This window comes from Halomonas sp. ML-15 (assembly GCF_014779595.1).
GTDB lineage: Bacteria > Pseudomonadota > Gammaproteobacteria > Pseudomonadales > Halomonadaceae > Franzmannia.
Window position 1 is genome coordinate 55,868 of record NZ_JACXZT010000018.1, and the last position, 56,437, is coordinate 112,304.

Consider the following 56,437-nt stretch of genomic DNA (forward strand, 5'->3'; position numbering starts at 1 on the left):
ACAGCGTTGATTGATGAATAAGCGATACGATAGCGCAGCCATGAATGAGAAAAAGCGAATGATTTCGACAGCTCGGTGCGATTTTATCGACGCATCCCTGGTCGGGAACCCCTGCTGGCCCCGGGGTGTCTCTGCCACCACACAACGCGAAGGAGCCTTACCCGTGACAACGACCCTTGTAGCCCAGCGCCGCCGCCATCAGACAGTGTCTCGGCTGCGCCAGGCATGACGCAGCTGCTTAAGCACCGAAAGCTAGCCCTCGCCGCTCCCACGACCATGGCCCTGCTCCTGGCGGGCTGCACCGGCATGCCCAGCGGCACCCAGCCGGTCACCGGCTTCGAGCTGGAACGCTACCTGGGACAGTGGTACGAGATCGCGCGCCTGGACCACTCCTTCGAACGCGGCCTGGACTGCGTCACCGCCGACTACTCGATGCGCAGCGACGACGGCGTACGCGTCATCAACCGCGGCTACAACCTCGATGAACAGGAGTGGGACGAGGCCGAAGGGCGTGCCTACTTTGTCGATGACGAGGACGTGGGGCGCCTCAAGGTGAGCTTCTTCGGGCCCTTCTTCGGCGGCTATAATATCCTCGAGCTCGACGACGACTATCAACACGCCCTGGTGTCGGGCCCCAACCGCAACTATCTGTGGATACTGGCCCGCGCCCCCGAGCTCGATGACGCGACCTACCAACGGCTGCGCGACAGCGCCGAACGCCTCGACTTCGCCGTCGAAGAGCTGATCGAGGTCGAACAGGGGGAGGCCTGCCCCTCTCGCTGAGGCACGCCGGGTTTTCATTATGGCACCCGGCTTTTTCACCAGCTCGACGTGAACGCTTGCCGACATGATCAGTGACTTGGATGGTGGGGCACATCCCGGCCACACGACACGAGATCACGGTATGCTCAGCGACTGGCTCGATTTAACCCTGGACGGCAACGCCAGCGGCGCCCTTGAGGGCCGCTTGGCATCCGGCAGCTATCGCTGCCACTCCGCCGGCATTCTCGAGCTGACGCCGGACGCCCCCAGCCCCGGCGCCTTCGCCTGCGTGATCTCCGCCGGTATTCACGGCAATGAAACCGCCCCCATCGAACTGATCGGCGAGCTACTGGCCCGCCTCGAGGCCGGCAAGCTGTCACTCGGCGCACCGCTGCTGATACTGCTGGGCAATATCCCGGCGATTCGCCAATCGCAGCGCTTTATCAGCACCAATCTCAACCGGCTGTTTCGCCGCGATCTGGCCCTCGAGGGCGACGAACCCGAGCGAGCGCGGGCGCTGATGGCTAGCGTCGATACCTTCTTCCAGCGCCACGCCGACCGACCGCGACTGCACTACGACCTGCATACCGCCATCCGCAACAGCCGCTACCCGCGCTTCGTGGTGGAGCCGTTTGCCGATACCAGCACGTCGGCCGAGCAGTGGCAGTGGTTTGCCGCCGCCGAGATGCAGGCGGTACTCCATCAGCATCAGCGCAGCTGGACCTTTTCCCATTACTCGAAGCACTACCATGGCGCCCAGGCGTTCACCCTCGAGCTGGGCCGTGTCGCCCCCTTCGGCCACAATGACATGGCCGCCCTGCGACCACTGCGCCACCTGCTCGACGCCCTGCTGGAGGGACGCGAGCCGCCGCGCGGCGACCCTCGGCGCATGGCCTTCTTCCGTGTCGAGCAGGAGCTGATGCGTCAGGCCGAGGAGTTCAGCCTGTGCTTCGCCGACGATGTGGCCAACTTCACGGAATTCCCTCCCGGCACTCGCCTGGCCCATGACGCCGTGGCAGGTGACTGCGTGGTCGGCGACCAGCCGCTGGCGGTGGTATTCCCCAATGCCGAGGTCGAGCTGGGTGCCCGCGCAGCGCTGCTGGTAAAAGCAACCGAGGCACCGGCAGATGGCATCGACTAGTCGTTCCGTTTAATGATTCACACTTAGGCAAGATGATTTTCTACATTACAACAACAGCTTGGAGATTTACGATGATCCCCTTCCTCACCACCCAAGACCAACGTCTAACAAAGCTCCCCGAGATCGGCCCTGTTTGCGGTCTGCTGGCCTGGTAGAATCGCCCCCTTTTCGCGCCAGCCACGCTCACGCTAACCACTCTGAATCAGGGCCCGCCCTCGGCCCATGTACTGGAGCTCATTGTCATGGCCGCAACGCCAATGCCCCTCGAAGCGCGCAATATCAAGAAGCGCTTCGGCGATACCGAGGTACTCAAAGGTCTCTCGCTGCAAGCCCACAAGGGCGACGTCATCACCTTGATTGGCGCCTCCGGCTCCGGCAAGAGCACCTTTCTGCGCTGCATGAACCTGCTCGAGCAGCCCGATGAGGGCGACCTGCTGATGCACGGCGAAGAGATCCTCTTCAAGCAGACCCGGCGTGGCCGCGAGCCGGCCGACTGGAAACAGGTGGTGCGCATGCGCGCCAAGCTGTCGATGGTCTTCCAGAGCTTTAACCTGTGGGCGCATATGACGCTGCTCGAGAACATCATCGAGGCCCCCATCCACGTGCTCGGCAAGCCCAGGAAAGAGGCCATCGAGCAGGCCAATGCGCTGCTCGAGCGGGTCGGCCTGACCGCACGGGCCAACGCCTATCCGGCGCAGATGTCGGGTGGCCAGCAGCAGCGTGGAGCGATCGCTCGGGCGCTCGCCATGGACCCCGAGGTGATGCTGTTCGACGAGCCCACCTCGGCGCTCGATCCGGAGCTGGTCGGCGATGTGCTCAAGGTGATGCATGGCCTGGCCGACGAGGGCCGGACCATGGTGGTGGTGACCCACGAGATGGGCTTTGCACGGGATGTCTCCAGCCAGGTGATCTACCTGCATCAAGGCCTGGTCGAAGAAGCCGGCCCGCCGCAGGACGTGCTGACCAACCCAAGCTCGCCGCGCCTCAAGCAGTTCCTGGCGCCCAAGTACTGACCGCGGGAGATTTCCCATGCTTGACCTGCAAGGCTATGGCCCGCGGCTGATCGAAGGCGCCGGGGTCACCATTTCGCTGGCGCTGCTGTCGCTGATCCTGGCCATCGTGCTGGGGCTGCTCACCGCCAGCGCCAAGATGTCGCGCAGCTGGCTGCTGCACAAGCTCGCCACCCTCTACACCACGGTGATCCGTGGCGTGCCCGATCTGGTGCTGATGATGCTGCTGTTCTTCGGCGGCCAGATGGCCCTCAACGTGGCCACCGACGCCCTCTACGACCGCTTCGGGGTGGACTGGTACATCAATCTCAACGCCTTTGCCGCCGGGGTGATCACCATCGGCTTCATCTTCGGCGCCTATATGGGCGAGACCTTTCGCGGTGCCTTCCTGGCCGTCGACGGCGGCCAGATCGAGGCCGGTAAAGCCTACGGCATGAGCGACTGGCTGGTGTTCCGACGCATCCGCTTCCCGCTGATGATGCGCCACGCCCTGCCCGGCCTCTCCAACAACTGGATGGTACTGCTCAAGACCACCGCGCTGGTCTCGGTAATCGGCCTCTCGGATATGGTGCGGGTGGCCGCCGAGGCGTCCCGCGCCACCCATGAGCCCTTTACCTTCCTGCTGCCAGTCGCGGCCATCTACCTGCTGATCGCCAGCGTCTCGGAGTGGCTCTTCGCGCGGCTGCAGAAGCGCTACAACGTCGGCTTCGGAGGGCACTGACATGGAACTCACGACCTGGTTTACCGACCTGCTCGACGGCAACCTGATCTTCACCCCGCAGACCCTGGGTTACTACTGGGACGGCCTGGTGACCACCTCCCAACTGGTGTTCCTGTCGCTGCTCGCCGGCCTGGTACTGGCAGTACCGCTGGCCATCGGCCGCAGCTCCCGGCACCGCTGGATCAGCCTGCCGATCTACGCCTACACCTATGTCTTCCGCGGCACCCCGCTGCTGATCCAGCTCTATATCATCTACTACGGGGTGGTGTTCGTGGACGGCATCCAGGAGTCGATCTTCTGGCCGCTGCTGCGTGAAGCCTTCTTCCCGGCGCTGATCGCCTTCACCCTCAATACCGCCGCCTATACCACCGAGATATTCCGCGGCGCGATCAAGGCCACCGCCCGCGGCGAGATCGAGGCGGCCCGCGCCTACGGCATGTCCAACGCCCTGATGATGCGACGTATCGTGCTACCCAGTGCCTTTCGTCGCGCGCTGCCGGCCTACGGCAACGAGGTGATCTTCATGCTCCACGCCAGCGCGATTGCCAGCGTGGTCACGCTGATGGACCTGACCGGGGCAGCACGCTTCGTCTATGCGCGTTTCTATGCGCCGTTCGAGGCCTTCCTGTTCGTGGCGGCGATCTACCTGTGCCTGACCTTCGCCATCCTCTACTTCTTCCGCTTTCTCGAGAAGCGGCTGCTGGCGCACCTCAGGCCGGCATGACGGTGACGCCGTCAAACGAGCGTTGGGAAATTGGCCTGGCAAGGCCACTTTCCCTCTTCCGGCTCACCGCGTGCTGCGCTAATGTAGCCGAGTTCTCACCTTCGGGTGACCCCGACAACAACAGGGAAATGCACCATGAAAAAACTGCTTACCATCTCGATTCTCGGCGCTGCCATGGTCGCCGGCACCGCCCAGGCCCGCGATTACGACCACGTGCGCTTCGGCGTCGACGTGCCCTACGAGCCGATGGAGTACCGCACCCCGGACGGTGAACTGACCGGTTTCGATATCGACCTGGGCAACGCCCTGTGCGAGGAGATCGGCATCACCTGCGAGTGGATCGTACAGGAGTGGGACGGCATCATCCCCGGCCTGATGTCGCGCAACTATGACGCCATCATGTCGTCGATGACCATCAACGACGAGCGTCGCCAGACGGTGCTCTTCTCCGACCCCTACTTCACTCCGCCGTCGGCCTGGTTCGCGCCAGCAGACAGCGAGCTTGAAGACGCCACCGAAGAGAGCCTCGACGGCAAGACCATCGGCGTGCAGCGCGGTACCCTGCAGGACAACTTCGCCACCGACATGTTTGGCAGCGTGGCCAGCGTCAGCCGCTACTCCACCGCCGACGACATGGTGCTGGACATGGAAGCCGGGCGCCTGGATATCCTGTTCCTCGACTACCCGGTGGGCAAGTCGACGCTGCTCGACAGCGAAAGCCGCGACTACAAAGTCGTCGGCGAGATGCTCACCGAGCCCAAGGAGTACTTCGGTGACGGCTTCGGCATCGCCTTCCGCCAGCGCGACGAGGCGCTCGCCGAGCGCTTCAACGAGGCCTTGGCCACCCTGCAGGACGACGGCACCTACGACGAGATCTACGAGCGCTATTTCAGCGACGACGAGTAATCTCGCGATGCGCTCCCGGCCCCGCCGGGCGCGTTTCTCCACCTGCCGTTGCCGCCGGCCTTGCGCCTGCAAGGCCGGCACCGCTTATCTTTATTCACAATAATAAGGACGTTTCCATGTACCGCTATCTTGGCATCACCCTGCTTGGCGCCGCCCTGGTCGCCGGCAGCGCCCAGGCCCGCGACAGCTACGACCACGTGCGTTTTGGCGTCGACGTGCCCTACGAGCCGATGGAGTACCGCACTGCGGACGGTGAGCTGACCGGCTTCGACATCGACCTGGGCAACGCCCTGTGCGAGCAGATGGGCATCACCTGCGAATGGATCGAGCAGCAGTGGGACGGCATCATTCCCGGCCTGATGGCACGCAACTACGACGCCATCATGTCGTCGATGACTATCAACGAGGAGCGCCGGGAGCAGGTACTGTTTTCCGATGCCTACCTGACGGTCCCCTCGGCCTGGTTCGCTCCCGAAGAGAGCGAGATCGACACCCCTGACGAGCAGACCCTCGACGGCCTGACCCTCGGCGTGCAGCGCGGCACCCTGCAGGACAGCTACGCCACCGACTTCTACGGCGACGTGGCCAATGTGCGCCGCTACGCCACCGCCGACGACATGCTGCTCGACATGGAGTCGGGGCGTCTCGATCTGGTATTCGTCAACTATCCGGTGGGCAAGACCACCCTGCTCGACAGCGAGCGCGGCGACTATCGCGTGGTCGGCGAGATGATTCGCGAGCCCTACGAGTATTTCGGTGACGGCATCGCCATCGCCTTCCGGCCCCGCGACGAGGCACTCGCCGAGCGCTTCAACGAGGCGCTTGCCGAACTCCAGGAGAGCGGCGTCTACGACGAAATTCACGACCGCTACTTCAGCGAATAAGCCAGGGTACCGCGCCTGAAGATCGGCCCCGCCGTGAGGCGGAGCGCTTGACAGGCGCGGCCCGATCACGCATGTTTTCACGGTGGTTTCGACACCTGCAGAGGTTCACTTCCATGACCGTCCACCCCAGGATCGTCCAGACGAGTTTCGTTGAGAGCTTCTATCTCAGCGAATGGTTCGACGAATAGCCCTCTCCCTCGGCCAGCCCTGGCCACTCGGCACTCCTGTGCCTGATACCGCTACTGCCGTCGCGATAAAGACACCTCTGGATTAACCCAGGACGTGATTCGCTGACGCTACCCGCGGCCAACTCAACGCGTGACCAACAATCACAAGCTGCCACCGCGCGGCGACCTAGGCTCTGTCTGAAAAGTCGACGAGCGAGGGTCAGACAAGGCAAAAATCGGTGAGAAGACGGAGTTTACGGGTTGTAAATGAGTGCTTTGAGCCGATTTTTAACGCCGTATGGCCGAGCGCAGGCAGTTCTCGGACAAAGCCTAGACCTATGGAGATTCCCATGCATTATTCCATGCTGCTGCTGAGCGCTACGCTCGGCGCCACCCTGATCACCGGCACCGCTCAAGCTCGCGACTACGACGAGGTTCGCCTCGGCGTTGATATTCCCTACGAACCCTTCATGTACCGCCAGGCCGACGGCGAACTGACCGGCTTCGAGATCGAACTCGGCGAGGCCGTCTGCGACTATCTCGACATCACCTGCAGCTGGGTCGAGCAGGACTGGGACGGCATCATTCCCGGCCTGATGGCGCGCAACTACGACGCCATCATGTCGTCGATGGCGATCACCGAGGAGCGCGCCCAGCGAGTGCTGTTCTCCGAGCCCTACTACACCACCCCCAGTGCTTGGATCACCACCCACGAGCATGATATCGATATCGATGATCGCGACAGCCTTGCTGGTCTGACGGTGGGCGTTCAGCGCGCTACCCTGCAGGACAACTACGTCACCGAACTGTATGGCGACGTACTCGATATTCGCCGCTATACCGGTGTCGACGACGTGGTCACCGACCTGCGCGCCGGGCGCCTCGATCTGAGCTTCATGGACTACCCGATCGCCGAGTCGGCCATCGAGATCGACACCGAAGGTAGTGACTTCCAGCGCATCAGCGACTTTATCAAGGAGCCCGAGCATATCTTCGGCCAAGGCGTCGGCGTCGCCTTCCGCCCCCGTGACGAGGCCCTCGCGGAGCGCTTCAACGAGGCCCTGGCGGCACTCAAGGAGGACGGCACCTATGATGAGATCATGCAGCGGTACTTCAGCTACGACGTAAAACTCTAACGTCACTCGCCCCCCATGGCGCCGGCTAGATGGCCGGCGTCATGGGTGATCTGCCTCCCAGAGAACTGCCATGCTGACACTGCTCAAGAACGCCAACATTTACGCCCCCGAACCGCTGGGGCTATGCCACCTGCTGATTGCCGACCGGCGCATTGCCGCGATCAGCGCTGCACAGGAGCCCCCGCCCATTGACGGGTCCGCCGTCGAGGTGATCGACCTAGATGGCCGACGGGTGATCCCCGGTCTGGTCGACCCGCTGGTGCATATCACCGGCGGCGGCGGCGAAGGCGGCTTCGGTACACGCACCGCCGAGCTGACCAGCGCCGATGCACTCGCCTCCGGCGTCACCACCCTGGTGGCGGCGCTGGGCACCGATGCGCTGACTCGCACCCCCGCCAATCTGATCGGCAAGGCGCGAGAACTCGCCGCCGCAGGCCTGAGCGTCTACGCCTACACCGGCTCCTATCAGCTGCCCCCGGTGACCCTGACCGGCTCGGTGGCCAGCGATATCCTGTTCATCCCCGAGTTTATCGGCGTCGGCGAGGTCGCCATCAGCGATCATCGCGGCTCACAGCCCAGCGCCCAGGAATTGACCCGGCTCGCCTCGGAGGCGCGCACCGCTGGCCTGCTGGCCGGCAAGGCGGGAATCGTCTTCATCCACACCGGCGATGCCGAGACCCATCTCGAACCGCTGCGCGAGGTGGCTCGCAGCAGCGCCATTCCGCTGTCGCAGTTCTACCCCACCCATATCAACCGCACCCCCGCCCTGTTCGAGGACGGCCTGCGCTTCGCCCGTGAAGGTGGGCGTATCGATTTCACCACCAGTACCACCGATGAGCTGCTCGCCGGCGGCGAGGTGGCCGCCTCGGAGGCCGTGGCCCGCGCCCGCCATGCCCGCGTCGACCTGGCTCGGGTCAGCCTCTCCTCGGATGCCAACGCCTCACTGCCGCAGTTCGACGCGGCGCGACATTTCGTCGGCCTCAAGCCCGGACGCCTGGCCAGTCTGTTCGAGGTGCTCGGCGAGTGCGTTACCCACCACGACATCCCGCTGGAGCAGGCGCTGCCTTGCGCGGCCAGCAATGCCGCCGAGGCGCTGAAGCTGCCGCACAAGGGGCGTTTGAGGGTGGGCGCTGACGCCGACCTGCTGGTACTCTCCGACACCGGCTGGGCCATCGACGAGGTGTGGGCGCTGGGCCGGCGGGTGCATTGACGCCATCAGCGCAGCACCCGCCGGATCAGGAAAGGGCCGATCAGTTCGAAGAGCACGGTGGAGGCCACCACTGCCGAGAGCAGCAGCGAGCGGTGCTCGGGGAAGCGCTCGACCACCAGCAGCGCCATGCCCATGGCGATGCCGGCCTGGGGCGTCAGCGCCAGGCCAATATCCCGGGGCAGCTCGGCGCTACGCCCCACCAACTGCACCCCCAGCGCCCCACCCATGAAGCGCCCCGCCAGGCGCAGCACGATATAGGCCAGCGTCAGCCACAGCGCGGCGCCTATATAGCCAAGGTCGATGTGCGCCCCGGAAAGCACGAAGAAGAACACCAGGAACGGCCACTCGATATGCTCGATCTGACGAAACGAGCGTTTATGGTGGGAGGAGAGGTTGGCCACCAGCGCGCCTGCCAGCATCGCCGCCAGCAGCCCCGACACCTCGAGCCAGGTGGAGAACCCCGTCAGCAGCAGGATCAGCGCAAAGGCCTCGACCTGGGTCGGCTCCCCCGGCCGCAGGCGGCCGGTGAGCCAGGCCGCCGGCAGACCGATGGCCAACCCAAGCAGCAGTGCCCCGCCCAGCTCCCAGCCGGCATAGGCCAGCGCCAGGCTGCCGTCACCGGTCAGCTGCCAGCTGAGCAGCGCCATGGCCACCCCGAACAGCAGGATGCCCCAGGCATCGTCGATGGCCACCATGCCCATCAGCAGTCGCGCGCGCAGGCGGTCATCGCCCCGCGCGTAGACTTCGTCGCTGATCTCCGCCGGTTCGGTGGCCACCGAGATCGCCGCCAGGGCGACCACCACCACCAGTGGGAAGCCCAATAACCACAGCCCCACCCCGACCAGCAGCGCCCCGCTCAGCACGATGGACAGCGAGATCACCACCAACAGCCAGCCGTTGCGGCGCAGCCGCCTCAGGGTCAGCTCGCCGCCGAGCAGAAACGACACCAGCACCAGCGCCAGATGAATCAGCGGCTCGCTCATCGCCCCCAGCGGCGCGCTACCGTCACGCCCCAGCAGCAGCTGCTGGATAAGCGCCAGGGCCACGCCGACCAGCACCAGCAGCGAGATACGCGGCAGACGCAGCCGCCTGGCCAGCGCGTCCACGCCGATGCTGACACTCAGAATGACACCCAGCAGGATCAGGTTGGCCGTCCCCGCACTGAGTTCGGCCATCGGCCACTGCCAGGTCTCGCTCGCGGTCATACGCCGAGCCTAGCGAGCCTGCTGCATGAAATTCAAGATCCAGCGCACCGTCAGCTCAGCATCCAGCGGCGCATCCAGCGAATCGAGGCCCTCGGCAACGCGTGACTCTCCCACCAACTGCTCACGCAGCTGCATCAGGTCGCGTGAGTAGGGCTTGGCAAACTCCGGATGCCCCTGCACGCCGAGGAAGTGCTCGCCGACCTGCATCAGGTAGTGGGGGCAGAAGTCGCTGCCGGCCAGCACCCGCGCCTCCGGCGGCAGCCGTTCGACCTGGTCCTGGTGGCTGACCAGCAGGTCGAGATTGGGCTGCCACGGCTGCATCCACTCGGTGCGGGCATTGACGCAGTTGAACGACATGCCCACCCCCCAGCCCCGCGGGCTCTTGACCACCTCACCGCCCAGCGCCTTGGCGATCAGCTGGTGGCCGAAGCAGACCCCCACCAGCGGCTTGCCGGCGTCCCACAGCTGGCGCACGAAGTCGCACAGCGCATCGACCCATGGCAGGCCGTCATTGACGCCGAACTTGGAGCCAGTGGTCAACCAGGCGTCGGCGGCCTCCACGTCGTCGGGGATCTCGCCGTCGAGGCAGCGCCACACGCGAAACTCGAGACTCGGGTCGACGCGCTTGAACAGCGCCTCGAACATCGCCGGGTAGTTGCCATGAGTCTCGATCAACTCCGGCGCCACGTCATCACACTGCAGCAGTCCTATGCGCATCGCCCGGCCTCCTGAGTCCATGCTTCACGACTATGAGTCAAAGACGCCCCTCCACCGCCGCGACAAAGATGTCGCGATACTGCGCGGCGTCGAAGGCGATCGGGTTGGTCCCCGAGGAGGGGTCGGCCACTGCCATCTGCCCCACCTTGTCGGCCTGCTGGGTATCGATCTTGAGCTCGGCCAGGGTGTGGGGAATCGCCAATCGTTCGCGCAGCTCCAGCACCCAGTCGATCACCGCCTCGGTGCCCGGCTGGCGCAGGTCGAGGTAGCGCCCCAGCCGCACCATCTGCTCGCCGATCGCCTGCTGGTTGGCGCGCAGCACATAGGGCATGAGGATCGCATTGAGGGTGCCGTGGTGGGCGTCGTAGAGCGCCCCCAGCGGATGCGCCAGGGCGTGCATTGCGCCCAGGCCGCGCTGGAAGGCGGTGGCCCCCATGCTCGACGCCACCAGCATGTTCATACGCGCCTCGAGATCGTTGCCATCTGCGTAGGCCCGCGGCAGGTAGTGGCAGACCCGGCGCATGCCCTCCACGGCGATGCCCTCGGCCATGGGGTGATAGAGCGGCGAGCACCACGCCTCCAGGCAGTGCGACAGCGCATCCATGCCGGTTGCAGCGGTCAGCGTGGGCGGCAGGCCGGCGGTCAGTTCGGGATCGAGAATCACCGTGGCCGGCACCATCCCTGGATGAAAGATGATGCGCTTGACGTGCTCGACCTCGTCGGTAATCACCGAGGCGCGGCCTACCTCGGAGCCGGTGCCCGCGGTGGTCGGCACCGCCACGATGGGCGCGATGGCGTCAGCGTCGGCATTCTTCCAGTTGTCGCCAACGTCCTCCAGCGACCACAGCGAGAGCCCGTCGCGCTGGTTGGCCATCAGCGCCACCGCCTTGGCGGCATCGAGTCCCGAGCCACCGCCGAAGGCGATTACCCCGTCGTGGCCACCGTCGCGAAAGGCGGCCATGCCATCGAGCACATTCTTGCCAGTGGGGTTGCCCTTGATCTCGCTGAACACGGCAATGCCCAGGCCGCTGTTATGGCACGCCAGCACGATATCGCGCACCATCGGCAGATTGGCGAGGCCGGGGTCGGTCACCAGTAGTGGCGCCTGCATGCCCAACGCCTGGCATACGGCGGGCAGCTCGCGGACTCGCCCGACGCCGGTGAGAATATTGGCGGGGTAGTTCCAGCCCATGCTGAACTGGCTCATATCCTGGTTCATCGACGACTCCTAAGCGTGCTTGAGGTGGAAAGACTTGGGCCGGGTCAGGGTCTCGTAACCGAGCCGCGACAGCGAACAGCCGCGCCCCGACTGCTTGACGCCGGTCCAGGCCAGTTCGGGGTCGAGGTAGTCGCAGCGGTTGGTAAACACCGTGCCCGCCTCCAGGCGCTGCGCGAGGCGCTCGCCGGCCGCCATATCGCGGGTGAACACCGCCGCAGTGAGGCCGAAGGCGCTGTCGTTCATCAATGCCACCGCCTCGTCGTCGGAGGCCACCGGCATGATCCCGACCACCGGGCCGAAACTCTCCTCGTGCATGACCCGCATCGAGTGGTCGACGCCGGTGAGCAGCTGCGGGGCCAGGTAGGCACTACCCGGCAGCGAGAGCGGATAGTCCCCGGGATCGATCCACGCCTTGGCGCCGGCGGCGACCGCCTCTTCGACCTGGCCCCTGACGAAATCCGCCGCCGTCGGGCGCACCAATGGGCCGAGGCTGGTGGCCGGGTCGGTGGGATTGCCTAGTCTAAGCTGCTTGACCCAGGCCACCGCACGCTCGACGAAGGCGTCGAAGATCGCCTGGTCGACATAGATGCGCTCGATGCCGCAGCAGCTCTGTCCCGAGTTGAAGAAGGCGCCGTCCATCACCCCCTCCACCGCGGCATCCAGATCCACGTCGCCACGAATATAGGCCGGATCCTTGCCGCCCAGTTCCAGGCCGGTGGCGATAAAGCGCCCGACGCTGTTGCGCTCAACCATCTCGCCGCCGGCCACCGAGCCGGTAAAGGAGACGTGATCGACACGCCGGTCGCGGATCAGCTGCTCGGTCGCAGCGTGGGACAGGTGCAGATGCTGGAACACCCCCTCGGGCAGGCCCACCGCATCGAAGGCCTGCTGAATACGCTCGGCGCACAGCGGGGTCTGGGCGGAGTGTTTGAGAATCACCGTATTGCCGGCCATGATCGCCGGCACGATGGCGTTCACCGCGGTCATGAAGGGAAAATTCCACGGTGCGACGATAAACGACACGCCCAGCGGTTCGCGGGTGATATAGCGGGTAACGCCCGGCTTGTCGGCCAACCGGATCGGTGCCAGCGCCGACTCGGCCAGGCTGATCATGCCCCTGGCGCGCTCCTCGAAGCCGCCGATCTCGCCCCCCGCGGCAGAGATCGGCCGGCCCATCTGCCAGGTCAGCTCGCCGGCCAGCTCATCGCGCCGGGCGACGAAGGCGTCGACCATCGCCGAGCAGTAGCGTGCGCGCTCGACGATCGGCACCTCGCGCCAGCTACGCTGAGCGCTGGCCGCCCGCGACAGCGCGGTCTCGATCTGTGCCGGATCGGCCAACTCCCGCTCGACATAGACCGAGCCATCGACGGGAGATATCGTTTTCTGTGTGGGCATACGCTTATCTTTCCTTCCTGTAGCGAGTCATAAGGCTTAGTTCGCTGCTTCCCGAAGCCGCCAGCCACTCGGCCCGCGGCTAATCCGGCGACAGGCCATCGCGAAGACGCTGTAAACCCTTCCCTGGGCGCTCCATTCTTCTTCTGACCGCCAAGGATGGCGGGAATGCCGGAATTGAAAGGAGCATTTTCCGGCCCTGAAGAATGAGCTTCGCTCCTGCCTGTCCCCGGCGCCGCTCATCGTTCCGCCTACCAGTACTACCAAGGTGAGCACTGAGCGAGCGGTTCGCAGGCAAGGCGGAGCGGAAATGAGTGAGCGGAGTTGACTCCAGTCAATGAGCATCGCGAGTTTTCGCTTCAACGCAGCCTGCGGATCGCGCAGCCAGTGCGGATCAAATAATCTCGAAATAGCGATCCAACTCCCAATCGGTTATGTGGCGGCGGAACTCCCGCTCCTCCCACTCCCGGGTCGCCGCGAAGTGCTCCACGAAGTCGTCGCCGAACAGCGCCCGGGCCGGCTGCGACGCCTTGAGCCGCTGGGCGGCTTCCCACAGGGTGCGCGGCAGCGCCTGGTGCGCGGGGTGCTCGAATTCATAGGCGTTACCGCGCACCTGCTCGTCCGGCTCGAGGCGCTGCTGAATGCCGTACAGGCCGGCGCCGATGGCGGCCGCCAGCGCCAGATAGGGGTTGGCATCGGCGCTGCCGAGGCGGTACTCGACGCGCTGCGACTTGGCGCTGCCGGGAATCACCCGCAGCGCCGTGGTGCGGTTCTCTACCCCCCAGGTCGCCTCGGTGGGCGCCCAGAAACCGGGAATCAGCCGCGTATAGCTGTTGATGGTCGGCGCAAACATCGCCAGGAACTCGGGCATCAGCTGCTGCTGACCGGCCACGAAGTGGCGCTGAATATCGCTCATGGTATAGGGCTGGTCGGCGTCGAAGAAAGCCGACTCACCGCTGTCGGCGTGGGTCAGCGACAGGTGGATATGGCCGCTCTGGCCCGGGTAGTCCGGCGACCACTTGGCCATGAAGGTGGCCATCAGACCGCGGCGCTGCGCCCACACCTTGGTGAAGGTCTTGAACAGCGCGCCCTTGTCGCCCGCCGCCAGGGCGCCGTCGACGCCGATGGCCGCCTCGAGTACCCCGGGGCCGGTTTCGGTGTGCAGCCCTTCGATGGGAAAATCCATCGCCTCGGAGAGCGCCAGCAGCTCGTGGTAGAGCTCGGCGTGCACCGAGCTTCTCAGCATCGAGTAGCCCATCATGTCCGGCGTCAGCGGGGTCAGGTTGCGATAGCCTTTCTCGCGGATCGACTCCGGGGTCTCGCGAAACATGAAGAATTCGTACTCCAGCGAGCCGTGGGCCTTGAAGCCCATGGCGCTGGCCTGATCGAGCACCCGTCGCAGCAGCCCGCGCGGGCAGATCGCCTCAGCCTTGCCGCTGAACTCGGCGAGAAACAGCAACATGTCGCCCTCGGCCGGCACCTCGCGGCAGCTCTCGGGAATGATGCACAGCTGGGCGTCCGGATAGCCGGTATGCCAGCCGGTGTACTTGACGTTGTCGTAGAGCTCATCCTTGCTGTCCCAGCCCAGCACCACGTCGCAGAACGCAAAGCCCTCCTCCAGGGCATGGAAGAACTTGTCGCGATGCATGTACTTGCCGAGCATCACGCCGTCCATGTCGAACATGCCGACCTTGACGTGGGTCAGGCCGCGCTCCTCGACCAGGCGTCGGGCCTCGTCGGCGCTGGTGATGTATCGGGGTGATAGTTGACTCATGGCAGCTTCCTAAATGGGCCAAAGGTCATTGGCGGGCATACGGGGAGCGGTCCAGTGGCCCGCCCCCTGAGGTTCCTCAACTGTAGCGGTAAGGAGGCCCCGCCTGCTGCATGGTTTCGCGATAATCCTTGAGGATCTGCACCACCTTGGCGCTGCGTTCGCTCTGCTCGGCGATCTCATCCCAGAACGCCAGCGCCTCGTCCTCGAGGGTCTGCCACTCCTCCTCGGGGATCGAGGTGAGCTCGAGCTTGCCACCGGTGGTGCGGTAGTGGGCTTCGCCCCACCAGTACCAGTGCTGGCGGTAGTAGTGGGAGTTGTCCATGCACAGCTTGAACAGCGTCTGCAGGTGCTCGGGCACTTCGTTCCAGCGGTCGCTGTTGGCGAAATAGGAGCCGGCCCAGGCACCGGAGATATTGTTGGTCAGGTAGTAGCTGCTGACGTCGGCCCAGCCCACGGTGTAGGCCTCGGTAATGCCGGCCCAGGCGATCCCGTCGAGCTCGCGGGTCTGCATGGCGACCTCGATGTCCTCCCACGGCAGGGTCACCGGTACCACCCCGAAGCGGCTCAGGAAGCGACCGGCGGTGGGGAAGGTGAAGACGCGCTTGCCGCGCAGGTCCTCGAGGCTGCGAATCGGCTCGCGGGTCACGAAGTTGCAGGGATCCCAGGACCCGGCGCCGAGCCAGGTCACGCCATCCACCTCGCCGTAGGCCTCCTCCCAGATCTCCTTGAGGCCGTAGTGGTGGAACAGTGCCGGCACGTCGAGGCTGTAGCGCGAGGCGAACGGGAAGTAGCCGCCGAACACCGACACGTCCACCGGAGCGTTGATCGAGTCGTCGTCGCTCTGCACTGCATCGATGGTGCCGCGCTGCATGGCGCGGAACAGCTCGCCGGTGGGCACCAGCTGGTCGGCATAGTAGAGCTCGATCTCCATCTCGCCGTTGGCGGCCTTGTTGAAGGCATCGATGGAGGGCTTGATGACGTGGGCAGCCAGCGCCGGTCCGGCGTAGGTCTGCATGCGCCAGCGGATCGGGCTCGACTGGGCATGCACATAGGGCGCGCCGATGGTGGCCGCGCCCACCGTGGCAGCGGTCGCCGCCCCAGCCTTCTTGAGAAAATTGCGCCTGTTGTTATCGGTCATGATACTTCTCCCATGGATTGTTGTTGTTACCACTTCTCACACCGCTTGCTCGCGGCACTTGTGCTTGCCCGTCGCCGGGCATACTCACGATCTATCCGTAGTAGAGCTCCGGCAGCCATAGCGCCAACTGCGGGAAGGCGGTGATCAGGCCCAGCCCCAGCACCATGATCGCCACGAACGGCCACACGCTGCGGTAGATATCCATCAGCGTCACCTCGGGGGGCGCCATGGCGCGCATCAGGAACAGGTTGTAGCCGAACGGCGGCGTCATGTAGGCGATCTGTACGGTGATGGTGTAGAGCACGCCGTACCACACCGGATCGAAGCCCAGACTCACCACCAGCGGCACGTAGAGCGGGGCGACGATCACCAGCATCGCGGTGTCGTCGAGGAACATGCCCATCAGGATGTAGGAGAGCTGCATCATCAGCAGGATCTCCCAAGGGCCGAGGCCCATGCGATCGAGGAACACGTTCTCGATGGCGCGCACCGCCCCCAGACCGTCGAACACCGCGCCGAAGCAGAGCGCGGCGAGGATGATCCACATGAACATGCAGCTGATGCCCAGGGTGCGACGCACCGTGACCTCGATCACCGCACGGGTCAGGCGCCCCTTGACCAGCGCCGCCAGGATCGCCGCGAAGGCGCCATAGGCAGCACTCTCGACCAGGCTGGTAACCCCCATCAGAAACAGTCCGGTCATCGAGAAGAAGATCAGCAGCGGCAGGATCCCGGCGCTGAGCAGCTTGAGCTTGGACCCCAGGCTCATGTTGCGCTCCTCGGCGGGCAGCGCCGGGCCCAGGCTCGGCTGCAGCCGGCAGCGCACCACGATATAGATCACGAACATCGCCGCCAGGATCAGCCCCGGGAATACCCCCGCCAGCCACAGCTTGCCTACCGGCTGACGCGCAATCATGCCGTAGAGCACCAGCACCACACTGGGCGGCACCAGAATGCCCAGCGAGCTGCCGGCCTGAATCACCCCGGTGACCATGATCTTGTCGTAGCCGCGGCGCAGCAGCTCCGGCAGGGCGATACTGGCGCCAATTGCCATGCCCGCCACGCTCAGCCCGTTCATCGCCGAGACCACCACCATCAGGCCGATGGTGCCGATCGCCAGACCGCCTTTCAGCGAGCCCATCCAGACGTGAAACATCTCGTAGAGATCGCCGGCGATACCCGACTCGGAGAGCATGTAGCCCATGAACACGAACAGCGGCAGGGTCAGCAGCGGATACCAGTTCATCAGCACGAAGCTGGCGTTGAACGGCATCTCCACCCCACCGTCGCCCCACAGCAGCAGCGCTGCGGCGGCGCCGACGAAACCGATCACCCCGAACACCCGCTGGCCGGTCAACAGCAGCAGCATCATGGTCGAGAACATCATCAGCGCGATCATCTCGTAGCTCATGCGTCGCCCTCCTCGTCGATGGGGCGACCCAGCGCCACGCCCAGATCACGGAAGAAGGTGGCGAAGGCCTGCAACAGCATCAGCACGATGCCGGTGCACATGATGAGTTTGATCGGCGCCAGCGGTGGGGCCCACGAGGAGTGGTTTCGCTGGCCGTACTCCAGCGCGTACTGGGTGCTCGAGATACCGCCCAGCAGCAGGGTGACCAGGAAGGTGATCAGAAACACGATGGTGATGGCATCGACGCTGGCCTGGGTACGCGGCGACCAGCGACTGTAGAACAGGTCCATGCGCACATGAGAGCCCATCTGCATGGCGTAGGCGCCGCCCAGCAGGTAGTAGCTGGCGAGCATGAACTGCGACATCTCCACCCCCCACAGCAGCGGCGCATTGAGCACCGAGCGCGAAAAGGAGGCGTAGAGCAGCAGCCCCATCATGATGAAGATCATGTACATCACCAGCCGCCCCACCCCACGATTGAGGCGCTCTACCCAGCGGACATAAACACTTATTGTTCTTGGCATTGGATCGTCATTCCCGCGTCGCACAACGAATGGCTTTCAGTCTTGGACGCAGATTGACGATCTGGCAAAGAGCATCGGTGGCGCCGACGCCGCCGCTATCGGAAAAATCGATAGTGCACACCCAAGGCGCACTGGGTGGGATCCGATGCGCCGACTCAGGGCTGGGTAGAGACCTCGCCGGAGAGCCAGGGCAGGCCGCGGTCGAGCTCCTGTCGGAAGCGCAGCTCAAGCAAACGACGGGCGTCGCGGGCCAGCTGGGCAGGGAGATCACCCAGCTCGTCGCGGCGTGAGACCAGCGTCAGCTCACGCTGCAGGGGCGCCACCGGCAGCGGCGCCACCCGCACCTGCAGCGTCTCCAGGCCGGCCTGGTAGAGGCATAGCGGGGTGGTGATGGTCCAGCCGGCGCCGGCGCTGACAAGGCGCAGCACGGCGAAGGTGTTGTCGAGATGCAGGCGTGCCGGGAGTTCGAGCTGGTTGAGGCGCAGGTGGCGCTCGATGGCCTGGCCGATCAGCGACTGCGGGGTATAGCGCACGAAGTCGAGCTGGCGGGTCAGCCAGCGCAGGTTGTCGAGGGGCCCTGACCAGCTGGCCGGCGCCACCAGCACGAAGGGCTCGCGCAGCACCGCATGGCGCTCGAGGCCATCGTAGTTCTCGAGACGGTCGTCGGAGACGATGATATCGACGTGGCGAGTCAGCAGGGCGTGGCTATGCATATGCGACAGCCCGGTGGTCAGGGTGTAGTCGCGGGTGTGCCGCTTGATCAGCTCGATCAGCGGCTGCCCAACCGCCGTGGCCAGCGAGTCGACCAGCGCCAGGCGCACCTGATGCAGCTGACCGAAGGCCCCGGAGACCAGTTCGCGGCGGGTGCTGCGCGCCTCGTCGAGCAGGCGCCGCGCACGGTCGTAGAAGAAGCGCCCGGCAGCGGTCGGTTCCAGCGGCCGGGCATGGCGCTTGAACAGGCTGACGCCCAGCCCCTCCTCGAGGGTGGCCAGGCTCTGAGACACCGACGACTGCTTGAGCCCCAGGCGCCGCGCGGCAGCGCTCTGGCTGCCCTGCTCCAGGGTCTCGACGAAGATTTCCATGCTACGTAGATCGAACCCGAAACCGCTGCGCATCCTCGTATCCTTGAATGACCCACCCCTTGACCCTGTATCTCTAGCAACAGAGTATCGTTTAAGGATGATCAGGCCCAGCCTGACCGGGAGGATCCCATGTCACATCTACTCTTCGTTTACGGCACCCTCAAGCGCGGCTTCGCCAACCACGCCGGCTACCTCGGCGAGGCCGAATTCCTCGACCTGGCGGTGACCTGCGAGCCCTTTCCACTGGTGCTCAACGGCCCGCGCTTCTCGCCGGTACTGGTCGATGCCCAGGGCAAGGGCCTCAAGGTCCGGGGTGAGCTGTTTCGGGTCGATTCGCCGACCCTGGATGAACTCGACCGCCTGGAACGGGTCAATGAGCGCGATGGCTATCGCCGCCGCCGGCTGGCAATTGCCGACCCGCACGGCCAGGTTCGAGCCGCCTGGAGCTATCTCAAGCCGCCCAGTTGGGTGGACGACGTGAGAAGCGAGCCCATGGCCATGTATGATGACAACCGCTATCGGGCCAGGCCTGACGCCTGACCCACCTGCCCATCGCTACAACCCGGAGGTAACGATGCGCGCGACGGCAAGCGCCGCCCCTGACACTGTTCGCCCCGCCTCGACCTGGACCGCCTGGGGCCAATGGCTGGCCCTGGCTACCATGAGCGTCGACCACCTGACCCGCTACGTGCTGCCCGGCAGCTGGCAACTCGACTGGGCCGGCTCCTCGATCGGGCGCATCGCCTTCCCGCTATTTGCCGCCATGGTCGCCTGGCACGGGCTGTTCAATACCCGCAATCCGCAGCGCTATGCGCGGCGCATTCTGATCATCGGCCTCGCCGCCCAGTTGCCGTACATGATGATGCCGCGGGACTCGGATGCCCTGATTCTCAATGTCTGCTTCACCCTGGCGGCGGGGCTCGCCGGCGGCGCCTGGCTGCGCCTACTGGCGACTCGCCAGGGGCGCGGCGAACTGGCCGCCCACTGGGCCGCGCTGGGCGCTGCCGCCGCGCTGGTCGGCTGGTACCTGCTGGGGCACTGGGTCGAGTATGGCCACAACGGCCTGCTGCTGATTCCGCTGTTGATGTTCGCCATGCACCACCTGAGCCAGGCCGGTGACAGCCTGCCTGAGCGCCTGCTGGCGGCCGCCGCGGCAGTGCCGGTGCTATGGGTGGCCGGCCAGATGAACGCCTCGGACATGGCCAAGTCGTTCACCGTGGCCACCTGCCTGGCGGTGCTGCTGCTCGCCGCCGGCGCCGCCCAGCGTGTGCCCCAGATCAGCAGGACGATGCCGCGGCGGCTATGGCTGGCGTGGTATCCCGGCCACTTTGCGCTGATTGCCGCCTGGCTGTGGGTGATCGGCGCCTCAGACTGGCCCCTCGGCTAGGCGAGCCTCACGCGCTCTTACGGCCAGCTATAGACACCGCGATTGAGGCCGTCGCGCATCGCCGAGATCACCTTGGCGCCGCGCAGGGTGGCGCCGCTGAAGCCGTCCACCTCATCGACCACTCGCGCGGGCTCGTAGAGAGCGAAGATCGAGGTCAAGGGCTCGCCCTCCAGCCACTCGGTGATGCGACGATGCTGCAACATCACCGGGTATAGATCCTCGTCCTCCTCCAGCGTCAAGTAGTCGACGCCGCGGTAGGCGAGGTGGCGGAAATTCACGTCCGTCAGCTGGCCATCGCGCAGGTCGAAGGTGATATTGACCTGAATCTCGCCGCGGTCGGTGAACACGCCGCGATAGTGGCCATCCATGGGCTGGCCCAGCATCGCCCGGTGCAACCGCAAGTCCTCGGCGGGTGACGGCGCAGCGTCCGGGGCCGCCTCGGCGGTTTCCTGACTTGCCGCCTGACCGGTCTGGTCATTCGCCTCGCCACCCTCTATCGGCTCTCCCTGGTCATCCACCAGTCGCCCGATACGGTAATCCTCCAGCTGGCGCTCGGCGGCTGGACTATGCGGCCGTCCAGGGCTCTTGTTGTCCCACGCCTCGCTGGATTCACGCCCGCACCAGTCGAGGATCACCTCCTCATCGGTAGGGTGGTCGGGGACGTAGTCGGTGATGTCGTAGACGCCGCCGTGAATGGCCTTCCAGCAGCTCTCGGCGCTGGCGTGTTCGGCCAGCTCATCGAGGGTGATATCCCGCGCTTCGCTGGCGGTGTCGGCCTCGTCCGAGGAGAGCGCCTGCACCGATATCAGGGTGCCGATACTCGCCAGGAAGGCGATGAAGGCGCTATAGGCAATCTTGTTCATAGGAAATCGAAGACCTCGCAGTGGATGCGCGATGCTGGCACGCCTTGGGCGGCGAGCAGCTCTCGCAGGTGGCCAATCATGCCCGGCGGGCCGCACAGGTAGATCTCGCGATCGGCATAGTCCGGGCAGTGGTGGCGCAGGAAGGACTCGCTGAGCGGTCCCAACTGGCGATAGAAATGGGGTGTCACCGTGAAGTGCTCGACGCCCTCGGCACAGCGGCTGAGTTCATCCAGGTAGTAGGCCCGGTCGGCGTCATTGGCCAGATAGAACAGCTGGACGCGACGCGACTCGTCTGCCGCCGCCATGCCTCGCGCACCGCTGACGAAGGGCGTAATGCCGATGCCGCCGCCCAGCCATAGCGCATCGCGCTGGGGATAGTGCGCAGCGAAGAAGTCACCGTAGGGCCCCTCGATCATCGCCCGGCTGCCCACGCTGACCGTCTGCAGCGCGTGGCTGGCGTCGCCGAGATCCTTGATGCCGACCCGCAACAGCGAATCGTTCGGGGCCGAGGCGATGGTGTAGGGGTGTTCCTCGCCCCGTCCCGCCGTCAACGACTCGTCGAGCGGCGTGAGATAGATGAACTGGCCGGGGCGATAGTCGAGCCCACGGACCTCCGGGCGCAGCGCAATCTCCACCACCCCGCGGGCCAGCGACTCGACGCTCTCCACCCGATAGGGGTGGCGGGCCAGCGACGGCGACAGCAGCTTGCGCCATACCATGGCACCAGCACCCAGCGCCCCCAGCAGCCACCACGGCCAGGTCTCCCCCGCCAGCGGCAACGCATGCCCTAGCGCCAGCAGCAGAGCCGCCGCCGACAGCATATGCAGGCGCTTCCAATGCTGGTAGTCGAGCCGCCCGAAGAACTGGAAGGTCGGCGCCAGGAAGATCACCATCGCCAGCCACGCCAGCCAGCCGCTCCAGAGCGCCAGCTGCGAGAGCGGCGGAAACAGCGTCAGCACCGCCACCTCCAGGCCCGCCGGCACCCGCGCCAGACCCAGCGCCAGCACATGCAGCATGATCAGGATAAAGGCGCTGAAGCCGAGCAACCGGTGCAGCTGCCAGAGCCGGTCGAGCCCGCCGAACCAGCGGTCGAATCCCGGCAGCCGAATGCTCAAGGCCGCGGTCACCAGCAGCATGGCTAGCCCTAGAATACCGCTGACGCGCCCCACCCAGCCGAGCAGCGCCGCCGCCTCACCCGGCGGCCAGCCCAGTCTCGGCCCTGCCACCGCCAGCGGCACCAGCAGCGCAACAATCAGCAGTAGATCGCCGCGGTAGAGACGCAACGGCATAGACACTCCTCATCAGTTAGAGCTTCAGTGTCGACGAGGAGCGAATAGACGCAAGGCCAGATGCGGCGCGGCTTGATCTCAGTCAAGTTATGTCAACCAATCGACACCATCAGGTCATGCTAATGTCATCAATGCTGCCAACAATGGCCCCTCGGACCACATGAGGAGACATGGCCATGAAACACCCGCAGCGACCCGGCGAGGTCGATCAGATTCTTGCCGATGGCGACGAGCCGCTCAGCAATACGTCCAACAACGACTATTTCGGCGATATTCTGCACACTCGCCTGAGCCGGCGCAGCGTGCTGCGCGGCAGCCTCGCCACCTTTATCGCCGGTGCCATGGCCACCCATCTGCCGTTCTCAACGGCCTTTGCCGGTGAAGGCGCCACGGCCCCCAGCATCGGCTTCGCGGCGATCCCCACCAGCGCCGCCGACAAGGTCGTCGTACCCGACGGCTATCGCGTTCAGCCCTTCATTCCCTGGGGCACGCCCATCAGCGGCAGCATGCTCACCTACTCGCTCTCCTCCAGCGGCGAGGACCAGGCCCATCAGGTCGGCAGCCACCACGACGGCATGCACTTCTTCCCCCTGGAAGGCAGCAGCCGCGATGGCCTGCTGGTGCTCAACCACGAGTATATCGAGCCGCGCTTCATGCATGCCGCCGCCACTGGCTTGGCCCTGGACCGCGGCGGCTTCCCGCAGAACGAGGATGGCAGTCGTGACGACGACCAGGTGCTCAAGGAGCTCAACGCCCACGGCGTCACCGTGGTCCGGGTCCGCGAGGGCGACGACGGCCAGTGGCAGGTGGTAGAGGATGCCCATAACCGCCGCATCACCGGCCTGACGCCGATGCGGCTCAGCGGGCCGGTGGCCGGCACGGATCACGTCGTGACCAAATACAGCCCCGACGGCAGCATGACCCGCGGCACCCTCAACAACTGCGCCCACGGCGTCACCCCCTGGGACACCTACCTGGCCGCCGAGGAGAACTGGGCCGGCTACTTCGCCAACAGCGACACCGAGATCGACCGGCGCCAGGCGCGCTACGGCATTACCACCCGCGACAGCGGCCGCTACCAGTGGCACAAGGCCGCTGGCGGCGCCGACGAATACCAGCGCTTCGACGCCAGCACCCGCGGCGCCTCGGCCCGCGATGACTACCGCAACGAGCCCCACACCTTCGGCTACATGGTGGAGATCGACCCCCGCAACCCCGAGGCCATCCCGGTCAAGCGCACCCACCTGGGGCGCTTCGCCCACGAGGGTGTGATCTTCGCCCCCGCCGAGGAGGGCCAGCCGGTGGTCGCCTACTCCGGCGACGACGCGCGCTTCGAGTACATCTACAAGTTCGTCTCGGCGCGCCCCTTCGACGCCGCCAGTGCCGACGGCTCGCTGCTCGACGAGGGCACCCTCTACGTGGCCAGGTTCAACGACGACGGCAGCGGCGAGTGGCTGGCGCTGGCGCCGGGGGAGAACGGCCTCACCGCGGAAAACGGCTTCGCCGACCTGGCCGATATCCTGGTCAATACCCGCAGCGCCGCGGACCACGCCGGCGCCACCAAGATGGATCGCCCCGAGTGGGGCGCCGTGGACCCGGTCACCGGCCAGGTCTACTTCACCCTGACCAACAACACTGAGCGCGAGGAGGGCCAGACCGACGCCGTCAATCCGCGTGCCGACAATGCCTTCGGCCAGATCGTGCGCTGGGATGAGCTCGACGGTCATGCCGGCACCCGCTTCGCGTGGGAGCTGTTCGTGCTGGCCGGCGACCAGGAGGAGAGCCGGGATCTGGCGGGCCACCCCCTCGATGACGACGCGATCTTTGCCTCACCCGACGGACTGTGGATCGACCCTGATCGGCGCGTCTGGATTCAGACCGACATCAGCGAGTCGGGCATGAACCAGGGGGTCTATGAGGTGTTCGGCAATAACCAGATGCTCGCCGCCCACCCCGAGACCGGCGAGATTCGCCGCTTCCTGACCGGTCCCATCGGCCAGGAGATCACCGGCGTGATCACTACCCCGGATCAGCGCACCATGTTCGTCAACGTGCAGCACCCGGGGGCCACCACCAGCGCCGAGGCCTTCGCCAACGGCGATCTCAACGGCCACTGGCCGGACGGCGGCAACGCCATCCCGCGCTCGGCGACGCTGGTCATCACCCGTGAGGATGGCGGCATCATCGGCGCCTGACAGGCTCGCTAGCACCAGCGTCTCAGGCTATCGGTGATATGCCGGTAGCCTGAGCTTTGAATACCCCAGAGGTGCCCTCACCCAGGCTGCAGCGACAAAAAGACCGCCCCTTGGGGCGGCCAACCACGCGAGCGAAACGTTGGCTCAGAGCAGCATTAAAAGTGCCACTCGAGATTGACGGTCAGCGCGTCGGTATCCACCCCCGGCGCATTCTGATTGCCGAACTTGTTGCGCCAGTACTCATAACCGACGCCGGCCCACAGCTCGTTGCTCTCACCCCAAGCAAGCTGCCCCACGTCGAGCATCAACGCACTGCGCAGCAGCTGCTCGGTAGCGGTGTCATTGCCGAAGTAGTCCTCCCCCTTGCTGCCGTTGATGTTATAGAACCCCTGGAATTTCATCGGCAACGCGCCGGCATCGAAGGGCACGCTCCAGGCGATATTGAGCTGATAGTAGGGGTCGAAGCTGATGCGGTTGTCGACGCCGGCGCTGTCGCAGACCTGGCCGCAGTGGTTCCACTCGCGGCTGAAGAACAGGCTGACGTCGAGAAAGCCGCGCGGCAGATCGAACTTGAGGGTCGGCCCCAGCACCAGCTGGCGCTTGCGCGGGGCGAAGGCGCTGTTCTTGGTATTCAGATCGAATCCACCCGTCAACGCCACGTCGCCCACCGGCCCGAAGGCCAGCGGCTCGCCGAATAGCTTGCCGTAGTGCAGCTGATGACGATAGACCAGATAGGCCTCGGTGGCGCCGCTATCGCTGCCCGCAGCCGGATCGTTGCCATCCGACTGCAGCAGGTCGAGGCTGAAGAAATTCTGGCCGCGGGAGTAGCCGCTGGCATGGCTCAGGTTGAGGATATGCTTGCTGACATCATCGGGATTATTGGGCTCGGTAAAGTCGCTACCGTAGCGATAGCCGATCGAGGTATCGCTCCAGGTGGCGGCCTGCGCCTGGCCGCCGAGGGCAAGTGCCAGCGCCAATCCAGCGCCGAGGGGGAACATTCGTACATGAATCATCGGGAAAAGGGTCTCCAGCGTCTTGTCGTTGTCATGGATGCAGCCGTGCCGCACCCGCACCAGTCTAGGGACGCCAGAGAAGATGAAAACCGATATACTTCAATACAACTTATAAAAGAAACAATATGACCAAAAGGTCAACAAGGAGCCGCCATGACGTCTCGCCAGGCCTCTCTCGACCCCTATCTGCTGCATGTGCTGTGCCTGCTGATCGCCGAGCGCAGCGTGTCGCGAACCGCACTGCGGCTGCACCAGTCGCAGCCGGCGATCAGCGCCGCACTGCGCAAGCTGCGCGAAACCTTCGACGACCCGCTGCTGGTCAGGGAGAAAGGCGGCATGGTGCCCACCGAACGCGCCCTGCAGCTACTGCCCGACGCCGAGGCGGCGCTGGCCGCCCTCGACAAGCTGACCCGGCCGCCAGCCGCGTTCAGCCCGTTCGACAGCCGTCAGCGCTTCCGCCTTGGCGCGCCCGACTACCTGGCACCGGTCTTCATGACCAACGCCGTGGCACGTTTCTGCCGCGAGGCGCCCCAGGCGCAGCTGGAGATTCAGTCCCTGGGCCCGGAGTTCGACGTGGAGAGTGCCCTGGCCGAGGGGGAGCTGGATGTGGTGATCGGCAACTGGCCAGAGCCGCCGGAGCGTATGCACCTGTCGATGCTGCTGGAGGATGAGATCGTGTGCCTGGTGTCATCGCGCCATCCGCTGGCACGCCGCGGCATGAGCCGTGACCAGTACCTGGCCGCCCGCCACGTGGTACCACTGCCCTACTCGATGAGCCAGCGCGGGCTGATCGACAGCCAGCTGGCCAGCCTGCGTGAGCACCGTCATGCCGTGGTCGAGGTGCAGTCGTTTACCCTGGCCCCCTACCTGCTGCCGGACAGCGACTTGGTGTTTACCACCAGCCGCCATTTCGCGCGCTTTTACGCCAATCTGCTGCCGCTGAGTATCCTGCCAGCGCCGATCGACTTTCCGCCGATGCGCTTCTATCAGCTGTGGCATGAGCGCAGCCACCAGGCACCACCTCAGCGCTGGCTGAGGCGGTTGCTCGGTGAGGCCGGGCGGCAGGTGCAGTAGCGGCTATTCGAAGCTGAAGCGCGGCGCCGGCGCATCCGGCAGCAGCGCCGCGCAAGCGCGCACCTTGTCGAGCAGCTCGGCGTGGGTCGGCGCCAGCAGATTGACGTGGGCCAGCTTGCGCCCGGCCCGCTCTGTCTTGTCGTAGCGGTGCAGGTGGGCGTCGGGGATCGCCAGGATCTCGCCAGGAACGCCTTCGCGGCCGATCACGTTGACCATGCAGGTCGGCATGCGCGCCGCGGTATCGCCCAGCGGCAGGCCCTGAATGGCGCGCAGATGATTCTCGAACTGGCTGGTCACCGCACCGTCCATGCTCCAGTGACCGGAGTTGTGCACCCGCGGCGCCATCTCGTTGGCCAGCAGGCCACCATCGCGGGTCTGGAACAGCTCCAGGGTCAGCACGCCCACGTAGTCGAGCTCGTCGAGTAGCGCGCGGATATAGCCGTCGGCGGTCTGCTGCACGCTCTCGTCCAGGTCGGGCATGGGGGCCACGGAGTAGCGCAGGATGCCATCCACGTGCTGGTTCTCGGCCATTGGATAGAACACCACCTGGCCGTCGCGGCCGCGTACGGCGATGATCGAGACTTCGCGCACGAAGTCGACGAAGGCCTCGACGATCAGCCGCGGGTGGCCGATGGCACGCCAGGCGTCATGCGCCTCGGCCGGGTCGCGGATCACCGCCTGCCCCTTGCCGTCGTAGCCCTCGGTCACCGACTTGGCGACCACCGGGCAGCCCAGCTCGCGGGCCGCCGCTTCCAGCTCATCGGCATGCTCCACCAGCCGGTAGGCCGGCGTGGGAATCCCTAGCCGGTCGAACAGCGCCTTCTCCTCAGCGCGGTTCTGGCACACGCGGATCGCCTCGCTGGAGGGATAGACCGGCTTGACCTCCTCGATGGCCTGCACCAGCGAGACCGGCAGATGCTCGAACTCGTAGGTGACCAGGTCGACCTTGGCCAGGAAGGCCTCAAGGTGCTTCCTGTCGGTGTCGATCATCACGTCGCCGATACCGGCGCTGGGATGGCCGGTGGTATCGAGAAAGGTGAAGCGGTTGGCCAGGGGATAGCCGGCCAGCGCCAGCATGCGCCCCAGCTGGCCGGCACCGAGTACGCCGATGTTCATCTGGGTCACCTCACTGCGCTTGCGGTCGGGGATCGGGGTTGTCGAGCACCGCCTGGGTCTGCTCGGCGCGGAAGGCCTCCACCGCCTCGCGTACCTTGGCGTCCTGCAGGGCGACGATCTGCGCCGCCAGCAGGCCGGCATTGGTGGCACCGGCCTTGCCGATCGCCAGGGTACCCACCGCGATACCGCCGGGCATCTGAGCGATCGACAGCAGCGAATCGAGGCCTTTCAGCGACTTGGACTCCACCGGTACGCCGAGCACCGGCAGCGGCGTCTGTGCGGCGACCATACCCGGCAGATGGGCGGCGCCACCGGCGCCGGCGACGATCACCTGCAGGCCACGCTCGGCGGCGCTCTTGGCGTAGTCGAACAGCAGGTCCGGGGTGCGGTGGGCAGAGACCACCCGGGTCTCGCAGACCACGCCGAGGCGCTCGAGCATGGCCACCGCATGCTCCATTACCGGCCAGTCGGACTTGGACCCCATGATCACGCCGACACGCGGCGCGGATTGTGACGTCGGGTTCGACGACGGCATGAGCGGCTCCTCAGCTAACTCGCTTGATGAAAGCCAGGCATTCTAACGGCGCCCGCGGGCGCCGTCATCTTGACCAGGCGGGCAGGACCATTGCAGATAGCAGCACCGCTCAGGACTGATCCGTCGGCAGGCCTGCGAGGAGGCGCTGTAAACCATCCCTGGGCGCTACCGATGCCCTGCTGCGCTCTCGCATCCTGCTTCGCTTGCAGGACCGGTGCTGGCCATCCATGGCCAGCCCGTTCGGAGCAATGCTCCTCACCCATGGCATCGAAACCTCCTCTTCGGCCTGCCCCCGGCGTCCTTCGCTGAGGAGCTATGCGCGTTTAGCCTAGGCGTGCAAAGCGCTTAGCCGCTGCTCGTCGAAGGTGTAGCCGCCGCCTCACGACGACTGGCCAACCAGTTGCCGCCGATCGCCAGCGCCATCACCACCACCCCGACGATCTCGGCCAGCAGGTTGGGATAGAACACTGCAATGATCGACGGCACGATAAGCAGCCGCGGCAGCCACGACATGCGCGTGAACAGATAGCCCTCCAGCGCCGCCGCAAAGGCACATAGCGCAAATATCGCGATCACCCCGTTCCAGATCACCACCGGTACCGGGCCGCCAACGATGATCTCCGGGTTGAAGACCATGAACATCGGGATCAGGTAGAGCCCCTTGGCAAACTTCCAGGCCTGGAAGCCGGTTTCCATCGGCTTGGAGCCAGCGATCGCCGCCCCAGCGAAGCCGGCCAGGGCTATCGGTGGCGTAACGTTGGAGTCCTGCGAGTACCAGAACACCACCAGGTGGGCAATCAGCAGCGGCACGCCGAACTCGGCGGTCAGCGCCGGGCCGACCAGCACGATCAGCACGATATAGCTGGCGGTCACCGGCAAGCCCATGCCCAGGATCAGGCTGGCCAGCAGCACCATCACCAGCGCCAGCACCAGGTTGCCACCGGAGAAAGCCATCATCATGGAGGAGAACTTCAGCCCCAGGCCAGTCAGGCCGACCACGCCGACGATGATACCGGCCACGGCACACGCCATGGAGACCGCCACGGCGTTGCGCGCACCCAGCTCCAGGCCCTCGACCAGCTTGATAAAGCCGGCGATCACCACCCGCTTGATGCTCTCGAAGGTCACCGCCTGCCCCTGGCGAGGCGCCACGAACAGGAACCAGATCGTGTAGCGCAGCACCGCCACCGCGACCATGGTGACCACCGCATAGAAGCCCACCCGCATCGGCGAGAGGTTCATCACCAGTAGCCATACCAGCACGCCCAGCGGCAGCAGGAAGTGCCAGCCGTCGCGCATCACATCGCGCATCTTGGGCAGCTCGCTGCGCGCCATGCCCTGCATGCCCTGCTTGAGCGCGATGATATGCACGAACAGGTAAACGGTGGCGAAGTACATGATCGCCGGCAGGATGCTGACCTTGACCACTTCGAGGTAAGGGGTATTGGTGTACTCGGCGATCAGGAAGGCGCCGGCGCCCATCAGCGGCGGCATGATCTGGCCGCCAGTTGAGGCCGCGGCCTCGATGCCACCGGCCTGATGCGGCTTGTAGCCGAGGCGTTTCATCAGCGGAATGGTGAAGGCACCGGTGGTCACCACATTGGCGATGGCACTGCCGGAGATCGAGCCCATGCCCGCCGAGGCAAGCACCGCCGCCTTGGCCGGTCCACCGCGCTGCCGACCGGTCGCCGCGTAGGCCATATCGATAAAGAACTTGCCGGCCCCGGTGCTCTCGAGGAAGGCGCCAAACAGCACGAAGATAAAGATATAGGTCGCCGCCACGCCCAGCGGCAGGCCAAAGATGCCCTCCTGACCAAGATAGAGCTGGCCGGCAACGCGATCCAGATTGTAGCCGCGGTGCTCGAGAATGCCAGGCAGCCACTGACCGAGCCACGGCAGCTCACCGCGCGGCCCGGCGAAAGCGTAGACGATGGCCAGCACGCCGATCAGCGTCATGCCGAAGCCCACCGCGCGACGGCTAGCCTCGAGCACGGTAACGGTAGCGATGCAGGCGATCAGGATATCCGTCTCGCTCCAGAAGCCGGCCCGCGAGATGATCTCATCGAGGAAGAACAGAATATAGCCGCCGGTTACCAGCGCCCCGGCAAAGAACACCGCATCGATCAGCCAGCCGATAATGCCGCGTTTGCGCCCCGGGCCAAACACCGGAAAGATCAGGAAGGCCAGCATCATGATCAGCGCCAGGTGAATACCGCGCTGGTAGAACAGTCCCAGCGGCTGGATACCCGCCGAATAGAGCTGGAACAGTGACAGCCCTACCGCCACGATGGTGATCAACCACAGCACCGCGCGGGGTTGGATAGCGTTGCCGCCCGGCATCTGCACCGGCGGGCTCGTAGAGTCGCTCATGGATTCCTCGTCAGACGTCGTCTGGCTCGCTCAATGCTCGAGCGTGATAAGTTGTAGTGTGACTCGTTCGCCGCTGGCCTGCTCGCTGAGACTCAACGACTGTGTCTCACCGCCCTCCTCCCAGATCAGGCGATGATCTACCGCATGAGACCCCACTCTCAGCGCATAGCGGTTGTGGAGAACGGGCTCATCAATATTCTCGATCCAATAGCCGCCCTGGCCATCGGAGACCTGCTCGCCGCGCCCCTGGGAGTGACCCAGGCCCGCCGCAAAATCGGGCTGGTGGCTGCGTTCCAGCTGCATTTCGCCGGCCACATTGCGGTAGCAATCGAGCACCGTGAAATGGCGCACCGAGTGGTTCCAGGCCAGGCACCAGCGCTCACCCGATGCCCGCTCCACGTCGGCCAGAACGACGCCGCTCTCGCTCACCGCCTGCAAGGCGGCAGGGTGCGCCGCATCATCGGCCACCGCTAATATGGAGACGCTGCAACACAACAGCAGGGCGGACACCAGTGTCCGCCCTGCCAGGTTGCTAGATCGCACGATGCGTATCATCACATCAGTGGATAGCGTGTGCCGCGATTATTCGCGCAGACGATCCGGGATATCCGCGTCGACTTCTTCGAAGTAGCGAATCGCGCCCGGGTGCAGCGGTACCGGCGTGGACTCCATGGTGAACTCGATAGTGGTGTCGTTGGCCGCCGGGTGCACGGCAATCAGCTCGTCAGTATGCTCGAACAGCAGCTTGGTCAGCTGGTAGGCCAGCTCTTCGTCCATATCGGAATTGACCACCAGCACGTTGGGAATCCCGATGGTCTGTACGGCCTCGTCCATGCCATCGTACATACCGGCCTCGAGCTCATAGGGGGCGAATACCGGCTCGACTTCCTGGGCGTTGGCGATCTCCTCGTCGGAGAAGCCGATCAGGCGAATATCGCGGGTCGCCGCCAGGTTGAGGATCGAGCTGGTGGGCGGCCCAACGCTCCAGAAACCGGCGTCGATGTCACCGTCGCGGATCGCGTCGGCGGTCTCGTTGAAATTGAGACGCTGGGGATTGAAGTCATCGTAGCTCATGCCGTTGGCTTCGAGCAGCGCGCGAGCGTTGAGCTCGGTGCCGCTGCCTGGCGCCCCTACGGAGACGCGCTTGCCTTCGAGGTCGGCCAGCGACTCGATATCGGAGTCGGCCAGGGTCACAAGTTGGACGGCGTTGGGATAGACCGACGCGAGTGCCCGAGTGTTCTCGATCTGGCGCTCTTCGAAATCGCCGGTACCGTTATAGGCTTGATAGACGGTATCGGCCAGGGCCAAGGCCAGGTCGGCATCGCCGCGCATGATCAAGCCCATGTTCTCCACAGAGGCGCCGGTCACTTCGGCAGTGGCATCAGCCCCCTCGATATGCTCGTTGATCATTTCGGCGAAGCCGCCACCGATCGGATAGTAAACCCCACCGGTACCGCCGGTGGCGATGGACAGCTGCTGGGCAGCTGCCAGTGGCGCAGTGGCCAATAGCGAAGCGGCGACTGCATATTTGATTGTGCGCATGGACTTCCTCCGGTCGTGAAACCTGACGTTCATTATGATTGTTGGCGGTCCGCCGCACCTGATCGTCGGGCGGCCGCACTCATGAAAAACCTAGCACGTCAGTCGCCTAGGTGACTACAACGACAATTTCACCATTGTCTGATACGGCAAGATATGCTGCCCATTCAACGCTCGCCGCTGAGCCAGGCCGGGGTCAGTTCATGCTGGCCGTCGCCATCGGTCACATAGAGTGTGTCCTCGCTGATCATCACCGCCCAATCGATGGTGCGCGGCAGGCCCTCGGCCAGCGCCGCCAGCGGCGCGTCGGGCAGGCTTGCGACATGCACGTTGGCCAGCGTCTCCGCCGTGGCCAGCACACGCGACGCCCAGGCGTCGACCTTGCCGTAGGCCAGCAACGAGACCCGCTCGGCGCGTCGCGAGCACCAGGTAAGGCGGTCGGCATCGGGCAGGCCCACCTCGATCCAGTGCAGCACCCGTCCGTCGAGGCTCTTGTGCCACAGCGCCGGCTCGTCGACATCTGACAGCCCGCGCCCAAAGGCCAGCGTCTCGTCATACCACAGCGCATGGGCCAGCAGCCTCACCGCCAGGCGTGTTTCGGTTTCCGACGGGTGTCGGGCCACGGTGAAACGCTCGGTGGCATAGACGCCGCGATCCAGGTCGGTAAGCGACAGGTTCACTTTATAGGGGGTCGCGCTAAGCGCCATTGCAAGATCCTGATGTTCAAGGCAATAAATGAAGCAATGCCGAGTAGTCTACGCGCTCTCTTGAGGCAGGTCTGCGCGGGGTAAAAAAATCTCCGAGAAGCGCTGGAAGATTGCCGCAAAACCTTGCATCCTGAGCGGGTCGCAAGCCAAGCCAACGGAGCCTCATGAGCACGGCACGATTAACGACCGGTTGGGACCTGCGCGGACCATCGCCAGCGACACCCGACCTGGACGTACGGGAACTCGAGAAGCGTTCCCGTCTGATGCGCGTCGTCACTCGCCGCATCGCCCTATCTGACCTGCCCAACCGCGAGATTGCTCAGCGCGCCGGCATTCCCACGCAGCGCCTGAGCGACCTGCTGGCCGGCAAGATCGAGCACTTTTCCGTCGAAGAACTGGAAATCCTGCGTCATAGCGTCGAAGACGAGGAGTAGATGGCCCGCGAGCTGCTGCTGGTGGGTGGCGGTCATAGCCATGTCGAGGTCCTGCGCCGTTTTGCGCTGACCCCCGACCCCGAGGTGCGCCTGACGCTGGTCAGTCGCGACCGTTTTACGCCCTACTCCGGCATGCTGCCCGGCTACCTCGCCGGGCACTATGCGTTCGACGACGTGCATATCGACCTCGCACCGCTGGCCGAGGCCGCTGGCGCACGATTCCTGCGCGACAGCGTCGACGGACTCGACCTCGCCGCACAGCGGGTGATCCCCCATGACCACTCGCCACTCAGCTATGATCGCCTGTCGCTCAATATCGGTGCCTCCCCACAGCTGGCCACCGTGCCCGGCGCTGCCGAGCATGCAACTCCGGTCAAACCCATCGACGGGCTCAATTCGCGCTGGCTGGCACTGCTCGAGCGTCTGCAGCACAGCCCGGTCGACAAGACCATCATGGTCGTCGGCGGCGGCGCCGGCGGTGTGGAAGTGCTGCTGGCCATGCAGCAGCGCCTGCAGCGGCTATGCCGTGAGCGCGGTCTGCCCGAGTCGCTGCTGCATTTCTGTCTGGTCACTCGCGGCCCGCGGCCACTGACCAACCACAATGCCCGCGTCCAACGTCGTTTCGCCCGCCTGCTAACACAACGCGGCGTAGCACTTCACAGCGATGCCGAGGTGGTCAGGGTCGATGCCGGCCAGGTTCACATTGCCGACGGCCGCATCCTCGACTTCGATGAGCTGCTATGGGCGACCCAAGCCGGCGCCGCGCCCTGGTTGGCCGACACCGGCCTGACGCTGGACGGGGCCGGTTTTATCCGGGTCGACGACCACCTGGCCAGCGTCAGCCACCCCCACGTATTCGCCGCCGGCGATATCGCCTCGATGGTCAACTATCGCCGCGACAAGGCCGGGGTGCAGGCCGTGCGCCAGGGGCCGCCTCTGGCCGACAACCTGCGCGCCAGCCTCCACGACCGGGCGCTGACCCGCTATCGCCCTCAGCGCCGCCACCTGGCGCTGATCAGTACCGGCGACCGCCATGCCGTCGCCTCACGCGGCCCCTGGAGCTGGTCAGGCGACTGGGTATGGCGCTGGAAGGACCGCATCGACCGGCGTTTCATGGCCCGCTACCGGCCTCCGTTGACAGCCCCATAAGCGACGTGTCGATCTGCTATCATGCGGGCTTTCTTGGTCCTCAGATAGAGTGGATAGCCCGACATGGAAAGCCCCAATATGCTACGGCGCCTGATCGTTACCGGCAGCGCCGGCCTCGCGCTGCTGCTAGCCCCGCTGGCCGCTGCCAGCACGCTGGTATTCACCGCCATCCCCGACGAAGATGAAACGCGACTGCAGCAACGCTTTCAGGCGGTGGCCGACTATCTCGCCGACGAGCTCGAGGTGGACGTGCGCTTCATTCCGGTCACCTCCTATGCCGCTTCGGTCACCGCCTTTCGCAATAACCAGGTGCAGCTGGCCTGGTTCGGCGGCTTTACCGGGGTTCAGGCCCGCGAGATGGTGCCCGGTTCACGGGCCATTGCGCAGGGTGTCGAAGATCCGGCGTACAAGAGCTACTTTATCGCCAACCATGGCACGGGCCTTGAACCCCACGACGGCGACACCGCCCCCGAGGGGCTACGCGACCTGACCTTCAGCTTCGGCTCGCAGAGCTCCACCTCCGGGCGTCTGCTGCCGGAGTACTTTCTGCGCGAACACCTCGGCGACTCACCGGATGAGCTGTTCTCCCGAGTCGGCTTCAGCGGCAACCACAGCCGCACCATCTCGGTGGTGCAGTCCGGCGCCTACCAGGCCGGCGTGGTCAGCTACAAGGCGTGGGAGAACGAGCTCGAAGCCGGCAATATCGACCTCGAGCGCGTCCAGGTGATCTGGGAGAGCCCGCCCTACCCCGACTACCAGTGGACGGTACGCGGCGACATCGACGAGCGCTTCGGCGACGGCTTCACCGAGCGCCTGCAGCAGGCGCTGCTCGACATGGACGACCCCGAACTGCTGGCGAGTTTCCCCCGCGCGGGCTTTATCCCCGCCGAGAACGACGACTATCAGGAAATCCTCGACGTCGCCCGTCAGTTGGAACTGCTCGACTGATGATCCCGCTGGCGCTCACTGATGCCGTAGCCGCCTACGGCGAGACTCGCGTACTCGGGCCACTGAGCCTGACGCTTGCCCCCGGCGAGCGGGTCGCGCTGGTCGGCAAGAGCGGTGCCGGCAAGTCGACGCTGCTGGCGCTGATGCACGAAGAGTGGCGCGAGCGGGAGGTGGCGCTGATGCCTCAGGCGTTGGGGCTGGTGGACACCCTGTCGGTGTTCCATAACGTCTATATGGGGCGCCTGGATCGCCACCCCTGGTGGCGCAACCTGCTTACCCTGGTGCGGCCGCGACCCAGCGACGTCGCCGAAGTCGACGCCCTGCTCGAGCGCCTCGGCATCGCCGACAAGCGCTGGACGCCCTGCGGCGAGCTCTCCGGCGGCCAGCGCCAGCGGGTGGCCTCGGCGCGGGTGCTCTATCAGGGCGGCGAGGTGCTGCTCGCCGACGAGCCGGTTTCGGCCCTCGACGGCCCCCAGGCCGCCAGCGTGATGCAGGCCCTGGCCGACGGCTATCCAACGGCGGTGGTGGCGATGCACGACCTCGACCTGGCGCTGCGCTACTGCACCCGGGTAGTCGGCATTCAGGCCGGCGAGATCGCCATCGACCAGCCCAGCCAGCGCTTGAGCGTCCACGACCTCCAGCCCCTCTACTGACCGCCGCGCCATGACGATGCCGCTCTCCGCCACCGTTCGCGTGACCCTTGGCCTGATCGCCGTGGCCCTGGCCTGCCTGGCGTTCGGCGACTTCGAGATCAGCACCCACGACCCTTGGCAGGCCCTCGGGCGGCTGTTCCTGGGGCTGATTCAGCCCGACTTCTCCAGCGTCGACTTCCTCGGCGAAGCGATCCTGCGCACCGTCGCCTTCGCCTTTGTCGGGGTGGGACTCGGCGCGGCGGCAGGCATGCTGCTGGCGCTGCTCTTTCAGCACCTCTGGGTGCGCACCCTGTGCGCCTTCATTCGCGCCATTCACGAGCTGTTCTGGGCGCTGATCTTCCTGCAGAGCTTCGGCCTGCACCCGATCACCGGGGTACTGGCCATCGCCATCCCCTATGCCGGCACCTTCGCCAAGGTCTACGCCGAGATCCTCGACGAGACCGACCCGGAGCCGGCGCGCACTCTGCCACGCCGCGCCGGGCGCCTCTCGGTGCTGCTCTATGCGCGCATCAGCCAGGCCTGGCCGCACCTGGTCAGCTACACCGCCTATCGCCTCGAGTGCGGCCTGCGCTCCAGCGCGGTGATCGGCTTCGTCGGCATGCCCACCCTCGGCTTCCACCTCGCTGGCGCCTTCGCTCAGGGCCACTACGCCACCGTCGGCGCACTGCTGATCCTGTTCTACGTGCTGATCGGTACCCTGCGGCTGTGGGTCCGCCCCCGGCTGCTGCCGTTCTACCTGATTGCCGCGCCCTTCTGCCTGGGCACCGGCCTGCCCATCGTGTGGAGCAACGTCAGTCGCTTCTTCACCCACGACATCGTGCCCGCGCCGCTGCGACGCGGCGAGGGCCTGGAGGGGCTGGTGCCGTGGTTTAACGATCTATTCGTGCAGCAGGCGCTGCCCGGCATCTGGAACACCCTGCTGCTGACCCAGATCGCGCTGGTACTCACCGGGATCCTGGCCATGGCGCTGTTCCCGCTGATCTCCCGCCACTTCACCGGGCGCCTGGGCGGCACCGCCGGCCACGTGCTGCTGGTGGTGATGCGCTCGACGCCGGAGTACCTGCTGGCCTTTATTCTGCTGCAGCTGTGGGGCCCCTCGATGCTGCCGGCGGTGGTCGCACTGGCGCTGCACAACGGCGGCATCATCGGCCATCTGATAGGCCGCCGCAGCAACGAGATCGCCCTACGCCAGGATGCTCCCCGCGGCGTCGATCGCTACGCCTACGAGGTGGCGCCACGGGTCTACGGCCCCTTCCTGGCGCTGCTCTTCTACCGCTGGGAGATCATCATGCGCGAGACGGCGATCCTCGGCATTCTCGGCATCGCCACCCTGGGCTTCTACGTCGACAGCGCCATCCAGGAGATCCGCTTCGACCGCGCCATGCTGCTGATCCTGATCACCGCCCTGCTCAATATCGGCATCGATATCCTCGCCCGGCGGCTACGCGCCTACCTGCGCCTGAGGCACGGCATCAACCGCCAGCACTGCTAGCTGCCGTCACTCCGGCAGGTCGGTCACCGCACCTTGGGAGGCCGAACTTACCGTCTTGGCGTATTTGGCCAGCACGCCGCGGGTGTAGCGCGGCGCCGGCTGCTGCCAGGCGCTGCGGCGGCGCGCCAGCTCCTCGTCGGAGAGGTCGACCTCGATGATGTCTGCCTCGGCATCGATGGTGATGGTGTCACCGTCCTCGACCAGCGCCAACGGGCCGCCCTCGAAGGCTTCCGGGGAGACGTGTCCGACCACGAAACCGTGGCTGCCGCCGGAGAAACGGCCGTCGGTGATCAGCGCCACCTGGCTGCCCAGACCGCGGCCCATGATCGCCGAGGTTGGGGTCAGCATTTCACGCATGCCAGGGCCGCCCCTGGGGCCCTCGTAGCGAATTACCACCACATCCCCGGCCACCACGCTGCCGTCGTTGATGCGCGCCTGGGCCTCCTCCTCGGAGCCGAACACCCGCGCGCTACCGGAGAAGCGCGTGCCCTCCTTGCCGGTAATCTTGGCCACCGCGCCCTGGGGCGCCAGGTTGCCATAGAGGATGCGCAGGTGACTCTCGGCCTTGAGCGGCGCCTCGAGGGGCGCGATGATCTTCTGATCCACTGGATAGGGCGCCACCTCAGCGAGGTTCTCGGCCAGCGTCTTGCCGGTCACCGTCAGGCAATCGCCGTGCAGCATGCCAGCATCGAGCAGCACCTTCATCAGCGGCTGGATACCGCCGATGGCCACCAGCTCGCTCATCATGTAGTGGCCGCTGGGGCGCAGGTCGGCCAGCACCGGCACGCGCTTACCGATCTCGGTGAAGTCCTCAAGCGATAGATCGACGTTCATGGTGTTGGCCATGGCGATCAGATGCAGTACCGCGTTGGTGGAGCCGCCCAGGGCTATCACCACGGTGATGGCATTCTCGAAGGCCTGACGGGTCATGATGTCGGAGGGCTTGATGTCCTGGGCCAGCAGTTCCAGCACAGCGGCGCCGGCGGCCTCGCAGTCGGCGGCCTTGGCATGGGACACGGCGTTCTGCGCCGAGCTGCCCGGCAGGCTCATGCCCAGCGCCTCGATCGCTGAGGCCATGGTATTGGCGGTGTACATGCCGCCGCAGGAGCCCGGCCCGGGAATCGCGGTCTCCTCGATCTGCTTGAGTTCGATAAGGTCCAGGTCGCCACGCGAGTGGGCACCCATCGCCTCGAACACCGAGACGATGTCGGTGTGCCCCTCGCCGGGCATGATGGTGCCGCCATAGACGAACACGCTGGGCCGATCGAGCCGCGCCAGGCCCATCAGGCAGCCCGGCATGTTCTTGTCGCAGCCACCGATGGCCACCAGGCCATCGAAGCCTTCGCAGGCGGCCACTGTCTCGATGGAGTCGGCGATCACCTCCCGCGACACCAGCGAATACTTCATGCCCTCGGTGCCGTTGGCGATACCGTCGGAGATGGTGATGGTGTTGAAGATCACGCCCTTGCCGCCGGCCGCATCGGCGCCGTCGCTGGCGCGCCACGCCAGGTCGTCGATATGGCTATTGCAAGGGGTAAGGTTGCTCCATGTCGAGGCGATGCCGATCTGCGGCTTCATGAAGTCGCTGTCGGTGAAACCCACCGCACGTAGCATGGCACGGCTGGCCGCCTTGCCGGGGCCATCTACCACCGGGGCGGAGTGGCGGCGGGAATCCTTCGGCGTATCGCTCATGGGGCTCTCCTTAATCATTCGGCTAGTCGTTCGGCTTATCACTAAGCGCTTCATTTTGGTCGGAACAATCCCTAGAGAGTGGCCGTCTTGAGGTGATCTGGCAACCGCACCGTTAGCGGGTCGTCACGCGCGCCCAGACCGCGTCGTGGAAGGCGCGCTCCTTGGCCACCGTGTCGCGGAAGCGCTCGGCCATGGACGCGAAGGCATCGTCACCCAGAGTCAGCGCCTCTTCGTCCAGCCGCCGGCACAGCCAGGCGACAAATTCTTGAAAGGCCGGGCTGTCGTGTAGATCGATCCACTCGGCGTAGAGCGGGTGCAGACCCTCGGCGCGGGTGATGCGCGTCGCCCAGCCGAGATAGAGCCATTCGGTCACCACCAGTACCGCCAGCATCTCGGCATAGCCGCCGTGCATGCCGGTGTCGACGAGCAGCTGCTGGAAGGCGCGCGTCTCGGGCAGGTAGTCGGCGGCCTGGTCGGCGACGCCGAAGGTCTCGAAGGTGCGCTGGAAGGTGCTGTTCTCATCGCTGGTCAGCATACCCATGAACTGCCCCAGCACCACCCGGTCATGCATGCTCGGGGCATGGCCGATGGCGTGGCCGATCAGCGCCGTAAAAGGGTCGACGAATCCGTAGTCCTGCACCATGTAGGCGGCAAAGTCCGGCTCCGCCAGGCGCGCCTCGGCCAGGGCATCGAACAACGGATGGGCGACGGTGGCCGACCAGTCGGGCTCGCTGATCTCGCGCAGCCAGTTGCTGACCCGCGGCGCGCTCTGTGCGGCGGCCCAGTCGCGGTAGTCAGAAAGCATACTCATGAAGAGCTCCTTGGCATAGCGGCAGAGTGAGAGGGGCGCCACCAGGCGATCAACAGACTGACCAGGGTAGAGGCCAGCAGCGCGCCGAGGAAGGGCGCCAGGGTGGGAATGCTGTCGGGGAAGCTCGCCGCCAGCAGGCCAGCGCTGAGGCTGCCGGAAGCGATCCATCCGGGTACCACGGCGCCGAGCATGCCGGCAATCCCCCCGGCCACCGCGGCCAGCGGGCTCATGCGACGCCACAGCCCCAGCAGCACCGGCACCACGATGGCGGCACACAGCAGGTCGGCAATCAGAAACAGCCGCAGCACCGAGTAGCCCTGCAGGGCCACCACCACCACCGGCACCATCAGCGCCACGGTGGCCAGCCGTGCGCCGCCGATGGACAGGCCGGGCTTGTCGGCATCCGCCACCACCAAGGAAGCGATGCCGTTCTGCAGGGTATCGACGCTCGACGCCACCAGGGTGACCGCCAGCACCAGCGCAGGAAGCGCCAGCCAGGCCGGCGCCTCCGCCAGCAGCGCGAAGAACGGGATCGGCGGCTCGCCGAGGGCGATACCGCTCATCGCTGCCAGCATGCCCAGCCCGCCGATCAGCATCACCACCACCACGCAGATGCCGGCGCCCAGCCAGGCCCCCTGCCCCAGGGCCCTATCGTCGCGGGCCGACCACACCCGCTGCCAGTAGCCCTGGTGGAAGAGGTTGGCCGCGGTGACCGCAATCACCAGCGTCAGCGCCACCGACAGCGAGTTACCCAGCGGCGCGCTGGGCAGCGTCGCGCCGGCCGGCATCTCTGGCAGCCGCCACAGGGCCACGCCGCCCACCAGTAGCAGCAGCACCAGCAGCAGCCAGGCCTGCCAGCGGTCGGTGGCGAGGCTGGCGCGCAGTCCGCCCAACGCGGTGTAGAGCAGCGTCACCAGCGCCACACCGATCACCACCAGCGCTGGAGGCACATCCGAGAGCAACGCGGCAATCGCACCGATGGCGGTCAGCTCGGCGGCCAGGAAGCAGGCCATATAGGCCACCGACACCAGCGAGACCCAGCGCCGTACGCCGACCCCATAGCACGCCTCGGCGAACTCGCCGATGCTGCGCCCGCGGGGCAGACGACGACGGATCGCCGGACCGTACAGCCCCAGCACGATAAACGGCAGCGACGAGCCAATGGCGTAGCCGGCCAGCGCCAGCGGCCCCACGAAGGCGCCGATCTCCGGCGGCGCGAACAGGATCCAGGCGCCCATGCTCGAGGCCAGGAACGACAGTCCCAGCGTCTGGGCGCCCTGGGAGTTGCGGGCGGTGACGTAGTCGTCGAGGGGCCCATTGGCGCGACGCGCGCGCAGGCCGAGATAAGCAAAATAGAGCAGCGCCGCGCCGAGCACGGCAGACGTGAGATAGGGCATGTCGCGCTTCCTCCGCCGGTATGAACCGGATCAGGTTCCAGGGTCGGCGCATGGCCCTCTCAGCCCCCGCAAATGCGGCGGGACTCCCCTGGCGACAGTGAATCGTGGATGGTGAACCCGGCCTAGACCGGGGCGATTATCATCGGACGCTCCTCCCAATAAGTCAAAGTCATCGCATGCGGCTCAAGTCGACGATCTTCTCAGCCGATACTAATGTGATGGACGACTGATGCTGCCGCACCTGCTGGTGCGATGCCGACAACAAGACTCACCGCCACGAGACTGCACCATGCCTTTTCAGGAAGCCCAGGAACACGCCGCAGGCCGCTTGCACACGCTATTTGCCGAGCCCTACAGCGCCTTCGAGAATGACGCCATGGAGCGACAGCTGCATCTGGTTGTTGCACTGAAATTGCTGTTCGAAGCACCGCTGCGTGCCGGACGCCTGAAGCTGCGGGTGATCCATGGCTGGGAGAACGGCAGTGCTGAGCCGGCAGATCTAGCCCACAGTGAATACCGGATCGCCGCGCTGGCAGACGCGCAGGCGGTAGCTGAGCGCTACCACCAGGCCGTGGTGGAGGGCAGCGCATTTCCTTGCGATGCCGACTCGCTACTGGCCGAACCGCTCGCCGACGCGATCGCCAACGCCGAGGCCCAGGGGGAACCTGTCGATGACGAGACACGCGACAACCCCGCCCACTGGCCAGCATTCGAGCGGGGGCTGTCGCTATATACCTTCTTCAAGGTCTACCACCGGCTGACCTACGGTGAAGACGATAGCTACCGCGTCAGCCGCTGCGATACATCGGAGGGTATCCGCGAGATTCACGAGTTCCATCTCGAGGAGGGCGAGTTTGCCATCGTCACCCCATCTGCCGACGCCACCGGCGGCGACACTCTGCTGATCCTCCACGAGAGCCAGCTTGCGACCGTACTGGCACTGATGGAGGAGTGCCTGATGGCGGCGCGCAAGTGGGGACTGGTCGGCTAGGTGCCGCAGAAAGTGCGAAAGACCTGCGCGGTAGGCGGCGCCGGCTGGGCGTAGTCGGCATGCTCGGCGCGCTCCTCGAAGGGCCTCGCCAGCACCTGCATCAGCCGCTCGAAAGGCGCGAAGTCCTCCTCATCGATGGCCGCGGCGAGTGCCGCTTCGACGCGATGATTGCGTGGGATATAGGCCGGATTGACCGCCCGCATCTGCTGCGCGATCTCGCCGACCGCGACGCCCTCCCGCGCCAGCCGCTGGCGCCACTCGGCCACCCAGGCCTGGATCGGCTCGGCGCGCTCGAACAGCGCCACCAATTCACTCTCATGCCCCTCGCCCTCTGCAGCGTCGCAAAGCCGTCGGAAGGTCAGGGTGAAATCGGCGCGCCCGGTATGCATCGCCTCGAGCAGCGACTCAATGAGCCCCCGGTCTGCCGAGTCACTGCCGGCCGCCGCCTCACTTAGCCCCAGCTTGGCGCGCATCACCGCAAGCCACTCCGCCTCATACACCGCCGCGTAGGTCTTGAGCACCTCGGTCGCCCTGTCGATACCCCGCTGCTGGTCGTCGTCGATCAGCGGCAGCAGGGTCTCGGCGAATCGTGCCAGATTCCACTGCGCGATCCACGGCTGGTTGGTATAGGCGTAGCGGCCGCCCTCATCGATGGAGCTGAACACCGTGGCCGGATCATAGCGCTCCATAAAGGCGCAGGGGCCGTAGTCGATGGTTTCGCCGGCGATCGAGGCGTTATCGGTGTTCATCACGCCGTGAATGAAGCCCAGCCCCATCCACCTGGCCACCAGCACCGCCTGGCGTGCCTGCACCGCCTCGAACAGCGCCAGATAGCGCTCCCCCGGCGACGCGATATCGGCCAGGGCCGGATAGTGACGCTCGATGGCGTGATCGGCGAGCCGCTTGACTGCCTCGCTGTCGCCTTGCGCTGCGAAAAACTGGAAGGTGCCGATGCGCAGATGGCTCGAAGCCACACGAGTCAGCACCGCCCCGGGGACCGGCACGCCGCGGATCACCCGCTCGCCGGTGGTGACCGCCGCCAGTGCGCGGGTGGTAGGCACGCCCAATACCTGCATCGCCTCGCTGATCAGATACTCGCGCAGCACCGGCCCCAGCGGCGCACGACCGTCGCCGCCGCGGGAGAACGGCGTGCAGCCGGCACCCTTGAGCTGAATATCACGCAGTCTGCCCTCGCCATCGGTGACCTCTCCGAGCAAGACCGCCCGGCCGTCGCCCAGACGCGGGTTGAAGTGGCCGAACTGATGGCCAGCGTAGGCCTGAGCCAGTGGTGCGGCTCCCTCAGGCACCCGGTTACCAGAGAACCAGTCGGTGGCCAGCGTCGCGTCGAAGGCGATCAGGTCGAAGCCGAGTTCTTCGGCCAGCGGCCGATTGAAGGCCACCAGCCTCGGCGACTTGACCGGGACCGGATCGAAACGGGTATGGAAACGCTCGGGGAAGTGCGCATAGCGCAGGGTGAACTCGGGAAACATGGCGACTCCGCTCGGCGGCTGCGCCTGCAGCCGGTACATGATTACCCGAGTATAACGCTCAGGATTGGCGCTTTCGACCTGTCACGACCAGCGCCCACCGCAGCGGCCCGCCGTTGGCTGCGCAGCATTTCAGGCTCATTCGGCGTTTCGAAGGAGCTGGCGACATTTCTCCTCCCATTGGTCACCCAATTGGAGCCAATTGGACTTTTGCACGCCAGGTGGTTAGGGTAGGCGTCCCTCGGATCAGCCAACAATTCGTATAAAACAGATCCTTGACAGGCTACGGCCACCGCGCCAATGCCTCCTGGTCTTGCATAAACGCAAACTGGATCACCGGTCCTCTCGACTGCACGTCGTCGACGCCATCGATAGAGAAGTCATCCATGTCGCGCCATTACGCTGATGAAGGGCGGTGCATGCCGCACCGCCCGCCGCCTGATCGCCCCGCCCTGGGGTGACGCCTTTCCACGGCGTTGCACTGCCGTGTCCGATCGATAGCGCTCGACGCTGCTCCACTACTGGTGCCAGCACGCCTGTGCCTGGGCGTTTGGCTGCCTAGCGCCACTATCGGCACTGCCCCCCACCGCTTCCACCGCATTCGGCATGTCGACTCGCTCGACCTGCTCAGAATGCCTCCGTTTCACTTATCGAGGGACTGCTCTTGAATAGCGAGCTCTATCAATTCTCGACCCTGACCGTCGTCCTGCTGCTGCTGGCCTTTTACGGCGGTACCTACCTGCTGACCCTGAGTATTCGCAAGAAGAAGGAAGACGCCGACGCCTTCATGGTATCCAACCACCGCGTGGGCTTCGGCATGGGGGCGGCCAGCATGACCGCCACCTGGATCTGGGCCGCCTCCTTCTACGCCGCAGCCACTTCCGGCTACACCTACGGCGTCTCCGGCCCCATCCACTACGGCCTGTGGGGCGCACTGATGATCCTGTTCATCTACCCCTTCGGTCGACGTTTCAGGGCGCTCGCGCCCAATGCCCACACCCTGGGTGAGCTGATCCACGCCCGTCACGGCTCCTCCAGCCAGTTGATCCTGGCGCTTTCCAACGTGCTGGGCAGCGTGATCAGCCTGATGGTCAACTTCACCGCCGCCGGTGCCCTGGTCGCGGTACTCTCGCCACTCTCCTTCCAGGCCGGGGTGATCATCGCTGGCGCCGGGGTGCTGTTCTACACCCTGTGGTCGGGTTTCCGCGCCTCGGTGCTGACTGACTTTGCCCAGTTGGTGGCGCTGATGGCGATTGCCATCGTGATCATTCCCGCGGTGTTCTTCGCCATGGGTGGCCCCAGCGAGCTGGTCGCCGGCATGGGCAACCTGACCGCCGAGCAGACCAACTTCTTCTCCATGGATGCCATCCTCAACCAGGGCGCGCCCTTCTTCGTCGCCGTGCTGGCCTATGCCATCGGCAACCAGACCATCTCCCAGCGCTTGTTCGCGGTCAACGAAGCGCATATCAAGCCGACCTTCCTGACCGCTACCGTCGGCTACGGCGCCATCGTCATCGGCCTGGGCATGATCGGCCTGATGGCGCTGACGCTGGGCGTGCAGCCGATCGATGGCAACATGAACAACCTGATCCCGCAGATGGTCTCCAGCTACCTGCCGCCGCTGTTCATCGGCCTGTTCTTCATACTGGTCATCGGCTCGCTCTCCTCCACCGCCGACTCCGACCTCTCGGCGCTATCGGCGATCATGATGGCGGACGTGTATGGCAAGAACCTCGCCCGCGGCAAGGCCGACCCCCGGCGCATGCTGCTGGTGGGCCGACTGACCATGATCGTCGCCACCGTGGTGGGCATCATATTTGCCAGTTTCTCGCTGGATATTCTGGTCATGCTGGTCTTCGTCGGCGCGCTGTGGGGGGCCATCGTCTTCCCGGTGATCGCCAGCTGCTTCTGGAACCGAGTCACCAACCAGGCCTTCACCACCTCGGTGCTGGTGGCCATGGTGCTGTTCTGCGCGGCGCGTTTTGAGCTGCTACCGCTGACCGGCGGCAGTGGCCTGTTCTTCGAACTGCTGGCCAGCGTCGGCGGCGGGGTGATCATCGGCCTGATGGTATTCGGCTTCCTCGGCCGCACCGCGGGCTTTATCGCCGCCGCCATCGCCCTGGTGGCGATGCTGATCTTCGCCACCGGCTTCCTGCGCGACTACACCGTGCTGCTGGCCTCGTTGACCGCCTACGGTGCCAGCACCGTGGTCTGCGTGGTAATGAGCCTGATCAGCCGCCAGCCGGACTTCGACTTCGCCACCATTGGCGAGCGGGTCGGCGACTACGACGCCACCGAACCCAGCGAGTCGTACGGCGAGACGGTGCCAGGCGCCGCCAAGCTGGCGCCTCAGCGCTGAGCCCTGGCACCTCGACCATGACACGGCGGTGCCGGTCGGTACCGCCACAAGTGACAGAAGGAGATAATGAGATGACCGCACTCTATGGCTTCTACGTATTGATCTGGCCCGCCCTGACCCTGGCGGTACTGGTCGTGATCTGCCGCGCGGTACTGCGCGACCACCGCAAGGCGAAAGAGGAAAGACGCGAGCTGGTGTGAACACTATCGCGTGAACCACAACGGGCCCTGCTAGCAGGGCCCGTTGTGGTTTCAGGGGCTGGGGTTTCAGGGGCAGGAGTTCAGAGGCAAGAGATCAGCGCCCGATCAGGCCGGTGGTCAGCCACGGCTGCCAGGCCAGCAGCACCAGGGTGGCGAGGGTGGCAAGCAGGAATGGAATCAGCGCGCGGAAGATATGCAGCGTCGAGGCGCCGGTCATCGACGAGGCGATGAACAGTCCCGCCCCCACCGGTGGGGTGAGCAGGCCAAGCACCAGGGTCAGACATACCACCACGCCGAACTGGTAGGGGCTGATGTCGAACTGCTGAGTTGCAATGGGCAGCAGGATCGGCACCACCAGGATCAGTGCGGCGATGCCGTCGATGACCATGCCCACCAACAGCAGCGAACCGATCACCAGCAGCAGGAACAGGAAAGGGTCGGTGGTCAGCGCCGAGATGGCTGCCGCCGCCATCTGCGGCAGGCGTTCGTAGGTCACCACCCAACCGAACACGCCGGCGGCGGCAATCAGCATGATCACCAGTCCGGCGTTGACTGCAGTGCGGGTCAGCACCCGCGGCAGCTGGCCGAGGGTGAGCTCACCGTAGAGCAACCGACCCAGCAGCAGCGCCACCAGCGAGGCCAGCGCCGCCGACTCGGTGGGCGTGGCCACCCCGAGCAGAATCCCGCCGATGATGATCAACGGAATCGACAGCGCCGGCACGCCCATGATCAGCGCCCGACGCGCCTCGGCACGGGTCGGCCAGTTGCCCTTGGGGTACTGCTGGCGCAACCCGACCACGGCAATCGCCAGGAAGAAGCTGAAGCCCAGCAGCAATCCGGGCAGGATGCCGGCGATAAACATCTCGGCGATCGGCACCTGGGCGATCACCCCGAACAGCACGAACAGCATCGATGGCGGAATGATCGGCGACAGCAGGCCGCCAGCGGCGGTGATCGCCGCGCTGTAGGACTTGTCGTAGCCCTCACGCTCCATGGCCGGCACCATCGCCCGGGACATGATCGCGATCTGCGAGGCCGCCGAGCCGATGATCGCCGCCATCATCATGTTGGCGACCAGATTGATATAGGCCAGGCCACCCCGGAAGCCGCCCACCAGCAGACGCGCCAGGTCGATCAGGCGGCGGGTCACGCCACCTTCGTTCATCAGCTCGCCGGCCAGCATGAACAGCGGGATGGCGAGCAGCCCGTAGCTCTCGATGGCACCGAACAGCTGCTGCGGATAGGACTCGAACAGCACCGTATTGCCCGAGGCGGCGATATACCACACCGCGGTGAGCGCCAGCACCAGGGCAATGGGCACCGCGGCGAGCAGCAGGATGGCAAACACCGCCACCGTCATGGGCTGGGCTCCTCTGCCGGGGCGCCCAGCTCACGCAGCGCCTGCCACAGGTTGGTAACGCCGTGCAGCGTCAGCGACACGGCGAACAGCGGCATGATCAACCACACCCAGAACTTCCTGATGCCCAGGGTCGAGGTGTTTTCGGCGTAGATGAAGTTGAAGGTCTGGCCCTGGAAGGCCTGGATATCGAAACCTGCCCGCCACAGCGCCAGCGGCTGATACCAGCGCCAGCACAGCCACAGCATGAGCAGCGCAAAGGTCAACACCGTGAGGTCGACGAACAGCGACAGCCAGCGCCGCGGGCGGCCCGGCAGCGCATCGCTGAGCAGCGTCACGGCGATCCCCTGGCGGCGTTTGAGCACCGCCGAGGCGATCAGGAAGGTCATCCAGATCATCGCATAGATGGCCAGCTCGCTGATCCAGTAGAGCGGGCTACCCGCAGCACGAAAGGCGATATTGATCAGGATCAGCAGAGTCACCGAGGCGGCCAGCGCCGCCGCGGCGATCTCTTCGAGCCTGGCCAGACCCTGGGAGAGGCGTGACAGCATGGCGCGTTCGTTCACTCCTCGCGCAGGCGATCGGCTTCCTCACGCAGCGCCTCGAGGGACGGCGCCTTGTCGGCCCAGATGCCCTCCCACTCAGCGATAGCGTCGCTGAAGAACTCGGCGTCGGCCTCGACGATATTGAGGTCGAGCTCGCGGATCTCCTGCTCCTGCTCGGCATCCTGCTGCTGGAAGCCGGTGATCACGTTGTCGAGGTGCTCGGCCATGGTGCTGCGGATCAGTTCCTGATCGTCCTCATCCAGCTCATTCCAGACCCGCCCCGAGACCACACCCACCATTGGGAACATCATATGGTTGGAGATCAGCAGGTTATCGGCCTGCTCGTGGAATTTGAGGATCAGGATCGAATCGAAGTCCATGTCGATGGCATCGACCTGGCCGTTGGCCAGCGCATCGTAGACCTCGAGCAGCGGCAGCGGCGCCGGGGCCGCCCCGGTGGCGGTGTAGAAGTCGCGGATCGGATCGAACGGGGTTATCCGCAGGCGCTGGCCGCGCATGTCGTCGACGCTCTCGATGGGCGAGCGCGACAGCACCTGGCGCATGCCCACCATGCCGTAGCCCATGCCGACCAGGCCAACACCGCTGGGCAGCTGATCGAGCAGCGCATTGGCGGCATCGGACTGCAGCAGACGCGCGGCGTGATCGACATCGTCGACCAGGTAGGGCGCGTAGAGCGCGCCGAAGTCCGGCACCCGGTTGGAGATCTCGGCAATGGTCAAAAAGGCCATATCCAGCGCGCCGGTCTGCAGCTGCTGGACCATCTGCGCTTCGTTGCCCAGCTGCTGGGCCGGATAGACGCTGACGCTGTGCTCGCCGTCGGAGCGCTCGGCAAGCGTCTCGGCGAAGGACTCGGCCTCTTGGGACCACATATGCTGGGGCGGCGTGATCAGCCCCAGCCGAAAGTCCCGCGCCTGGGCGGAGAGCGAAGCAGCAGCAAAGGTGGTGGCCGCAACGGCCAGTGTCAGCGTCTTGAGGGGGCGCATGGAAGCCTCGTCATTATCGGAATAGTAGCAACCCGACAAGGTTACCTCAGCGCCTGCGTTGATGGCACCCACCGCTCGCCGCCAGCCTCGCTGAGGCGAAAGTCGGTGAGCGCCATTTGCAGCGGCTTAGAATAGCAGCGAGGGGGGAAGCGTGACGCCGATCATCTGGATGAACAGTACCCATACCACCGCCGCTACCAGCACTGGCACGAGCAGGATGCTCTTGATCCGCGCGCCGGGCGCCAGCACGGCAATCAGCACGGCATTGTAGAGGTAGGTCGAGACGATCAAGCCCAGGTTGAGCACCATCCAGAAATAGATCACCGCACCGCCCAGCATCAGCCCCGAGGCCAGGCCGAGCGCCACCAGATCCTGCGCCGGCCCTTCAGGCGTCCCCTTGCCCTGGCGCTCACGCCTGAACTCCAGGCCCAGCATGGCCAGCACCCAGATCCCCGAGGCGATCAGGAAGTAGTAGGCCGTCTGCGGCATGATGTAGGACGGCACCAGCGGCGCCACCCGCCAGTTGCCGTACTGGATATGCAGCAGACCCGCCACCCCGAGCGACAGCATCACGGCCACCGACAGCAGCTCTCTCACCATTGTGCGGTTCATTTCTTGGCCCTCAACGCAAAGGTGAATAGCAGGATCAGCGCGACCGCCGCCACATAGAAACCGATGGCAATCGGGCTCTTGACCAGCACCCACCAGTCACCGCCGCCCATGATCATTGACTGACGCAGGGCACGCTCGGCGCCCGGGCCGATGATGAAGCCCAACACCAGCGGCGCCAGCGGGAACTTGAGCAGACGCAGCGTCACCCCCAGCAACCCGGCGAACAGCAGCACCCAGACATCCACCACCGAGTTGTTGGCGGCGTAGGTCCCGACGATGGCCAGAATGAACACCGTCGGTATCAGATACCCCGGCTGGATCATGGCGATCCGCGAGTAGTAGGGCAGCAGCACCTTGCCCAGTACCAGGTTGACCAGGTTGGCGAAGATCAGCGTGAAGAAGAGTGCGTAGATGATCTCGGTATTGTCGTTGAGCAGGCTCGGCCCCGGGGTCATCCCCATCAGGATGAAGGCCGCACCGAACAGCGCCGCCGTGGCACTACCGGGAATCCCGAACGCGAACAGCGGAATAAAGGTCGAGCCGGCGGTGGCACTGTTGCCCGACTCGGCGCTGGCAATGCCCTCCAGCGAGCCCTTGCCGAACTCCTCCGGCGTCTTCGAGAAGCGCTGCGCCAGGCCGTAGCTCATAAAGGCTGCCAGCGACTGCCCTGCACCGGGCAGCGCCCCGATAAAGGTGCCCACCGCCGCGCCGATATAGGTGGCCTTGAGGGTGGACTTGAACTCCTTCCACGACAGCTGATCCTTGCGGATATCGTAGCCCTGCAGCAGGCTGGCCTGCTCGGCCACATCGTCCATCAGGTTGTCGACCTTGCGCCGCCACAACTTGGCGCCCTGCACCACCACTTCGGAGATCGCGAAGATCCCGATCAGCACCGGGATCAGGCTCAAGCCCCCCGACAGCCCCGGCATGCCAAAGGTCATGCGTGCCGCGCCGGTGATCGGGTCGCGTCCGATCATCGCCAGCAGGATGCCGATGGCCGCCACGGCGAGTCCCTTGGCCACCATGCCCTGACTAAGCGCCGCGATCAGCATCAGCGAGAAGGCGTAGAGGGCGAAGAATTCGATAGGCCCGAAACTCAGCGCCACCGCGGCCAGCGGCACGGCGATAAAGATCAGCACCAGGTCACTGGTGGTATCGCCGATCACCGAGGAGTAGAGCGCGGTATGCAGCGCCTTGCTCGGTTTGCCCTTGAGCTTGGCCTGGTAGCCGTCGATGCTGGTGGCCGCCGCACCTGGCGTACCGGGCACTCCGAACGAGATGGCGGCAATCGAGCCACCAAATAGCCCGCCTTTATATATCCCCACCAGCAGGCCCATGGCCATGGCCGGTTCCAGAAAGAACACGAAGGGCAGTAGCAGGGCAATGGCCATATCGCCCGACAGGCCAGGAATCGCGCCTAGGGTGATGCCCAGCAGCACCCCCAGCATCACGTACATCAACACATAGGGATGGAAGGCCAGCGCACTGGCCTCAATGACAAGATCTAGCATCGGTGCTCTCCGAGGAGCCAGGAAGGATCACGCAAACAGAGAAAGCCGGCAGCGCCGGCTTCCTCTGCGCCCAGCGGTCAGTCTTGCTCGATGGCGGCGAGCACTTCCTGAACCCGCACGGTGGTGTCGCGGTAGATCTGCTGCGCGCTCTCGCGGCCCTGAACATCGTTCAGCCCGGCGGAGGCCTGGCTGGACATGGTTTGAGCGGTCTCGGTCTCGAGGCCCTGCATGATGCAGTCCGAGAGCGCCTGCTGGATCTCATCGGAAACATTCGAGTAGGTGTAGACCAGCAGCGGCGCCTCGAAGGAGACGTCATAGCCGGCTTCCTGGAAGGTCGGCACGTCGGGCAGCACGTCGGAACGCTCATCGGCAAATACACCGATGGCCGTGACTTCGCCTTCCTCGACGTTGGAGACGATGGATGGCGGCAGCGTCATGCCCAGGTGAGCGTGCCCGCCGAGGATCATGGTGCGCGTCTCGCCGCCACCGGTGGTCGGCAGGTGCACGTTCTGGATGCCGGTTTCCATCTCCAGCAGCACCAGCGGCAGGTGCACCAGGCTAAGCGGATCGGCGTGGCCGAAGATCAGCGTATTGGGCTCCGCTTCCGCCAGTTCGATCCAATCCTCGATGCTCTGGATGGGATGGTCGGCCTTGACGTAGACGGTGGGTTTCCAGTCGGTGAGATGGACGATCGGCGCCCAGTCCTCTACCTCCCAGTCGGTGTCTTCGGTAAGCGTCTGGGTAATGGTCGCGGAGTAGTCCGCCATCAGGATGGTGTGACCGTTGGGCTCGGCATCGGCAACGAACTGCAGCCCCTCCATGCCACCCGCACCCGGCATGCTGACGACATCGATACGCGTACCACAATATTCGGCCGCATTGGCGGCAATAATACGCGCGGTAATGTCGGTACTTCCCCCTGCACCATAGGGCATCACAATACGGATTGGATCACTTCCCAGCAGTGACTCTGCGTCTGACGCTGCAGCAGACGAAGCCATCATGGCGGTGGAGATCATGGCGGCGCTGATCGCCACGCTGATTTTCGACATTTTGGGCGTCATTATGAGTTCCTCAGTATCTTTCATGTTCTTGTTAAGCAAGGAGATAACAACTATCTAACGCGACAGTTAGCCTTCCTTTCCAGGAGCAGTTACCGGCCGATTGACGAGCCGATCAGCAAGCATTTTCATGATTATCTTTGCCTGCTAAAGGTATGCCGCTTAACTGTATCGCCAATGGCTTTCAGCTCCTTTTAAGAGCCTAATAGGCTCACTCACATGACACTTGCCGATTCCCCGGAAATCTTTGTCAATTACCCGGCGATAAGCCCGCAAGCATAGGATTTTTACTAATAAAGATGTCTTGAACATCATCAGCTAGCCTGGCCATCTCGCGCTACACTGGCGCAAACGGTTTCCCTTCGCTGGAGTCCCTGATGCAGGATGACGCTACTTGCCACGCCAACGCCCCTGCCACGCCACACAGCCTCGAACTCGCTTACCGGCCGCCCTATGCCTGGCAGACACTGCACGACTTCTATGCCAAGCGCGCCATCCACGGTCTGGAGTGGGTCGATAACGACCGCTACGGCCGCACCATCCACTGGGGCCAGGCACGCGGCCGCTTCACCGCCGTGCACCGCCCGGCGCGCAACGGCTTCGAGGTCCACCTGCAGTTAGACGCCCCACAACGGCTCGACCCGGTAGTGGGCAATATTCGCCGGCTGCTCGACCTCGACGCCGACACCGCGCTGATCGAGTCGCACTTGAGCAAGATGCTACCCGGGCTGGCACTGGTGAAAGGGCTGCGCTTGCCCGGTATCTGGTCGCCGTTCGAGGCCGGAGTGCGGGCGATCCTCGGCCAGCAAGTGTCGGTGGCCGCCGCCCGCCGCCTGGTCACCACGCTAGTCGGCGAGCTGGGCGACGCCGAGGCCGATGGCCAGCGCCATTTCCCCACCGCCGAGCAGATCGCGGCAAGCGACTTGGCCTTCCTCGGCATGCCTGATGCCCGGCGCCAGACGCTGCGCCGCTTCGCCGCCTGGCATGCCAGCGATGAGGCAGACGACGATCCCCGCGCCTGGACCACGCTCAAGGGCATCGGCCCGTGGAGCGCCGACTACGCCGCTCTGCGTGGCACCTCGCATCCGGATATCTGGCTAGGCGGCGACCTGGGCATCCGCAAGGCGCTGCCGGCGCTGCAAGACGTAGACCCTCGGCGTGCCACCCCCTGGCGCAGCTACCTCACCTTTCAACTCTGGAGCCGCTGATCCAGCATAGGAACTGGCAATCACGATCATCCATTAACTTCATCAGACATGGCGATATATCCCACCCAGAACCGCATAGCGTCAAAATTAGCAGGATCGAGCAATCTTTCGCGATAAATACGCCTACTGGTAGCGTCCCTCCCCTCCTATCATCTCTCTCACGGTCGTAACGGCCGACATGCCACCAGCCGGGGCATCCATCGCGACAACATCCATCAAGGCGACGCGAAGGAGCACATCACCCCGGCAAGGCGGATATGTCATTCAATGAGAGGATTACTGCCATGAAATACGCCACTGTTATTATGCAAACCATCACCGCCGGTGCCCTGGTCATGGGCCTGGCCGCCCAAGCCACTGCCGCCGACGCCACCCAGGTCCGCTTCGAGCCCGGCAGCCCGGCCCTGGGCGGCACACGGGAAGGCGTCCATCAGTACCGCGTAGCAGCAGAGGGTGACCAACTCGCCGAGAACCAGGACGCCAGACACTACCGCACCACTTTCGAGGTCGGCAGCCCGGCCCTGGGCGGCACGCGGGAAGGCATCCACCGTGAGCGCGTCGAGGTCGAGAGCAACCAGGTCGCTGATCGTCAGGTTGCCCAATCCGAGCATGCCGGCCCGGACGTCAGCCTCCCGACACAAGGCACTCGCGGCTAAGCTCAACGCTGATATACCCCGACAGCAAAACAGCCAGCGCGGGCCACCCACTTGGGTGGCCCGTTTACGTGTTGCGTGCTCCGTGCACGCAGGCAAGGCGCCACATTTGAGAAGGAGCATACTGTCCCTCCCGCAGCTACAATGACTCCACCGCGCGTTGACATCAGCGTGAGGAATATAGGGAATCACTATGCCCAAGCACATCACCTACTACTTCAGCCAGGTCTCTCCCTGGTCCTACCTTGGCCACGCCAAGCTCGGCGAGATCGCTTCGCGATACGACGCCACGATCGACTATGTGCCCGTTACCCTGAGCGCCGTTTTCCCCCGCACCGGCGGACTGCCGCTCCCCAAGCGGGCGCCGGAGCGCCAAGCCTACCGCATGGCCGAGCTGAAGCGTTGGCCACAGCTACGCGGCGTGCCGCTCAATGTGGAGCCCCGGCACTTTCCTACCGATGATCGCCCGGCAGCTCGCATGGTATTGACGGCCAAGGCGCAGGGGCACGACGTCGCCCAGCTATCGCTGGCCATCCTGCGGGCCTGTTGGCATGAGGAGCGCGACGTCGCCGACCTCGCCACACTGGGTGAGATCGCCACGGCGTTTGGCCTGGATGGGCCGGCTCTACTCGAGGAAGCGGAGGCCGAGCCGGGGCAGAAGCGTCTCGACGACGCCTGCGAGCAGGCGACTGCCGCCGGCTGCTTCGGTGCCCCCTGGTACGACGTGGATGGCGAACCCTTCTGGGGTCAGGACCGCCTTGAACTGGTGGAGAAAAAACTGGCCGGCGAGCTGTAACCCGCTCCGAACCGCCTGCTTCTGAGCATGTGATGCCTCTCAATGCGCCAGTGCCATGCCCGCGGCCTGTGTCGAGGGCAACAGCGCCAGCGAAGCCTTCATTTCACGCACCTCCTCACGCGGAGGCCGCCCGAACAGACGTTTGAACTCGCGGCTGAACTGCGACGCGCTTTCGTAGCCCACTCGGGCCGCCGCGGCGGCCGCGGTCAGGCCTTCCCGAATCATCATCAAGCGGGCCTGGTGCAGCCGCGTCGACTTGATGTACTGCAGGGGCGAGGTCTGCGTTACCGCCTTGAAGTGGACGTGAAAGACAGGCGTGCTCATGCCGACTTCGCGAGCCAGACGGCCCACCTCCAACGGCTCTGCGTAATCGATATGAATACGCTGCAGTGCCTTTGCGATACGCCCGAACTGCCCCGGATGGGCGAGCGCCGCACGCACACTTCCACCCTGCTCGCCGACCAGCACACGATAGTAGATTTCGCGCACGATCCCCGGCGCCAACACCCGCGCCTCGGTAGGCGAGGCGAGCGCCTCGATCAGCCTGAGCGTGGCATCCGCCATGGACTCATCCAGCGGCGTGGAGAGCATGCCCCGTGGTGTCGACTCTGAGCGTGCGTCCGCCTGATCCAGCATGAAGGCCAGCTCTGCTACCACTGCCATATCCAGCCGAATCGACATGGCCAGCAGCGGCTCCTCGGGGCTGGCCTCGGTTTCCGATACGAAGGGCAGCGGTACGGACAGCACGAGATAGTGCAGCGCATCGTAGAGATACACCTCGTCGCCCAGGTACCCACGCTTGCGCCCCTGGCAGACGATCACGATGCTCGGCTCGTAGAGTACCGGCGTATGCCGCAGCGGCCGAT

Annotated in this window: 53 protein-coding genes and 1 riboswitch (1 of these 54 only partly in view); of the genes, 24 read left to right on the plus strand and 29 right to left on the minus strand. The window is 65.2% G+C overall.

The genetic code is table 11. The features are described 5' to 3' along the window. Positions 1-276: 276 nt before the first annotated feature. From IEI94_RS10990 to iadA, 9 genes are all read left to right on the plus strand, one after another. Positions 277-783 (plus strand): lipocalin family protein, encoded by a 507-nt coding sequence (locus IEI94_RS10990; RefSeq protein WP_191167357.1) that lies wholly within the window; start codon positions 277-279, stop codon positions 781-783. A 121-nt stretch (positions 784-904) separates the two neighbouring features. Then, on the plus strand, positions 905-1,903 hold the full coding sequence (locus IEI94_RS10995) for a succinylglutamate desuccinylase (RefSeq protein ID WP_191167358.1): 999 nt from the start codon (positions 905-907) through the stop codon (positions 1,901-1,903). A 242-nt stretch (positions 1,904-2,145) separates the two neighbouring features. Further along, on the plus strand, positions 2,146-2,916 hold the full coding sequence (locus IEI94_RS11000) for an ABC transporter ATP-binding protein (RefSeq protein ID WP_191167359.1): 771 nt from the start codon (positions 2,146-2,148) through the stop codon (positions 2,914-2,916). A 16-nt stretch (positions 2,917-2,932) separates the two neighbouring features. Continuing rightward, entirely contained in the window at positions 2,933-3,634 is a 702-nt protein-coding gene (locus IEI94_RS11005; protein ID WP_191167360.1) for an ABC transporter permease, read from the plus strand. Between the two features lies 1 nt (position 3,635). Then, entirely contained in the window at positions 3,636-4,358 is a 723-nt protein-coding gene (locus IEI94_RS11010; RefSeq protein WP_191167361.1) for an ABC transporter permease, read from the plus strand. 135 nt (positions 4,359-4,493) lie between these two features. Next, the gene (locus IEI94_RS11015; RefSeq protein WP_191167362.1) at positions 4,494-5,264 is read left to right on the plus strand and encodes a transporter substrate-binding domain-containing protein; all 771 of its coding nucleotides are present in this window, start codon (positions 4,494-4,496) and stop codon (positions 5,262-5,264) included. Positions 5,265-5,380: 116 nt separating this feature from the next. Continuing rightward, positions 5,381-6,148 carry a transporter substrate-binding domain-containing protein gene (locus tag IEI94_RS11020; RefSeq protein WP_191167363.1) on the plus strand — a complete coding sequence of 256 codons (768 nt, stop codon included), beginning with the start codon at positions 5,381-5,383 and terminating at the stop codon, positions 6,146-6,148. A gap of 517 nt (positions 6,149-6,665) precedes the next feature. Next, entirely contained in the window at positions 6,666-7,451 is a 786-nt protein-coding gene (locus IEI94_RS11025; protein WP_191167364.1) for a transporter substrate-binding domain-containing protein, read from the plus strand. Positions 7,452-7,521: 70 nt separating this feature from the next. Next, positions 7,522-8,661 (plus strand): beta-aspartyl-peptidase, encoded by a 1,140-nt coding sequence (gene iadA / locus IEI94_RS11030; RefSeq protein WP_191167365.1) that lies wholly within the window; start codon positions 7,522-7,524, stop codon positions 8,659-8,661. Positions 8,662-8,666: 5 nt separating this feature from the next. On the opposite strand, the gene IEI94_RS11035 is transcribed toward iadA, so the two are convergent. From IEI94_RS11035 to IEI94_RS11075, 9 genes are all read right to left on the minus strand, one after another. Continuing rightward, positions 8,667-9,866, minus strand: a complete 1,200-nt coding sequence (locus IEI94_RS11035) for a cation:proton antiporter (protein ID WP_191167366.1) — start codon at positions 9,864-9,866, stop codon at positions 8,667-8,669. A 9-nt stretch (positions 9,867-9,875) separates the two neighbouring features. After that, entirely contained in the window at positions 9,876-10,583 is a 708-nt protein-coding gene (locus IEI94_RS11040) for a glutamine amidotransferase-related protein (protein WP_191167367.1), read from the minus strand. Between the two features lie 37 nt (positions 10,584-10,620). After that, positions 10,621-11,802, minus strand: a complete 1,182-nt coding sequence (locus tag IEI94_RS11045; protein ID WP_224750080.1) for an iron-containing alcohol dehydrogenase — start codon at positions 11,800-11,802, stop codon at positions 10,621-10,623. Positions 11,803-11,811: 9 nt separating this feature from the next. Further along, the gene (locus IEI94_RS11050; protein WP_191167368.1) at positions 11,812-13,197 is read right to left on the minus strand and encodes an aldehyde dehydrogenase family protein; all 1,386 of its coding nucleotides are present in this window, start codon (positions 13,195-13,197) and stop codon (positions 11,812-11,814) included. Between the two features lie 391 nt (positions 13,198-13,588). Then, the gene (locus IEI94_RS11055; RefSeq protein WP_191167369.1) at positions 13,589-14,968 is read right to left on the minus strand and encodes a glutamine synthetase family protein; all 1,380 of its coding nucleotides are present in this window, start codon (positions 14,966-14,968) and stop codon (positions 13,589-13,591) included. Positions 14,969-15,044: 76 nt separating this feature from the next. Next, complete coding sequence (locus IEI94_RS11060) at positions 15,045-16,106, minus strand: TRAP transporter substrate-binding protein (RefSeq protein ID WP_191167370.1); 1,062 nt, start codon at positions 16,104-16,106, stop codon at positions 15,045-15,047. A 91-nt stretch (positions 16,107-16,197) separates the two neighbouring features. After that, a complete protein-coding gene (locus IEI94_RS11065) occupies positions 16,198-17,517 on the minus strand; it encodes a TRAP transporter large permease (protein ID WP_191167371.1) in 1,320 nt (439 codons plus the stop codon). Then, positions 17,514-18,041 (minus strand): TRAP transporter small permease subunit, encoded by a 528-nt coding sequence (locus IEI94_RS11070; RefSeq protein ID WP_191167372.1) that lies wholly within the window; start codon positions 18,039-18,041, stop codon positions 17,514-17,516. The genes IEI94_RS11065 and IEI94_RS11070 overlap by 4 nt, the downstream gene beginning before the upstream one ends. A 155-nt stretch (positions 18,042-18,196) precedes the next feature. Continuing rightward, a complete protein-coding gene (locus tag IEI94_RS11075) occupies positions 18,197-19,156 on the minus strand; it encodes a LysR family transcriptional regulator (protein WP_191167373.1) in 960 nt (319 codons plus the stop codon). A 96-nt stretch (positions 19,157-19,252) separates the two neighbouring features. Between IEI94_RS11075 and IEI94_RS11080 the strand changes: the two genes are divergently transcribed. Both IEI94_RS11080 and IEI94_RS11085 read left to right on the plus strand, forming a co-directional pair. Beyond that, the gene (locus IEI94_RS11080) at positions 19,253-19,663 is read left to right on the plus strand and encodes a gamma-glutamylcyclotransferase family protein (RefSeq protein WP_191167374.1); all 411 of its coding nucleotides are present in this window, start codon (positions 19,253-19,255) and stop codon (positions 19,661-19,663) included. A gap of 34 nt (positions 19,664-19,697) precedes the next feature. Continuing rightward, entirely contained in the window at positions 19,698-20,510 is an 813-nt protein-coding gene (locus IEI94_RS11085) for a TraX family protein (RefSeq protein WP_191167375.1), read from the plus strand. 17 nt (positions 20,511-20,527) lie between these two features. Here the strand turns inward: IEI94_RS11085 and IEI94_RS11090 are convergent, their stop codons facing one another. Together IEI94_RS11090 and IEI94_RS11095 are read right to left on the minus strand one after the other, a co-directional pair. Beyond that, entirely contained in the window at positions 20,528-21,373 is an 846-nt protein-coding gene (locus IEI94_RS11090; protein WP_191167376.1) for a cytochrome b5-like heme/steroid binding domain-containing protein, read from the minus strand. Beyond that, positions 21,370-22,662 (minus strand): ferric reductase-like transmembrane domain-containing protein, encoded by a 1,293-nt coding sequence (locus IEI94_RS11095; protein ID WP_191167377.1) that lies wholly within the window; start codon positions 22,660-22,662, stop codon positions 21,370-21,372. Before IEI94_RS11095 ends, IEI94_RS11090 begins: the two co-directional genes overlap by 4 nt. 176 nt (positions 22,663-22,838) lie before the next feature. Here IEI94_RS11095 and IEI94_RS11100 point away from each other — a divergent pair, with 176 nt between their 5' ends. Next, positions 22,839-24,857: a PhoX family protein gene (locus IEI94_RS11100; protein WP_224750081.1), complete on the plus strand. Its 2,019-nt coding sequence runs from the start codon at positions 22,839-22,841 to the stop codon at positions 24,855-24,857. A gap of 155 nt (positions 24,858-25,012) precedes the next feature. Here IEI94_RS11100 and IEI94_RS11105 read toward each other — a convergent pair whose 3' ends face one another. Further along, the gene (locus tag IEI94_RS11105; protein WP_191167379.1) at positions 25,013-25,870 is read right to left on the minus strand and encodes a hypothetical protein; all 858 of its coding nucleotides are present in this window, start codon (positions 25,868-25,870) and stop codon (positions 25,013-25,015) included. 153 nt (positions 25,871-26,023) lie between these two features. On the opposite strand from IEI94_RS11105, the gene IEI94_RS11110 reads away from it, so the two are divergent. Next, positions 26,024-26,944, plus strand: a complete 921-nt coding sequence (locus IEI94_RS11110) for a LysR family transcriptional regulator (protein WP_191167380.1) — start codon at positions 26,024-26,026, stop codon at positions 26,942-26,944. Positions 26,945-26,947: 3 nt separating this feature from the next. Here the strand turns inward: IEI94_RS11110 and IEI94_RS11115 are convergent, their stop codons facing one another. From IEI94_RS11115 to IEI94_RS11140, 6 genes are all read right to left on the minus strand, one after another. Continuing rightward, positions 26,948-28,060 (minus strand): 5-(carboxyamino)imidazole ribonucleotide synthase, encoded by a 1,113-nt coding sequence (locus IEI94_RS11115; protein WP_191167381.1) that lies wholly within the window; start codon positions 28,058-28,060, stop codon positions 26,948-26,950. Between the two features lie 10 nt (positions 28,061-28,070). Further along, positions 28,071-28,595, minus strand: a complete 525-nt coding sequence (gene purE / locus IEI94_RS11120; RefSeq protein WP_191167382.1) for a 5-(carboxyamino)imidazole ribonucleotide mutase — start codon at positions 28,593-28,595, stop codon at positions 28,071-28,073. Between the two features lie 345 nt (positions 28,596-28,940). Then, the gene (locus tag IEI94_RS11125; protein ID WP_191167383.1) at positions 28,941-30,965 is read right to left on the minus strand and encodes a TRAP transporter permease; all 2,025 of its coding nucleotides are present in this window, start codon (positions 30,963-30,965) and stop codon (positions 28,941-28,943) included. Positions 30,966-30,995: 30 nt separating this feature from the next. Next, on the minus strand, positions 30,996-31,520 hold the full coding sequence (locus IEI94_RS11130) for a DUF1850 domain-containing protein (RefSeq protein WP_191167460.1): 525 nt from the start codon (positions 31,518-31,520) through the stop codon (positions 30,996-30,998). Between the two features lie 27 nt (positions 31,521-31,547). Continuing rightward, entirely contained in the window at positions 31,548-32,507 is a 960-nt protein-coding gene (locus IEI94_RS11135; protein WP_191167384.1) for a TAXI family TRAP transporter solute-binding subunit, read from the minus strand. A 164-nt stretch (positions 32,508-32,671) separates the two neighbouring features. Further along, on the minus strand, positions 32,672-33,211 hold the full coding sequence (locus tag IEI94_RS11140) for a YaeQ family protein (RefSeq protein ID WP_191167385.1): 540 nt from the start codon (positions 33,209-33,211) through the stop codon (positions 32,672-32,674). A gap of 164 nt (positions 33,212-33,375) precedes the next feature. Between IEI94_RS11140 and IEI94_RS11145 the strand changes: the two genes are divergently transcribed. The 5 genes from IEI94_RS11145 to IEI94_RS11165 all read left to right on the plus strand — a co-directional run bounded on the left by IEI94_RS11145 (position 33,376) and on the right by IEI94_RS11165 (position 37,887). Then, the gene (locus IEI94_RS11145) at positions 33,376-33,645 is read left to right on the plus strand and encodes an XRE family transcriptional regulator (RefSeq protein ID WP_191167386.1); all 270 of its coding nucleotides are present in this window, start codon (positions 33,376-33,378) and stop codon (positions 33,643-33,645) included. Next, entirely contained in the window at positions 33,646-34,794 is a 1,149-nt protein-coding gene (locus tag IEI94_RS11150; protein WP_191167387.1) for an FAD-dependent oxidoreductase, read from the plus strand. Between the two features lie 63 nt (positions 34,795-34,857). Next, positions 34,858-35,742 (plus strand): putative selenate ABC transporter substrate-binding protein, encoded by an 885-nt coding sequence (locus IEI94_RS11155; protein ID WP_191167388.1) that lies wholly within the window; start codon positions 34,858-34,860, stop codon positions 35,740-35,742. Next, positions 35,742-36,395, plus strand: a complete 654-nt coding sequence (locus tag IEI94_RS11160; protein WP_191167389.1) for a phosphonate ABC transporter ATP-binding protein — start codon at positions 35,742-35,744, stop codon at positions 36,393-36,395. The genes IEI94_RS11155 and IEI94_RS11160 overlap by 1 nt, the downstream gene beginning before the upstream one ends. 10 nt (positions 36,396-36,405) lie before the next feature. Beyond that, positions 36,406-37,887: a PhnE/PtxC family ABC transporter permease gene (locus IEI94_RS11165; protein WP_224750082.1), complete on the plus strand. Its 1,482-nt coding sequence runs from the start codon at positions 36,406-36,408 to the stop codon at positions 37,885-37,887. Between the two features lie 6 nt (positions 37,888-37,893). On the opposite strand, the gene ilvD is transcribed toward IEI94_RS11165, so the two are convergent. The 3 genes from ilvD to IEI94_RS11180 form a co-directional block, all read right to left on the minus strand. Next, on the minus strand, positions 37,894-39,579 hold the full coding sequence (gene ilvD / locus IEI94_RS11170; RefSeq protein WP_191167390.1) for a dihydroxy-acid dehydratase: 1,686 nt from the start codon (positions 39,577-39,579) through the stop codon (positions 37,894-37,896). A 112-nt stretch (positions 39,580-39,691) separates the two neighbouring features. Further along, positions 39,692-40,390, minus strand: coding sequence for a TenA family protein (locus IEI94_RS11175; protein ID WP_191167391.1), 699 nt, complete (start codon positions 40,388-40,390; stop codon positions 39,692-39,694). Next, positions 40,387-41,787 (minus strand): sodium:solute symporter family transporter, encoded by a 1,401-nt coding sequence (locus IEI94_RS11180; protein WP_191167392.1) that lies wholly within the window; start codon positions 41,785-41,787, stop codon positions 40,387-40,389. Before IEI94_RS11180 ends, IEI94_RS11175 begins: the two co-directional genes overlap by 4 nt. Continuing rightward, a riboswitch (TPP riboswitch) is annotated at positions 41,777-41,887 on the minus strand. It overlaps the preceding gene by 11 nt. A 189-nt stretch (positions 41,888-42,076) precedes the next feature. Here IEI94_RS11180 and IEI94_RS11185 point away from each other — a divergent pair. Next, positions 42,077-42,778, plus strand: coding sequence for a hypothetical protein (locus tag IEI94_RS11185; RefSeq protein ID WP_191167393.1), 702 nt, complete (start codon positions 42,077-42,079; stop codon positions 42,776-42,778). Here IEI94_RS11185 and IEI94_RS11190 read toward each other — a convergent pair. After that, positions 42,775-44,268 (minus strand): protein adenylyltransferase SelO, encoded by a 1,494-nt coding sequence (locus IEI94_RS11190; protein ID WP_191167394.1) that lies wholly within the window; start codon positions 44,266-44,268, stop codon positions 42,775-42,777. The genes IEI94_RS11185 and IEI94_RS11190 overlap by 4 nt on opposite strands. A 661-nt stretch (positions 44,269-44,929) precedes the next feature. Here IEI94_RS11190 and IEI94_RS11195 point away from each other — a divergent pair. Together IEI94_RS11195 and IEI94_RS22610 are read left to right on the plus strand one after the other, a co-directional pair. Then, complete coding sequence (locus tag IEI94_RS11195) at positions 44,930-46,624, plus strand: sodium:solute symporter family protein (RefSeq protein WP_191167395.1); 1,695 nt, start codon at positions 44,930-44,932, stop codon at positions 46,622-46,624. Between the two features lie 71 nt (positions 46,625-46,695). Continuing rightward, the gene (locus IEI94_RS22610) at positions 46,696-46,824 is read left to right on the plus strand and encodes a putative transporter small subunit (RefSeq protein ID WP_224750083.1); all 129 of its coding nucleotides are present in this window, start codon (positions 46,696-46,698) and stop codon (positions 46,822-46,824) included. A 94-nt stretch (positions 46,825-46,918) separates the two neighbouring features. Here the strand turns inward: IEI94_RS22610 and IEI94_RS11200 are convergent, their stop codons facing one another. From IEI94_RS11200 to IEI94_RS11225, 6 genes are all read right to left on the minus strand, one after another. Further along, a complete protein-coding gene (locus IEI94_RS11200; protein WP_191167396.1) occupies positions 46,919-48,184 on the minus strand; it encodes a TRAP transporter large permease in 1,266 nt (421 codons plus the stop codon). Continuing rightward, on the minus strand, positions 48,181-48,732 hold the full coding sequence (locus IEI94_RS11205; RefSeq protein WP_191167397.1) for a TRAP transporter small permease: 552 nt from the start codon (positions 48,730-48,732) through the stop codon (positions 48,181-48,183). The genes IEI94_RS11200 and IEI94_RS11205 overlap by 4 nt, the downstream gene beginning before the upstream one ends. Before the next feature lie 11 nt (positions 48,733-48,743). Continuing rightward, entirely contained in the window at positions 48,744-49,730 is a 987-nt protein-coding gene (locus tag IEI94_RS11210; protein WP_191167398.1) for a TRAP transporter substrate-binding protein, read from the minus strand. A gap of 126 nt (positions 49,731-49,856) precedes the next feature. After that, entirely contained in the window at positions 49,857-50,342 is a 486-nt protein-coding gene (locus IEI94_RS11215; RefSeq protein WP_191167399.1) for a tripartite tricarboxylate transporter TctB family protein, read from the minus strand. Then, positions 50,339-51,853, minus strand: coding sequence for a tripartite tricarboxylate transporter permease (locus tag IEI94_RS11220; protein WP_191167400.1), 1,515 nt, complete (start codon positions 51,851-51,853; stop codon positions 50,339-50,341). The genes IEI94_RS11215 and IEI94_RS11220 overlap by 4 nt, the downstream gene beginning before the upstream one ends. A gap of 77 nt (positions 51,854-51,930) precedes the next feature. Continuing rightward, positions 51,931-52,917, minus strand: coding sequence for a tripartite tricarboxylate transporter substrate binding protein (locus tag IEI94_RS11225; RefSeq protein ID WP_191167401.1), 987 nt, complete (start codon positions 52,915-52,917; stop codon positions 51,931-51,933). 374 nt (positions 52,918-53,291) lie between these two features. Here IEI94_RS11225 and IEI94_RS11230 point away from each other — a divergent pair, with 374 nt between their 5' ends. The 3 genes from IEI94_RS11230 to IEI94_RS11240 all read left to right on the plus strand — a co-directional run bounded on the left by IEI94_RS11230 (position 53,292) and on the right by IEI94_RS11240 (position 55,571). Next, a complete protein-coding gene (locus IEI94_RS11230; RefSeq protein WP_191167402.1) occupies positions 53,292-54,122 on the plus strand; it encodes a DNA-3-methyladenine glycosylase 2 family protein in 831 nt (276 codons plus the stop codon). Between the two features lie 284 nt (positions 54,123-54,406). Next, the gene (locus IEI94_RS11235; RefSeq protein WP_191167403.1) at positions 54,407-54,778 is read left to right on the plus strand and encodes a hypothetical protein; all 372 of its coding nucleotides are present in this window, start codon (positions 54,407-54,409) and stop codon (positions 54,776-54,778) included. Positions 54,779-54,968: 190 nt separating this feature from the next. Beyond that, complete coding sequence (locus IEI94_RS11240) at positions 54,969-55,571, plus strand: 2-hydroxychromene-2-carboxylate isomerase (protein ID WP_191167404.1); 603 nt, start codon at positions 54,969-54,971, stop codon at positions 55,569-55,571. Between the two features lie 39 nt (positions 55,572-55,610). Here IEI94_RS11240 and IEI94_RS11245 read toward each other — a convergent pair whose 3' ends face one another. Continuing rightward, positions 55,611-56,437: the 3' portion of an AraC family transcriptional regulator gene (locus tag IEI94_RS11245; RefSeq protein WP_224750084.1), read on the minus strand. 118 nt of this gene lie beyond the right edge of the window; the window shows 827 of its 945 coding nt (coding positions 119-945); the start codon falls outside the window, past its right edge — the gene reads right to left on this strand; the stop codon is at positions 55,611-55,613.

Bases quoted from the DNA above. Each gene is read 5' to 3' on its own strand.
- IEI94_RS10990 (WP_191167357.1), top strand. From the start codon at position 277: ATGGCCCTGCTCCTGGCGGGCTGCACCGGCATGCCCAGCGGCACCCAG.
- IEI94_RS10995 (WP_191167358.1), top strand. From the start codon at position 905: ATGCTCAGCGACTGGCTCGATTTAACCCTGGACGGCAACGCCAGCGGC.
- IEI94_RS11000 (WP_191167359.1), top strand. From the start codon at position 2,146: ATGGCCGCAACGCCAATGCCCCTCGAAGCGCGCAATATCAAGAAGCGC.
- IEI94_RS11005 (WP_191167360.1), top strand. From the start codon at position 2,933: ATGCTTGACCTGCAAGGCTATGGCCCGCGGCTGATCGAAGGCGCCGGG.
- IEI94_RS11010 (WP_191167361.1), top strand. From the start codon at position 3,636: ATGGAACTCACGACCTGGTTTACCGACCTGCTCGACGGCAACCTGATC.
- IEI94_RS11015 (WP_191167362.1), top strand. From the start codon at position 4,494: ATGAAAAAACTGCTTACCATCTCGATTCTCGGCGCTGCCATGGTCGCC.
- IEI94_RS11020 (WP_191167363.1), top strand. From the start codon at position 5,381: ATGTACCGCTATCTTGGCATCACCCTGCTTGGCGCCGCCCTGGTCGCC.
- IEI94_RS11025 (WP_191167364.1), top strand. From the start codon at position 6,666: ATGCATTATTCCATGCTGCTGCTGAGCGCTACGCTCGGCGCCACCCTG.
- iadA (WP_191167365.1), top strand. From the start codon at position 7,522: ATGCTGACACTGCTCAAGAACGCCAACATTTACGCCCCCGAACCGCTG.
- IEI94_RS11035 (WP_191167366.1), bottom strand. From the start codon at position 9,866: ATGACCGCGAGCGAGACCTGGCAGTGGCCGATGGCCGAACTCAGTGCG.
- IEI94_RS11040 (WP_191167367.1), bottom strand. From the start codon at position 10,583: ATGCGCATAGGACTGCTGCAGTGTGATGACGTGGCGCCGGAGTTGATC.
- IEI94_RS11045 (WP_224750080.1), bottom strand. From the start codon at position 11,802: ATGAACCAGGATATGAGCCAGTTCAGCATGGGCTGGAACTACCCCGCC.
- IEI94_RS11050 (WP_191167368.1), bottom strand. From the start codon at position 13,197: ATGCCCACACAGAAAACGATATCTCCCGTCGATGGCTCGGTCTATGTC.
- IEI94_RS11055 (WP_191167369.1), bottom strand. From the start codon at position 14,968: ATGAGTCAACTATCACCCCGATACATCACCAGCGCCGACGAGGCCCGA.
- IEI94_RS11060 (WP_191167370.1), bottom strand. From the start codon at position 16,106: ATGACCGATAACAACAGGCGCAATTTTCTCAAGAAGGCTGGGGCGGCG.
- IEI94_RS11065 (WP_191167371.1), bottom strand. From the start codon at position 17,517: ATGAGCTACGAGATGATCGCGCTGATGATGTTCTCGACCATGATGCTG.
- IEI94_RS11070 (WP_191167372.1), bottom strand. From the start codon at position 18,041: ATGCCAAGAACAATAAGTGTTTATGTCCGCTGGGTAGAGCGCCTCAAT.
- IEI94_RS11075 (WP_191167373.1), bottom strand. From the start codon at position 19,156: ATGCGCAGCGGTTTCGGGTTCGATCTACGTAGCATGGAAATCTTCGTC.
- IEI94_RS11080 (WP_191167374.1), top strand. From the start codon at position 19,253: ATGTCACATCTACTCTTCGTTTACGGCACCCTCAAGCGCGGCTTCGCC.
- IEI94_RS11085 (WP_191167375.1), top strand. From the start codon at position 19,698: ATGCGCGCGACGGCAAGCGCCGCCCCTGACACTGTTCGCCCCGCCTCG.
- IEI94_RS11090 (WP_191167376.1), bottom strand. From the start codon at position 21,373: ATGAACAAGATTGCCTATAGCGCCTTCATCGCCTTCCTGGCGAGTATC.
- IEI94_RS11095 (WP_191167377.1), bottom strand. From the start codon at position 22,662: ATGCCGTTGCGTCTCTACCGCGGCGATCTACTGCTGATTGTTGCGCTG.
- IEI94_RS11100 (WP_224750081.1), top strand. From the start codon at position 22,839: ATGAAACACCCGCAGCGACCCGGCGAGGTCGATCAGATTCTTGCCGAT.
- IEI94_RS11105 (WP_191167379.1), bottom strand. From the start codon at position 25,870: ATGATTCATGTACGAATGTTCCCCCTCGGCGCTGGATTGGCGCTGGCA.
- IEI94_RS11110 (WP_191167380.1), top strand. From the start codon at position 26,024: ATGACGTCTCGCCAGGCCTCTCTCGACCCCTATCTGCTGCATGTGCTG.
- IEI94_RS11115 (WP_191167381.1), bottom strand. From the start codon at position 28,060: ATGAACATCGGCGTACTCGGTGCCGGCCAGCTGGGGCGCATGCTGGCG.
- purE (WP_191167382.1), bottom strand. From the start codon at position 28,595: ATGCCGTCGTCGAACCCGACGTCACAATCCGCGCCGCGTGTCGGCGTG.
- IEI94_RS11125 (WP_191167383.1), bottom strand. From the start codon at position 30,965: ATGAGCGACTCTACGAGCCCGCCGGTGCAGATGCCGGGCGGCAACGCT.
- IEI94_RS11130 (WP_191167460.1), bottom strand. From the start codon at position 31,520: ATGATACGCATCGTGCGATCTAGCAACCTGGCAGGGCGGACACTGGTG.
- IEI94_RS11135 (WP_191167384.1), bottom strand. From the start codon at position 32,507: ATGCGCACAATCAAATATGCAGTCGCCGCTTCGCTATTGGCCACTGCG.
- IEI94_RS11140 (WP_191167385.1), bottom strand. From the start codon at position 33,211: ATGGCGCTTAGCGCGACCCCCTATAAAGTGAACCTGTCGCTTACCGAC.
- IEI94_RS11145 (WP_191167386.1), top strand. From the start codon at position 33,376: ATGAGCACGGCACGATTAACGACCGGTTGGGACCTGCGCGGACCATCG.
- IEI94_RS11150 (WP_191167387.1), top strand. From the start codon at position 33,646: ATGGCCCGCGAGCTGCTGCTGGTGGGTGGCGGTCATAGCCATGTCGAG.
- IEI94_RS11155 (WP_191167388.1), top strand. From the start codon at position 34,858: ATGGAAAGCCCCAATATGCTACGGCGCCTGATCGTTACCGGCAGCGCC.
- IEI94_RS11160 (WP_191167389.1), top strand. From the start codon at position 35,742: ATGATCCCGCTGGCGCTCACTGATGCCGTAGCCGCCTACGGCGAGACT.
- IEI94_RS11165 (WP_224750082.1), top strand. From the start codon at position 36,406: ATGACGATGCCGCTCTCCGCCACCGTTCGCGTGACCCTTGGCCTGATC.
- ilvD (WP_191167390.1), bottom strand. From the start codon at position 39,579: ATGAGCGATACGCCGAAGGATTCCCGCCGCCACTCCGCCCCGGTGGTA.
- IEI94_RS11175 (WP_191167391.1), bottom strand. From the start codon at position 40,390: ATGAGTATGCTTTCTGACTACCGCGACTGGGCCGCCGCACAGAGCGCG.
- IEI94_RS11180 (WP_191167392.1), bottom strand. From the start codon at position 41,787: ATGCCCTATCTCACGTCTGCCGTGCTCGGCGCGGCGCTGCTCTATTTT.
- IEI94_RS11185 (WP_191167393.1), top strand. From the start codon at position 42,077: ATGCCTTTTCAGGAAGCCCAGGAACACGCCGCAGGCCGCTTGCACACG.
- IEI94_RS11190 (WP_191167394.1), bottom strand. From the start codon at position 44,268: ATGTTTCCCGAGTTCACCCTGCGCTATGCGCACTTCCCCGAGCGTTTC.
- IEI94_RS22610 (WP_224750083.1), top strand. From the start codon at position 46,696: ATGACCGCACTCTATGGCTTCTACGTATTGATCTGGCCCGCCCTGACC.
- IEI94_RS11200 (WP_191167396.1), bottom strand. From the start codon at position 48,184: ATGACGGTGGCGGTGTTTGCCATCCTGCTGCTCGCCGCGGTGCCCATT.
- IEI94_RS11205 (WP_191167397.1), bottom strand. From the start codon at position 48,732: ATGCTGTCACGCCTCTCCCAGGGTCTGGCCAGGCTCGAAGAGATCGCC.
- IEI94_RS11210 (WP_191167398.1), bottom strand. From the start codon at position 49,730: ATGCGCCCCCTCAAGACGCTGACACTGGCCGTTGCGGCCACCACCTTT.
- IEI94_RS11215 (WP_191167399.1), bottom strand. From the start codon at position 50,342: ATGAACCGCACAATGGTGAGAGAGCTGCTGTCGGTGGCCGTGATGCTG.
- IEI94_RS11220 (WP_191167400.1), bottom strand. From the start codon at position 51,853: ATGCTAGATCTTGTCATTGAGGCCAGTGCGCTGGCCTTCCATCCCTAT.
- IEI94_RS11225 (WP_191167401.1), bottom strand. From the start codon at position 52,917: ATGACGCCCAAAATGTCGAAAATCAGCGTGGCGATCAGCGCCGCCATG.
- IEI94_RS11230 (WP_191167402.1), top strand. From the start codon at position 53,292: ATGCAGGATGACGCTACTTGCCACGCCAACGCCCCTGCCACGCCACAC.
- IEI94_RS11235 (WP_191167403.1), top strand. From the start codon at position 54,407: ATGAAATACGCCACTGTTATTATGCAAACCATCACCGCCGGTGCCCTG.
- IEI94_RS11240 (WP_191167404.1), top strand. From the start codon at position 54,969: ATGCCCAAGCACATCACCTACTACTTCAGCCAGGTCTCTCCCTGGTCC.